Source organism: Streptomyces viridochromogenes (genome assembly GCF_001270495.1).
Classification (GTDB): Bacteria; Actinomycetota; Actinomycetes; order Streptomycetales; family Streptomycetaceae; genus Streptomyces; species Streptomyces viridochromogenes_A.
In genome coordinates, this window is record NZ_LGUR01000250.1 from 1 (window position 1) to 46163 (window position 46163).

Consider the following 46163-nt stretch of genomic DNA (forward strand, 5'->3'; position numbering starts at 1 on the left):
GACCCTGCGCGACCTCGAAACCGGTGGACTGATCACCCGCACCGTGCACACCAGCCGCCCACCGACGGTGCTGTACGACCTGACCGACCTCGCCCGCGGTGCCACCACCGCACTGCAACACCTGCAGAACTGGGCTGAAGAACACACCAGCGACTACGACCACTACCGGCGCACCCACACCATTGACCCGAAGCCCTGACAAGGCAGGCTCGGTGCACACGTCACCGTGCTTCCGCCGTCTGAGTCAGCGCCCTGACCAGCATGAACTGCGTGCGGAGCTCAGGACTCGACAACGGCTCGCCGTCACTCACGGTAGGCGCACACGGCTTCCGCACGGCAGGTCGCCGCCGATGGCGGGATCGTGGGTGGTCTGCGTGCGGGTCACCGGGGAACTCGGGGACAAGGGGCGGTCGAAGCCGCACGGTACGTCTTCAGCGTGTATCCCATGCGCTGACGCGACCGGCGTGCGGTTCCGTCAGGCGGACGGGGTCGACGTGTCCGCGCCGGCCCGCGTGGCGTCCGCACCCCAGCTCGCGAGCAGCCGCAGGGCCTCCGCGGACGGCGATCCCGGCTCCGCGTGATGCGTGATCAGGGCCTGGTCGCTGTATCGGCCAGGAGGAAGGTCTCGAAGGACAGGGTGAGGTCGCCGACGAGGGGATGCCGCATGTTTTTGGTGCCGTTGCCCTTCGCCTTCACGTCATGGGCGGCCCACAACCGGCGGAACTCCGGGCTCTTGACGGAGAGTTCGCCCACCAGGGCTGACAGTTGCGGGTCGTCCGGATGGCGGCCCGCGTCCATGCACAGGTAGCCGACCACGTCCGACGCCTTCTGCTCCCAGTCCACTTCCGCTCGCACCTGAAGCAGTTCCCGCCTTGCCAGTCGAACCTGCTCCACAGCTCGGCGGGCTTCAGTCCCATTCCGGCCCCTCCTCCGCGAGGTGAGGCAGAGGGTTTCCGCCGACCAGGGGCACGAAGCGCACCGGACGGGCATGCCAGACGAACTTGTACGGGCCGGCCGAGGGGGGCAGCGTGAACTCCTCGCCGTTCTTCAGGGCTTCGGCGGGCTCGTGCCATCCGTCGGACAGCCAGTCCCAGACGTAGCCAACCACCGACGCGTCGATGGCCGAGGCGATGACGCGCATCTGGATACGAGCCCAGCGGATCGCGCGGTCCGGCGTGGACATGGCCGCGAGCGAGAGCTGCTGGCCGTCCTCCTGGCGCCACTCGCACCAGAACCCCGGCCTGGGCACCACCGGTTCCGGTACGGCGATGGTGCACCACGTGAGGGTGCCCTCCTCGCTGGTCCCCCAGTCCTCGGCGAGGGCTTCGACGATCAGCATGCCGCGACCGCTCTCCTCGTCGGCGCCCGGTCTCTTCACCTGCGGCCGGTCCGGAGTTCCGTCAGCCACCTCGATGCGGACCTCGCCCCGCCAGTACGAGACGGAGAAGCTGACGTCCTCCGTCTCGCCGTACCGGATGGCGTTGGTGGCCAACTCGCTGATGAGCAGGTTGGCTGTGTCGATGCAGGAGCACGAGATCGACCTCGACGCCGGCCTCATCACGCCCGCCAAAGAGATCGTGGTGGACGGCTGGGACCCTTACGAGTCGGAGCCCAAGACGGACGGCAGCGCGAACACGATCGCGCTCGACAGCACGACCATCTCCGAACTGCGCGACCACAAAGCCCGCCAGGAGAAGGAGCGCGCGGAGTGGGGCCAAGCCTGGCAGGACACCGGCAAGGTCTTCACGAAGGAAGACGGCTCGTGGCTCCACCCCGGGACGGTCCCGAGACCTTCCGCCGCATCCTCGCCACGACCGACCTGCCACCCATCACCCTGCGGGACCTACGCCCCACGCCGACGCTCACGCACTGAGGCGGCGGCGACATCCACACGGTGAAGGAGACGCTGCGGCACTCCACCATCACGCTGACCTCGGACACGTATACGAGCCTGCTCCCCGAGCTGGACCGTGAAATCGCCGAGAAGGCAGCGAAACTGGTCCCCCGGTCACGTCCGGCAGCCACTGATTCGCCTGCCCCAGAGTGACTGAAGGCGCTAGTTGGTTCTGACCACGGTTGCCTAGTGAGCTGGTCGTGGCGACCGCGGTGCACTCTCCGCACACCTTCGGCAGGGACTTCAGCGAGGTCAGGGTCTTGTCCACGTCGGCCGGCCGGTCGGCGACGACCTGGTGGTGCAGCTGGGCGTCGTTCCAGGTGTCGTCCAGGCCCGTCGAGGCGGTCACGCGGGCGTCCGCGCCGAAGAACTCCTCGGCGTACAGGGTGTCGAGCAGGCACTGACAGTCGGGTGCGTTGGCGGTCGCCTTGAGCAGCCCGTCCCGCCAGGTGGCGGCGCCCTCGGTGGCGGCCCAGGGCTCACCGAGGTCGGCGTCGGTGGTCGGGGATGCCTTGGGTTCCTTGGCGGGAGCGCCTTGTCCGTGGCGATCGCGGAGCAGGCGGTCGTAGCGAGGAACCCGGCGAGGAGAGGGCCGCTCACGTGTCCACGGGAGCACCGCGAGGGAGGAGACACCACCGCTCCGGGCTGTATGGGTTACGGGCGTTGGTGCCGGGGGTTGTTTCAGCCTTGGCGGGCTTCGGCGGCAGGCTTCGGCTGTGCGGACTGCTGGCGAAGGCGCCTCCAGGGGCAGGGAACCTCGCGCTGCGCGGGGGCGGTGACGGTTCGTCACGAGAGGCAGTACGCCTGTACCGATCCGGATCAGTGAGCCTCTTCAGCGTTGCCGCTCCAGTGTGAGGATGGCCTTGGCGATTGACGTCATTCGATTCGGGCTGCATCGGGACCTGCGGAAGATGCGCCAGGACTTCAGGCGGGCAACGCCGCGCTCGACCGGCGCTCGTGCAGCGGCAAGTGCCCGGTTGAGGGTCTTTTCGGTGGGAGTGAGTTCCTGCAAGGGCTTGCGTTTGATGCCGGTGGTCAGCCACGGGCCAGCACCCTGGTAGGCGAGATCGGCCAGGATAGGAACGCCCTGGCGCTCACAGATGCGGATGATCCGGTGGGTGCGAGCGGCGGTAAGGTCGTGAGTGCGGCCTGGCAGGGCGGGTGAGAGCCACAGCAGCCGGCCGCCGGGGTCGGTGACGACCTGCACGTTCACGCCGTGGCGCCGGTGTTTCTGGGAGTAGTCGCCCCGTCCGTCGCCGACTCGGTCGCACTCGGCGAGCGTGCCGTCCAGCAGGACGAAGTCCGCGTCGCTCTCGAGCAGAACCTTGAGCAGACCCGGTGCTCGTTCGGCGAGCAGGTGGACGACCGCACTGGTGTAGGCGTGGGCGGTGGACTCGCAGATCCCGAACCCGGCAGCGATCTTCGCCAGGGTGGTGTGTTCGCGCAGGTACACCAGTGCCACCATCGCGCGCTGAGACGGGCGCAGCTTGCATCGGCGGTCGCCCTCACGGGTGACGATCAGCATGGTGACCCACTCCACGAGCGCATGCGGCAGGTCGAGTGCGGCAGGATGGATGACCAACGGGGCCCCCGAGCAATGTGGTTGAGACGTCAGACATCTCGATCAACAGCCCACAACAGCCCAGGGGCCTCGCTCGTTGCCCTTCGCTGGCCATCACCTGATCGATGGCCAACTCGAAGAAGCTCACTGCTTCCCACAGGTCGCGCACCGACCACAGAACTCCGAGCAGCACCGCGCATATCGTCACGGGTGACGGAGTTCGTCGGGGGCGGGACGGCCCGTCGGTCGCGTGCCAGATCCGCACTGCGTCGCGAAGACGGTTCGCGCGAACCTAGTCGATTCCGAGCCGCCGGAAATCCCTCCGAAGTAACCCAAGTTCGCGTGCTGCACTGCGGTGCCGCTGCCTCTCAGCCTCTGGGCCCGAGTCTCGTACGGTCCAAGTCACCAACGAATAATGCCAGCGGGAGCCCAGCGACATTTCCACAGCGCTGTGGGTGACAGTCTCAACTTCGCACCCTGATCGCCGAACTCAATGCGACCGGCGAACTCGGCTGGTCCCGCGCATGCACGGCAGCGGCCCCCGCCCCTTCCGTCAGGACAGCTCGCCGAGGGAAGCGCTTACTCCGGGTGGGCGCATCCAGTGAAGACTCCAGGGATGTAGCGCGTCCTGGTGGTTCCTCCGTGGCCGCACGCGTTTCGATCCTCGCACCACGTCATCCTGGAAGGGGAGTCACGTCCATGCGAAGACGAATACTGCGAACGCTGGTCACGCTCTGCACGGCACTCGGCCTGCTGGCCCTGCCGACAGGCCTGACCTCCACGGCTCACGCGGCGACGTCGGAGGACGTCGTACGCAATGAGGAGGGGCACTTCCTGGCCAAGGCGGAGTTCAACTCGGGGCTGCACTACTACCACGAGAACGGTAAGCCGGGCCCTGGAGTCAACTCCTTTCAGGTCCTGGATCGTTGCGGAGACGGTCTGATCCCCAAAGTGACCTGGACGCAAGGCACGACGACCCGCGTCGCGACCTTGACGGACGAGTGCCTGTTACCCGGATTCCCGTTCCGCTCCCATACGGTGAAGACAGGCTACGCCCCGGAAGTGATGGAAAAGACGACCTGGTACGTGTCCCTGGTGGACGCGAACGGGGAACTGAAGTATGCCGGGGACGCGTTTCTTGAGGACTGGTTGGGTTCGTACTCCCACGACACCGAGTCGGAGTTCTTCGTTCACTCCAGCGTCTACCGGGACGAGTTCGGCGACACAGGCCGGGACACTGTCATCGCATCCCTCGTTCCGACCACGGAGGCGTACGGACGCGTCGGCTCGGTGAACGAAGTCTGGGACGAGCTGCTGGAACGCACTCCGCTGCCTCCCGGCATCACCGCGGACCAGAACGAGTCGATGCTCAAGCAGCTGGCGTGCCACCTCCTGTACGCCATACCGGGGAAGACGGGCGGCCCCACATGGGATCTGGAGGCGGAGCACCCGAATATTCCGTGGGAGGAAGTTCTGGATCCGGTCGAGGTCAGGAACCATGAGTGTAACTGGGGCTTCATAGGGGACCGGTTGCCCACCATTCCACCCGTGAACGGCGATCCGGACGACGCGGCCCCGATGGTTCACGCGGGGCGTGATGTCTCGGGGAACGAGGGCTCGGAGGTGAGACTCGACGGGGCCGCCTCCGACGACAGTGGCCGGCCGGCGACCGAGTGGTCGTACACGGTGGGCGACGACGTGGATGCGGGAACCACCTGCGCCTTCACAGACAAGACGAGTGTGGACACCGCATTCACCTGTACCGACGACGGTACGTTCACCGTCACGCTGACCGCTGACGACGGCGTGAACCGTCCGGTCAGCGACAGCGCCCGGGTCACCGTGCGGAACGTCGCCCCCGCGCTCACCTTGAAGGGTCCTGAGAACTGGTCGGTGCACCGGGTGGGAGGTGAGGTGGGCGTCCGGGCAACGTTCACCGATCCCGGCTCGAACGACACCCACACGTGCAAGGTCACCTGGGACGACGGCCAGGTGTCCACCTTCGATGCGAAGGACGGCGTCTGCGACGCCGGGCACGGCTTCGGCCGTGCCGGGATGAACACAATCAAGGTCGCGGTCGCCGACGACGACGGTGGCTCGGACGCCGAAGAGACGATGGTCGTGGTTTACGACCCGAGGGCCGGGCTGCTGACCGGACTCGGCAGCGTGGATGGGAGCGCCTTCACCGTGGCCAGCAAGTACGCCTCGGCGAGCTCTACCGTTCCTGCGGGAGCTGTCGTGCTCGACGTCCCCACCCATGACGGACGTCTGAAGGTCGTCTCGACGAAGCTGGAGTGGCTGGTGATCACGCCGGACGGCAAGGCGGCGGTGAAGGGCGAATCAGTCGATCACGGCTTCCTCGGATACGCCCAGGCAGGCAAGTTCCGTGGAGTCGTCTGGCCGCTCTCCGCCGGGGACGTCCCACCGGAAAATCCGCTGTACGACACCAGCCCGGGGGCAAGCTGGGACCTCGATCGAGCCCAGCCGAAGGCGGTGACGGCCGGGGCCATGGTCATCGACTCGGGCTGGATTCCAGGCCTTCCGAAGCTCCCGGGCACCGGGGGCCTCCTGGACGACCTGCTGCCGAGGACCGGACTCGAACTCGGTCACTGAGCTTCTTCGAGTTGGCCATCGATCAGGTGATGGCCAGCGAAGGGCAACGAGCGAGGCCCCTGGGCTGTTGATCGAGATGTCTGACGTCTCAACCACAGATGTCTGACGTCTCAACCACATTGCTCGGGGGCCCCGTTGGTCATCCATCCTGCCGCACTCGACCTGCCGCATGCGCTCGTGGCCGAGGCGGACGCGGCGAGCTCCCCCGGCGAGTGCCAGGACGGCGCCTACTCGACACTGGACCGGAAAGAGTACGGCATCTACAACTGGTACCTCGGGGACGGGGCCTATCCCGCGGGCATGACACGTCTTCAGGCGCTGGAGTACTTCGAAGGCTCCATCGGACGGATCACGGCCAGCACCAACAACTGTGGCCTGGCCGACCAAGTACCCGCCAAGAGCCACTACGCGGGCGCGACCACGTACGAAGCGGACATCAGTAACCACGGGACGTGCACCGCCCGGGACGGCAAGAGCACGTGGGACGCCGGTGACCTGGCCGCCGGGACCGTCGCCTCGACCTGCGCGCACACATGGCCCAACCCGGCCGGCAAGAACGACCTCCGGGAAGCGGACGTGAGGTTCAACATCGCAGACTTCGACTTCACGAGGAATCCGACGAGCACCTGCAACGGCCTGTACCACGATGTTCTCAACACGGGCACGCACGAGGCCGGTCATGTCTTCGGTCTGGGCCACGTGGGTTCCGGGCATTCGAATCTCACGATGTACACCAAGGCGGACCGCTGCGAAGTGAAGAAGAGGACACTCGGTAAGGGCGACGTCATGGGGCTTCGCAGCATCTACTAGGGAGACTCCATGAGCTGGGTCGGACGACATGCGATTGCGGCGGGAATGGCGGCCGTGGCGTTCACCGCGGTCGGGTGTGGATCAGAAGGTTCAGAAGGTGCCGACGCGAATGGCGAGAGTCTGTGCGCGAGCGACGTCCTCTACGAAGGCCGCACGTACATAAAGCTCCCGGATGTCGAGTTCAAGGTCGGACAGAAACTCGGCACCGCCACGAGTCCGCCGTGCCGTGACACCAATGACCAAGCCGCCGAAGTGCCGGAGTCCTCGGAGAACGCCTATGCGGTGAGCGGCATTTCTCCGGACGTGGTCATAGCGATCGGGTCCTCTCCTGAACAGGCGGAGCCCTTCAGGGTCCTCCGCTCCGACAAGAAGATTCCGCCCGAGGTACAGGAGTTGATCGACGGATCGTGAGCCGAGGCGTGGAAAAGGGCTTCGCCCGGCCCGAGCCTCCCTGTTGCGGTTCCCCCATGAAGTGCGCCAAGCCGTCCTCCACGACGACGCCGGACCCTGTCCCGGCGCACTGACCGATGAGTTGATGCGAAGCCCCGGGGCGAGTGCCCCGGGGTTTTCGTTGTGCGGCGGCGCTCGTCCCTCTCACCCGGACCGGAGAGGAACCCGCCATGCATGACCACCGCCGCCTCGGCCGCGAGCTAGACCTGTTCGACACCGACCCACTGATGGGCGCGGGGCTGCCGTACTGGCTTGCCCGACGAGGCCGTCGTACGGCACACCCTGGAGGAGTAGGTCCGTGAGGCCAAGCAGGCCGCAGGGTATCGGCATGTGTGCTCGCCCGTGCTCGACACACGGGAGCTGTACGAGATCTCGGGGGACTGGGGTCACTACAGCGAGGACATGTTCCCGCCCATGGAGTTGGGCAGCGAAGGGGTGGTCCTACGGCCCAGCCTCTGTCCGCCTCACGCTCTCATCTACCGCTCCCGGTCGCACAGTTATCGCGAACTGCCACTGAGGATGACCGAGTTGGGCGGCCGTACCGCTCAGAGCTGTCCGCTGTGCTCGGCGGCCTCACCCGCGTACGGGCCAATCAGCTCAACGGCGCGCATATCTTCTGCACCTTGGAGCAGGGCGTGGACGAGGCTCATGCCGCGCTCGACCTCATCCGCCGTGCCTACGCCGACCTCGGCATCCGGGCCGCCCGGTACCGGCTGTCGCTGCCCGGGGAGGGCAACAAGTACGTGGCGGATCCGTACCTGTGAAGGCGGGCCACCGCGCTGCTGGAGGAGGTGCTGGACGGGGTGGAGTACGAGGCCGAAGAGGGTGAGGCCGTCTTAGCTCCTCCCGCCACCTCTGTTCCTGGGCACCGCGCTCGCCGGGCAGACAGCCGTCACGGGCACATCCGCTCACGCATCGCTCACGCACGGGCCCGAAAACGCCACAGCGCCCGACCCGACCGAAGTCGACTCAGGCGCTGCGCAGCAGGCCAGAGGGCATATCCCCCGCCCGCCACCGGTAGGCCCTGTGGGACTCGAACCCACAACCAATGGATTAAAAGTCCACTGCTCTGCCAATTGAGCTAAGGGCCCCAGGCGATGTTGCCTCCCCCGAGCATAGCCCCACGTGGCCGAGTCTCCGATCGGGTATCGGGGTCACGGCCACGTCTGCGGTGGCGGAGGCCCGCGAAATGAGCCCGCTCGGGCCCACGTGCGCCGAAGTGCTACGGATCCACCGGTTCGGGCGCCCCCGCGCGAGCCGCGTGCCGGGCGATGGTCCGCTCGTGGTCGGGGTTGAGGAACCAGTGCCGAGCCGAGGCCAGCCACCAGGTCGCGGCGAAGCCGAGGACAGCCAGGACGGCGACCGGGGCGTAGTTGAAGGTCTCCCAGGTCACCGGCGACACCTGCGGCAGCATGAACAGCACCGTGATCACGCCGACCCATGCCACCGCCACCACCCCCACGGCCCTCGACCAGCGGCCCAGATGCCACGGCCCCCGCGCGAAGGCATCGCCCTTGCGCAGCCGCAGCAGTGTCGGGATGACGTAGGCGATGTACAGGCCGATCACCGCGATCGAGGTCACCGCCGCGTACGCCGTGACATTGATCAGATACGGCAGCCCGAGCACCAGTGCCCCGCCGGCGGCCAGCCACACCGCCGCGACGGGCGTGCGCGTGCGCGGGCTGACCGTGTGCCACAACCGTGAGTACGGCAGGGCGCCGTCGCGTGAAAAGGCGTAGATCATACGGCTGTTGGCCGTCACGGACGCCATCCCGCAGAACAGTTGCGCCCCGATCACGACCAGCAGCAGAAGCTTGCCGGCCGTCGCCCCCAGCGCGTCGAGCAGGATCTGCGCGGGCGGCGCGCCCGTCGGGGACGCCAGCGCGCCCTCGTACGACTGGATCGCGTACGTGAAGCCCAGGAGCAGCACGAACCCCGCGATCCACGACGTCCAGATCGACCGCACGATCCCCTTCGGGCCCGCCGTCGACGCGTCGTGGGTCTCCTCGGTCATGTGGGCCGAGGCGTCGTAGCCGGTGAAGGTGTACTGGGCCATCAGCAGGCCCAGCGCGACCACGTACACCCCGCTGCCCCAGCCGGTGTTGTTCACGAACTCGCCGAACACGAAGGACGCGGACTGGTGCTGGTCCGGTACGAAGGCCAGCGCGCCGACGATCACCGCGACGCCGAGCACGTGCCACCACACGCTGATGCTGTTGAGCAGCGCGACGATGCGTACGCCGAAGGTGTTGAGGAGACCGTGCAGGACGAGGATGCCCGCGAAGAGCAGGATCGTGCGGCCCGGTGTCACCTCGAAGCCGAACTGGAGGTTCAGATAGGCGCCCAGGAAGGACGCGGCCCCGAAGTCGATGCCCGCCGTCACCGCCACCTGGCCCAGCACGTTGAACCAGCCCGTGAACCACGCCCAGGCGGCGGCCGTACGGGGCGGCGCGAGCCGGTGCGCCCAGAAGTACAGGCCGGCGGAGGTCGGGTACGCCGAACAGATCTCGGCCATCGACAGGCCGACGAAGAGCGTCATCAGCCCTACGGCCACCCAGCCCCAGGTGATCACCGCCGGGCCGCCCGTGTTCATGCCGAACAGGTAGAGGGTCAGGCAGCCCGACAGGACCGAGATGATCGTGAAGGAGACCGCGTAGTTGGAGAACGCCGACATGCGGCGGGCGAGAACCTGCGTGTAGCCGAGCTGGGCCAGCCGTTCTTCGTCAGAGAGCTTTCCGTCCGAGAGCTTTCCGTCCGACGACCCACTCGCTATGGCGTCATCTGTCATGCCCCCAGCAATTCCCTCGCCGGGGACGTGATATGCGCCACAGGATGGCCGAAAGGGCCCCTTCGAAGAAGGAGCCCTTTCGGATCAGTCGGCGATCAGCGCGCGTGCGTCAGCCGTTGCGCTTCCAACGCGGCTTGTCATCGCGGCGCCCGAAGGAGCCGGACGTGCCGGAGGTGCCGGAGGCGCCGCCACGGTGGTCGTCACGACGGCCGTACGGACGCTCGTGCCCGCCGGAGCGGAAGCCCGGACGGTCGTCGCGGCGGTCGCGGTTGAAGGGACGGTCGCTGCCACGGTGACCGCCGCGCTCGTCCCGGCGCTCGAAGGAACGCCCGGCCGGACGGTCGTCGCGACGGAAGCCGCCTCGGTCGTTGTCCCGGCGCTCGAAGGGGCGGCCACCACGGTCGTCGCGGCGCTCGAAGGAACGGCCACCGCGGTCGTCCCGACGGTCGTCGCGACGGAAGCCGCCACGGTCGTTGTCCCGACGCTCGAACCCACGGTCACCGCGGTCACGGTTGAACCCACCGCGGTCGTTGTCCCGACGCTCGAAGGAACGCCCACCCCGGTCGTCCCGACGGTCGTCCCGGCGGAAGCCGCCACGGTCGTTGTCCCGACGCTCGAACCCACGGTCACCACGGTCACGGTTGAACCCACCGCGGTCGTTGTCCCGACGCTCGAAGGAACGCCCACCCCGGTCATCCCGACGGTCGTCCCGGCGGAAGCCGCCACGGTCGTTGTCCCGGCGCTCACGACGCTCGTACGCCGGAGCCTCCGTCTTGTCGGCCTGGTCGGCGTACTGCGCCACCGGCTGCTCGGGCACGGCCACCTCGGCGGCCTGGACCGCCGCCGCCTGCGCCTCGGCCACCGCGGCCTCCGGGTCCTCGCCCTGCTCGCGGGCGACCCTGGCGACCAGACGGTCGGCCTCCTCACGCAGCTCGGTCGCGCGGCGCTGCGCCCGCTCCAGCTCCTTGGTGAGCTGGGCGACCTCGCGCTCGGCCTGCTGCGCGGCGTTGCCCGCGGACTCGGCCTGGACCTCGGTCATCGACCGGGCACCGGTGATCTCGGCGACCTCGGGCTCGAAGGTCGAGCCGGAGTTGATGATGTGACGCCCGGCGTCGACGCCCGCGTCCTCCATCAGGCGGAAGATCTGGCGGCGCTGGTGCGGCAGCGACAGGGAGACCACGGTGCCGGTGCGCCCGGCGCGGGCGGTACGGCCGGCGCGGTGCAGGTAGTCCTTGTGGTCGCCGGCCGGGTCCACGTTCAGCACCAGGTCGATGCCGTCGACGTGGATACCGCGCGCGGCGACGTCGGTCGCGACCAGCGCGTTGACGTAGCCGTCCTTGAAGTCGGCCAGCGTCCGCGTCCGCGCGCCCTGCGTCATACCGCCGTGCAGCGCGTCGGCCTTCACACCCGCGTCGCGCAGCTGTTCGGCGATCCGGTCGGCGCCCAGCTGGGTGCGGACGAAGATGATGGTGCGGCCCTTGCGGGAGGCGATCGCGGCGGTGACCGGCGCCTTGTCCTTGGGCTTCACGATCAGGATGTGGTGCGACATGGTCGTGACGTTGCCCTGGGCGCTGTCGACCTCGTGCGTGACCGGGTTGCTCAGGTAGCGCTTGACCAGCGTGGAGATCTCGTTCTCCATCGTGGCCGAGAAGAGCATGCGCTGGCCGCCCGCCGGGACCTGGTCGAGCAGCTCGGTGACCTCGGGCAGGAACCCCAGGTCGGACATCTGGTCGGCTTCGTCGAGGACGGCGACCTGCACGGCCTCCAGGGAGCACGCGCCACGGTTGATGATGTCGCGCAGCCGGCCCGGGGTGGCGACGAGGACGTCGACGCCGCGCTCCAGGGCGTAGATCTGGTTGCCCATCGACGTGCCGCCGCAGACGACCTTCATCTTCAGGCCGAGGACGTCGCCGTAGGGCTGCAGCGCGTCGGCGACCTGCATGGCCAGCTCACGGGTGGGCGTGAGGATGACGGCGCGCGGCTTGTGCTTCTCGCTGCGACCGCCGGCCAGCGCGGCCAGCGTCGGCAGACCGAACGACAGGGTCTTGCCGGAGCCGGTACGGCCGCGGCCCAGGATGTCCTTGCCGGCCAGGGCGTCCGGGATGGTCGCGGCCTGGATCGGGAAGGGGACCGTCACGCCGTTCTGCGCGAGCTTGCGGACGACGCCCTCGGGGAGACCGAGGTCCGCGAAGGTCACCTCGGGTGCGTCCTCGACGGCCGCGTTCTCCGCGTCCTCGGGCACGACGACGTGATCAGTACTGGAAATGGACATGCGTATGCGAAACCTTCCGGAGTCTCGTCGGCACGCGCCCGTCAACTCCGTGATTCGCAATACGACCGCCTCAATGCGGTCAGCCACGGCAAGGGAGAGAACGCGCCACACGGCGCGCTCTGCAGTGGCGCCGGGCAAATGGGATCAAACGATCTACCACCATACGCACCCCAGGCCCCCCAAGGCAAACCGACCGTCAACCGTGTAGCCAACGTCACTCGCCACCGCCCCCGCACCCCCGCCGGCCTCACCTCACGCCGGCGACCCCGCGGCCGGCGCCGGCTCCCGCTGAGCCAGCTGCGGCCCCGTCTCCTCGTGCGCCGACGACGACGGCTCGGCCACCGTGGGCGACGGCGAGGCGGACGTCGGCTGCTCGGTCGGCGTCGGATCCGGATCCGGCGTCCGAGTGGGCGTCGGCTCGACCGTCCGCGTGGGCCCCGGCCTCGGGCTCGCCCCCGGCTTCACCGGCCCGCCCCCGGCCGGCTCGGAGGCGCTCACCGCGGCGGACGGCGAGGCCGACGGAGACGCCGACTCCGCGTCCTTGCCCTCGCCCTTCCTCTTGCCCTTCTTCCGCTTCTCCCGCTTGGCGTCGTCCGCGTGCGCCCCGTACCCGGACCCGCCGCCCGACACCGCCGAGCCGCCGTCGGGTTCCTCACCGCCCCGCTGCCCGGCCGAGTGCGACGGCTTCGCGCTCCCGCCACCCCCGTCGTCACCGACACTCATACAGCCGGCGGCAGCGGCGACGGCCATCACCGTGGCGGCCAGACGGACAGGTACGTACAAGGGGCGCACGGGAGCCACCTCCAGGGGCGGGCGAAGAAGTCAACCTGCCCAACTCCCGCCGCCCACAAGAGGACACGCGCCCCGCACAACCCGGACAGCACGCGACACAGAGGCACCCTCACCCGTACCCGAGGGCATGCAATCGCGCATCGTCGATCCCGAAGTGATGCGCGATCTCATGCACCACCGTCACCTCGGTCTCCTCGACGACCTCCTCCCGCGACTCGCACATCCGCAGCGTCGGACCCCGGTAGATCGTGATCCGGTCCGGCAGCACCCCGGCGTACCACTCCCCGCGCTCGGTCAGCGGCGTCCCCTCGTACAACCCGAGCAGCTGGGGGTCCTCCGCCGGTGGTTCGTCCTCGACGAACACCGCGACGTTGTCCATCAGCCGCGTCAACTCCGGCGGAATCCGGTCCAGCGCCTCGGCGACCAGTTCCTCGAACTCCTCGCGCGTCATCTCCAGCACAGGCCCATTGTCGGGCACCACACCGCCGTAGGAGCCGCCAACAGCCCCGCATATCCACTTGCGCACCTGGGCATACGGGACCAATGGCCCGCGTCCCCGCTGCCGTCACGAAGGCCCTCGGTCACCTCCCCAGGGCCCCACGAGCCCTCGCCCGCCGCTACGCCACCCGCCGCCCGAGCCCCACCCCGGAACTCGTCACCCAGCCCCACCCCTGGAAACGCGCCGTCGGCCTGGTCACCGTCGTCCTCCTGGGCGCCTGGCTCGGCCTGCTGGTCGTCGGCAACGTACCCGTCCCGGTCGGCCCGATGAACACGACGATGACCCTGCGCCCCTCCGTCGCCGGCGGCACAAAGATCAACGTCTCCCCGCTCGGCGCGCTCCAACTGGACAGCCACATCGCCCCCGTCCGCCTGGACGTCAACGTCGACCAGCTGGACCCCGTCCGCGCCCAGGCCCTCGTCGACCACCCCGAACGGCTCTCCGGCCTCCAGGACGAGGTCGCCCAGGACGTCACCCACGGCACCGTCGACCTGGCCCTGCGCAGCTGCGTCGCCGTCGTCACCGGCGCCACGGCCCTCGGCCTGGCGGTCTACCGCCGCCCCCGGCGCGCCCTGGTGGCCGGCGGCCTCGCCCTCACCCTGCTGGCGGCCTCGGGCGGCACGGCGTACGCGACCTGGAACCCCGAATCGGTCCTGGAGCCGAAGTTCTCGGGCCTGCTCTCCTCCGCCCCGTCCCTGGTCGGCAACGCGCGCAGCATCGTCACCGAATTCGACGTCTACCAGAAGGAGTTGGCCCGCCTGGTCACCAACGTGACCAAGCTCTACGACGCCACCTCCACGCTCCCCGCCTACGCGCCGGACCCCACCACCATCCGCGTCCTGCACGTCTCCGACATCCACCTCAACCCGGCGAGCTGGAAGATCATCGCCTCGCTCGTGGACCAGTACAAGGTCAACGTGATCGTCGACTCCGGCGACACCATGGACCACGGCACAGCCGCCGAGAACGGCTTCCTGGACCCCATCGAGAACCTCGGCGCCCCCTACGTCTGGGTCCGCGGCAACCACGACTCCCGCCTCACCCAGCGCTACCTGGAAAAGCTCAAGAACGTCCACGTCCTGGACGACGGCAAGGCGCAGACCGTCGCCGGCCTGCGCTTCGCCGGCATCGGCGACCCCCAGTTCACCCCCGACCGCACCCAGATCCCCGGTGGCGACGCCGCGAACGAACTGGCCGGCGCCCGCCTCGCCACCTCCCTGCGCGACCAGCAGACCGCCGGCACGCCCGTCGACATCGCCGTCGCCCACGAACCGGTCGCCGCCCGCCAGACCGACGGCGAGGTCCCCCTCGTCCTGGCCGGCCACATCCACCACCCGGAAATGGAGCTCCTGCCCTACGGCACCCGCCTGCGCGTAGAAGGCTCGACCGGCGGCAGCGGCCTGCGCGCGATCGAGGGCAAACACCCCGACCCCATCCAGACCTCGATCCTCTACTTCGACCGCGACACCCGCCGCCTCCAGGCCTGGGACGAGATCGAACTGGGCGGCCTGGGCCTGACCACGGCCGAGGTGAGCCGCCACCTGGTGGAGGAGAACCAGCCGGGCGGTCCGGACCCCGATCCCGACGCCACATCCCCCGGCCCTACGTCCCCCGGCCCCACGTCCCCCACTCCCACCCCGTAAACCGTTTTGGCGATACCTCCCGCCATCCCATATGCTTCTCACGTCCCCGACGCGCTGAGAAGCGCCCAGGCGGGCCGATAGCCCTCATCGTCTAGCGGCCTAGGACGCCGCCCTTTCAAGGCGGTAGCACGGGTTCGAATCCCGTTGGGGGCACGCAACACCGTGTGCGACACTGTCGTACACATCGCTTGGTCCTGTGGAGCAGTTTGGAGTGCTCGCCACCCTGTCAAGGTGGAGGCCGCGGGTTCAAATCCCGTCAGGACCGCTGAGGTCTCGTAAGAGACCTCGCGGCTGGGTAGCTCAGTTGGTACGAGCGATCGCCTGAAAAGCGATAGGTCGCCGGTTCGACCCCGGCCCCAGCCACACAGTACGAAAACCCCCACCGGATCCCGGTGGGGGTTTTCGTCGCTCACAAGGAGCCTGAGGGGGGTTCTTGAGACGCATCACCAGAGGACTGGTGACGGCCGCCGCCGTCCTGTTCTCCACGCTCGCCATACCTGGCACCGCCCACGCCGCCGGGCCGACCGTCAAGTCCGCGTACAGCGACCAGGCCGACTGGTCGGTCATCGACGTGCGGCTCAACTACAGCGGAGAGATCGCCAAGGTCACCGCGGCGCTGCGTCCCGTCGGCAGCGGCGAGTCGGAGACGCCGGTCGCCACCGTCACCGACTTCACGCAGAAGTACTGGGTCAGCTCGTGGGAGGGCATCTGGGCCTCCCAGCCCGTCCACCTAGACAGCCTCGGCGACTACACGATCGACATCGAGGCGACGAACACCGCGGGCGAAACCACCGTCCAGAAGAACGCGGGCACGCTGCGCTACCAGAAGCAGCCCGTCATCAGCGGCTTCGCCGTCACGCCGACCGAGCCGGACATCGAGCACAGGACGGTCACCGCCACCGGCGACATGGTCCTGCGCGACCCCAGCACCCGCGAAACGGTGCCGTTGCCCGGTGCCACCGTGGACCTCACCTTCGACCAGAACGAGGACAGGACCGCGGTCACGGACGACGCCGGCCACTTCTCGGCCGCGCACGAGGTGGTGGAGGGCGGCTGGACCTTCGCCCAGTACAACGGCGACCTCGGCTTCGCCACGAGCCCCTGGATCGACGTCAGGCCGAAGGCCGCGCCGACCCGGTTCGTCCTGGACAAGAGCAGCTTCCACGTCACCGCCGGCGACAAGGTCAACGTCACCGGCACGCTCCAGTACCAGAGCGGCACCGAGTGGAAGCCGTTGTCCGGCATCCCGCTGGAGATGGACTACAAGGACTGCACCACCTGCAACCCGGTCGAGTCGACCACCGACGCGAGCGGCCGCTTCTCCTTCGTGCGGTCCCCGTACGGCAGCAAGGTCGTGTACGAGGTGGGGTTCCCGCCGTATCCGTACAACGCGTTCATCCAGCGCACCGCCACCGCCGACGTCACCGTCGCGGTCACGGCCACGACGAGGTTCACGGAGTTCACGGCGCGGCAGGACAAGTACGCGCGGCTGGAGATCACCGGCAGCCTCGACGTGATCGGGCGCGACACCAGTGACCAGATCAGCGTCGACATCCAGTACTCGGCCAACGGCACGAGCGGCTGGGCCACGAAGAAGACCGTGAGGACCAGCTTCGGGTCGCAGTTCATCGTGGAGCGGCTGCCGGGCTACACGGACGGCTACTGGCGCCTGCGCTACGCCGGGTCCACCACCAAGGACATCAAGGGCACCGTCAGCAAGAGCCTGCGCAAGACCCGTGCCCTCACCCGGATCAAGGACGCCAACGCGTCTCCCGAGCCGGTGTACAAGGGCAGGACGATCACCGTGAAGGGCGTGCTCCAGGAGCGCGCGGTCGGCTCGTCAACCTGGAAGGCGTACGGCGGCAGGAAGGTACAGCTCCTCTTCCGGCCCAAGGGCAAGAGCACCTGGTACCTGATGGCCACCGTCACCACGAAGACGAACGGCTCCTTCAGCAAGGGCTTCACGGCCAAGGAGGACGGCACCTGGGTCCCCGTCCACCTGTATCCCGACGGCAAGCACTTCGTGGGCGACGGCCGGGAGGACTACGTCGACGTGCGGTGACACACGCGGCGGAGGCGAGCGAGGGAAGTGAGCGGGGGCGGGCCCAAAAGGGTTCGCCCCTTCTTTCCCCGGGATGAGATCCTGGATCGCGTATGTCTACGCATCCCGCCCCCGCCCCCGGCGCTCCGAGCTTCGGCACGCTCGCCCCTCGCCTGACCGAGCTTTCCCTGCGCGAAGCGCAGCGACTCGGGCGCAGGCTCGAAGGCGCGCGCAAGATCCGCAAGCCCGAGGCGCGTGCCGCCGTGCTCGCCGAGATCGAGGCGGAGGTCGCGAAGGCCGAGGAGCGGATCGCCGTACGACGCGAGCGCGTGCCCGCCGTCAGCTACCCCGAGCAGCTGCCCGTCAGCCAGAAGAAGGACGAGATCGCGGCCGCCATCCGTGATCACCAGGTCGTGATCGTGGCCGGTGAGACCGGGTCCGGCAAGACCACGCAGATCCCCAAGATCTGCGTCGAGCTCGGCCGCGGCCTGCGCGGCATGATCGGGCACACCCAGCCCCGTCGTATCGCCGCCCGCACCGTCGCGGAGCGGGTCGCGGAGGAGCTGGACACGCCACTGGGCGAGACCGTCGGCTGGAAGGTGCGGTTCACCGACCAGGTGAACCCGGACTCGACCTTCATCAAGCTGATGACGGACGGCATCCTGCTCGCCGAGATCCAGACCGACCGCGAGCTGCGCGCCTACGACACGATCATCATCGACGAGGCCCACGAGCGGTCCCTCAACATCGACTTCCTGCTCGGGTATCTGGCGCAGCTGCTGCCGAAGCGGCCGGATCTGAAGGTCGTCATCACCTCGGCCACCATCGATCCCGAGCGGTTCTCCCGGCACTTCGGCGACGCCCCGATCATCGAGGTCAGCGGGCGGACGTACCCCGTGGAGGTGCGTTACCGGCCGCTCCTCGAAGAGGACTCCGAGGACGCCGACCGCGATCAGATCACCGCGATCTGCGATGCCGTCGAGGAGCTCCAGGGCGAGGGCAAGGGCGACATCCTCGTCTTTCTCTCCGGTGAGCGGGAGATCCGGGACACGGCCGACGCCCTGGAGAAGAAGAAGTACAGATTCACCGAGGTACTCCCGCTCTACGCCCGGCTCTCGCACGCCGAGCAGCACCGTGTCTTCCAGCCCCACACCGGCCGCAGGATCGTTCTGGCGACCAACGTCGCCGAGACCTCGCTGACCGTCCCGGGCATCAAGTACGTCATCGACCCCGGCTTCGCCCGGATCAGCCGGTACAGCCATCGCACCAAGGTGCAGCGGCTGCCCATCGAGCCGATCTCGCAGGCCAGCGCCAACCAGCGCAAGGGCCGCTGTGGCCGGACCAGCGACGGTGTCTGCATCCGCCTCTACTCCGAGGACGACTTCGTCGCCCGCCCGGAGTTCACGGACGCGGAGATCCTCCGTACGAACCTCGCCTCCGTCATCCTCCAGATGACCGCGGCCGGCCTCGGCGACATCGAGAAGTTCCCGTTCATCGACCCGCCGGACCACCGCAACATCCGCGACGGCGTCCAGCTGCTCCAGGAGCTCAACGCTCTCGACCCGGCTCAGAAGGACCCGCGCAAGCGGCTCACCGAGACGGGCCGCAAACTGGCCCAGCTGCCCGTCGACCCGCGCCTGGCCCGGATGGTCCTGGAGGCCGACAAGAACGGCTGTGTCCGCGAGGTCATGGTCATAGCGGCCGCGCTCTCCATCCAGGACCCGCGCGAGCGCCCGGCCGACAAGCAGACCCAGGCCGACCAGCAGCACGCCCGCTTCAAGGACGAGACGAGCGACTTCCTCGCGTATCTCAACCTCTGGCGCTACGTCCGCGAGCAGCAGAAGGAGCGGGGATCGAGCTCCTTCCGGCGGATGTGCAAGCAGGAGTACCTGAACTTCCTGCGCATCCGCGAATGGCAGGACATCTACACCCAGCTGCGTACGGTCGCCAAGCAGATGGGCATCCACCTCAACGAGGAGGACGCCCCCGACGACCGCATCCACCTCTCCCTCCTCGCCGGCCTCCTGTCCCACATCGGCATGAAGGACGTGAAGGACGGCGCGAAGAACGAGTACCTGGGCGCCCGCAGCGCCAAGTTCGCGGTCTTCCCGGGCTCGGCCCTCTTCAAGAAGCCCCCGCGCTTCGTCATGTCCGCCGAGCTCGTCGAGACCTCCCGCCTCTGGGCCCGGGTCAACGCGAAGATCGAGCCGGAGTGGGTCGAGCCGCTCGCCGGGCACCTGCTCAAGCGGACGTACAGCGAACCGCACTGGGAGAAGGACCAGGCGGCGGTGATGGCGTACGAGAAGGTCACGCTGTACGGCGTCCCGATCATCGCCCAGCGCAAGGTGAACTACGGCCGGATCGACCCTGAGGTCAGCCGCGAGCTGTTCATCCGCAACGCCCTGGTCGAGGGCGACTGGCGCACGCACCACAAGTTCTTCGCCGACAACCGCAAACTCCTCAGCGAGGTCGAGGAGTTGGAGCACCGGGCCCGGCGCCGGGACATCGTGGTCGACGACGAGACGCTGTTCGACTTCTACGACGAGAAGGTCCCGGACCATGTCGTCTCCGGGGCCCACTTCGACTCCTGGTGGAAGCACAAGCGGCACGAGCAGCCGGACTTCCTGGACTTCGAGCGCGAGATGCTCATCCGGGAGTCGGCCGAGGCGGTCACCAAGGCGGACTATCCGGACACCTGGCGGCAGGGTGCGCTGAAGTTCCGGGTGACGTACCAGTTCGAGCCGGGCGCGGACGCGGACGGTGTGACGGTCCATGTCCCGCTCCAGGTGCTGAACCAGGCCGTGGACGAGGGCTTCGACTGGCAGATCCCGGGCCTGCGCGAGGAGCTGGTGACGGAGCTGATCCGCTCGCTCCCCAAGCCGATCCGCCGCAACTACGTCCCGGCGCCGAACTTCGCGAAGCGGTTCCTGGACACGGCGGCCCCTCTGCAGGAGCCGCTGACGGTGACCATGGCCCGCGAGCTGAAGCGCATGGTCGGGGTCCCCTTCACCGCCGACGACTTCGACTGGTCGAAGGTCCCCGACCATCTCCGCATCACCTTCCGGATCGTCGACGAACGGCGCCGCAAGCTGGCGGAGGACAAGGATCTGGAGGCGCTGAAGCTGCGGCTGAAGCCGAAGGCGCGCCAGGCCCTCTCGCAGGCCGCCGCGGCCACCGCCTCCCGCCAGGGCGGCGAGTCCCTGGAGCGCACGGGCCTGACCGACTGGACGATCGGCGCGCTCACCCGCGTCTTCGAGACGCGCCGCGCCGGCCAGCCGGTGAAGGCGTATCCGGCGCTCGTGGACGACGGCGACACGGTCTCCGTGCGCCTCTTCGACACGGAGGCGGAGCAGCAGCAGGCGATGTGGAAGGGCACCCGTCGCCTGATCCTCCGCAACATCCCGGTCAACCCCGCGAAGTTCGTATCCGAGAAGCTGACCAACCCGCAGAAGCTGGCTCTGTCGGCCAACCCGCACGGTTCGATACAGGCCCTCTTCGACGACTGCGCGATGGCCGCGGCGGACAAGCTGATCGGTGACTTCGGCGGACCGGCGTGGGACGAGGAGTCGTACCGGAAGCTGTACGACAAGGTGCGCGCCGAGATCGTCGACACGACCGTCCGTACGGTGGGCCAGGTGCAGCAGGTCCTCGCCGCCTGGCAGGCCGCTGAGCGCCGCCTGAAGGCCGCACGCAGCCCTGCCCTGCTGGCAAACCTCACGGACGTGCGCAAGCAGCTGGACGCCCTTGTGAAGCCCGGTTTCGTGACGGCGGCGGGCCTGCGCCGCCTGCCCGACCTGATGCGCTACCTGATCGCGGTGGACCGGCGGCTCCAGCAGATGCCGACGAACGTCCAGCGGGACACGACCCGCATGGAGAAGGTCCACGAGATGCAGGACGAGTACGCCTGGCTCCTGGAGCAGATGCCGCAGGGCCGCCCGGTGCCGCAGCCGGTGCTGGACGTCCGCTGGATGCTGGAGGAACTCCGCGTCAGCTACTTCGCGCACGCGCTCGGTACGGCGTACCCGATCTCCGACAAGCGGATCGTGAAGACGATCGACACGCTGGCGCCGTAACGAGGCGTGCACGTTGGGTGAGTTCGACCCGGGGCTCACCCTCCTGTACAGTCTCTTCTCGCAGCGCAACGCACGAATGGCGCAGCGAAACCTGGTCCTGTGGAGCAGTTTGGAGTGCTCGCCACCCTGTCAAGGTGGAGGCCGCGGGTTCAAATCCCGTCAGGACCGCAGTGAAGAGTAGGGCCCGCACCCGGTAAAGGGTTGCGGGCCTTATGTATGCCCGGGTCCCGCCTCTCAGTGCCGACCCGTTGCCCCTCAGCCCGTCCGGCGCTTGAGGACCCCTTCAGGGCCGGGTTCGCGGGCCGGCACAACCGGCGGAGCCTCTCGCCACCTTGACGGCGTCACATTCACTCGGTACCCAGAAAACAGGGACCTTCCCGGCATGGCCCCATGGAGGTGGCGTATGGCGGCATCGACCAGGCACGAGACGCGGGCGTTGCTCCGCGCGCACCTGTCCGCCGCCTCCTCCTACCGACATCTCACCCGTCACTGCCCGATCTGCCACCGCCTGCTGCGGCTGGCGCTGGACTCCGCCCCGCGTGGCACCACCCAGGCGGCCCGGGCCCCCGGCGAAGTCACCGAGGGCGAAGCGGCGTCCACCGCGTGACCCGTACCAAGGTCAACTCCCGCCCCCGCGTGGGGTGCTGGAGGCCAGCCCTCCCTTTAGCGCACATAGGCCAGAGGCAACAAGCACCGCGCCATGTGACGGGTGTCACCGCATGAGTTTCCGGAAGTGCGGTACTTACACCCTGCCTACAACTGGTCAATTTAATATGTGCAATTGCACCAGCTTCTAGGGATCCTCCGGCACACGATCGGTGACGCCCCACGACGGGTCCACAGGAGATCCGACAGCCCTCCCCAGACTCCGACAAGGCCACCCACAGGACCGTCGGCCGGCACACATCCCGCACACAAAAAAGATCGCGCTGGACCCGGCGGAGTCCAGCGCGATCTACGACGCACCCTTGTTGCGTGCCCGAAGAGCTCTGACGGCTTGGGCGTGGGCTCTGTTGGGGCAGAACCCGCGTCGCTTGGAGCTAGGGTTCGGGCGCCGCGGCGAGTTGGGGGAACTGCCGTTTTGCCCGGTTATGGAGTTGTTCAGGCCTCGCTGCGCTGCTGCGGGATGCCCGCGAGCAGTGCGCGGACCTCAGCCTCGCGGTAGCGGCGGTGTCCGCCGAGCGTACGGATGGAAGTAAGCTTCCCGGCCTTCGCCCACCGCGTGACCGTCTTGGGGTCGACGCGGAACATGGTGGCGACCTCAGCCGGGGTCAGCAGCGGCTCGGCATCAGGGGTGCGAGCGGTCATGAGCGGCCTCCTCGGGAGAACCGAACCTTCTCGGTTCTTTCCTCTAAATTCTGCACCTTGACCCGCGTTGCCCGAAATGGCGGACGCGAGTCGAGTCGGTTATAGGACGAACGGCTTGTCCTCGGCACTACAACTACACCATCTGTCCAGCCGCGTCGGCCAAACCGATGGAATTGCCCTCCCAGGTGTTCATCAGCGACGGAAGCCGATGGACCATGCCATAGCGGACAGTCACGCCGCTGTGACGATCAGTCACAGTGGCGTGCAGGAGTCCCAAGACCCCCCAAAGCGTGCAATGTCGAGATGGAGTCCTCCCCGGACTCCTTGTCCTATTTTGGCACGAGGGGGGGTTAGGGGCGCAAGGCCCGCGTACGTGCGGTCCGTCACGCTTACGCGCGTTGAATCATGGTTGATGCATACGCCCGTATCGAGTCCTACGTCCCTTGTTGACGAGACATCAGGTACCTCAGAGCGAGCACGAAACCCCAAAACGGGCGGCTCGTCAAACGCCAGTTCGTTACGTCACACAGTGCGTCAGATCACACCGGTCGGCTCAGTTGGCCGATCGCCGGTCCCGCACCGACCGCCACCGCTCCACGAGCCGCCCGTAGGCCACCCCCGCGGCCTCCCCGTCGCCACGACGCAGCGCGTCAATGCCGTGGGTCACATCCGCGGCCGAGTGGTCGTCCTCCAGCTCGCCGGCGGGCAGGGTGTGCACCAGGCCGCCGTAGTCCAGCTCGACCAGCGAGCGCGGGTGGAACTCCTCCAGCCAGCGCCCGACGTCCAGCAGGCCGTCGATGAGCGGCCCCTCGTCGATGGCGTCCTTCAGCGTCCTGAGGGCCCGCGCCACGCGCCGCCGTGCCTCCACCATGGGCGTCCGGTAGCGCAGCATCGGCGGAATGTCGCCCGAGCCCTTGTCGAAGCGCCGCTCCTCGTCCGACACCAGCACGAACCAGTGCAGCGGCACCTGCCAGGTCGAGGTCCGGATCCAGGGCCGGGCGTCCGGGTTGCGGGCCAGCCAGCGCTCGTAGTCCTGGGCCGCCTGGCGCCGTACGACCTCCGGGAGCACCGCGTCCAGGACCGGCTTCGGCAGTTCGTCGGCCAGCTCCCCGAGCGCCAGCCAGCCGCGCAGCCGGGTCCGCCACGGGCACACGCACACCGCCCCGTCGACCTCGGCCACGAAGGCGTCGCCGCTCTCCTGGACGGGGACGGCGACGGGCGGGGTGGGCAGCAAGTCGGCCAGCGAGCGACGCAGTTCGTCCTGGTACGAGGGACGGTCACTGCGGCGGGCATAGCGGGCCCAGTGGTCGCGCTCCGGTTCCGGGAAGGCGGCCAGTGGCTCGTAGACGCGCAGATAGGTCGCGTACGGGACGATCACCGAGGACACCTTGGGCACGCCTGCTCCCTCCCCCGCCATCTGCCAGGAAAACCCGCGAAACCCGCTGACAAACGTGCGGGAAAACTATGCAAATCGTCGCACGGCTGTACTCCGGGAGTAGGTGATCCTGAGCACTGCGGGATGGACGGGTGCCGACGGGTCTAATCTCATGCTCACAGCCCCCGCCACCCGTACGGGAGCTCGCTCCACTCGCCGCCAGTACTCAGGAGTCACCACAGTGACCGACGTAACACACGGCGTCCTGCACACCCTGTTCCACTCGGAGCAGGGGGGTCATGAGCAAGTCGTGCTCTGTCAGGACCGCGCCAGCGGCCTCAAGGCCGTCATCGCCATCCACTCCACCGCCCTGGGCCCCGCCCTCGGCGGTACGCGCTTCTACCCGTACGCGACCGAGGACGAGGCCGTCGCCGACGCGCTGAACCTCGCGCGCGGGATGTCGTACAAGAACGCCATGGCCGGTCTCGATCACGGCGGCGGCAAAGCCGTGATCATCGGCGACCCGCAGAAGGTCCAGCCCTCTCAAAGAACAGAGCTGCTGCTCGCGTACGGCCGCTTCGTGGCCTCGCTGGGCGGCCGCTACGTCACCGCGTGCGACGTTGGTACGTACGTCGCCGACATGGACGTCGTGGCCCGCGAGTGCCGCTGGACGACCGGACGGTCGCCGCAGAACGGCGGCGCGGGCGACTCCTCCGTGCTCACCGCCTTCGGCGTCTACCAGGGCATGCGCGCCTCGGCTCAGCACCAGTGGGGCGACCCGTCGCTGCGCGGCCGCACCGTCGGCATCGCGGGCGTCGGCAAGGTCGGCCACCACCTGGTGGACCACCTGCGGGCGGAGGGCGCCGAGGTCGTCATCACGGACGTGCGCGAGGAGGCCGTGGGGCGGATCCTCGCCGCGCACCCGACGGGCGTACGGGCCGTCGCCGACACCGCGACCCTGATCCGGGTCGAGAACCTCGACATCTACGCTCCGTGCGCGCTCGGCGGCGCCCTGAACGACGACACCGTGCCGGTGCTGACCGCCGAGGTGGTGTGCGGCGCGGCCAACAACCAGCTCGCCCACCCGGGCGTCGAGAAGGACCTCGCCGACCGCGGGATCCTCTACGCGCCCGACTACGTGGTGAACGCCGGCGGTGTGATCCAGGTCGCCGACGAGCTGCACGGCTTCGACTTCGACCGGTGCAAGGCGAAGGCCGCGAAGATCTACGACACCACGCTGGCCATATTCGCACGTGCGAAGACGGACGGGATTCCGCCGGCCGCCGCGGCCGACCGGATCGCCGAGCAGCGGATGGCGGAGGCACGCGGAGCGCACTGATCCGGTGCGCCGTCCGGCCGAGGATCACCCCTGACACGGGTTTGTTCCGGTACCCGCCGGTGGGCAGTTGGAGAGAACTCTCACTTCTACCGGCGGGTCGACCGCCTATAAGTGGTTAAAATCGCGGTTGACCAGCGAGGACAGGGCGCCTCGAAGGTCCTGTGCACACGCGCGTGCTGCGGGCGACGTACCGTATGGGCGCGGGCTCAGGTACCGTGGAAGCCCTACGGACCGGTCTCTCCGAGGAGAGCCCGTTCCAGATCATGAACGCGTGTCAAGACTCTGGGGCCGTCGAGCCCCGTCACCGAGGGGGTCGAGCCATGGGGCGCGGCCGGGCCAAGGCCAAGCAGACGAAGGTCGCCCGCCAGCTGAAGTACAACAGCGGCGGGACTGACCTGTCGCGTCTGGCCAACGAGCTGGGCGCTTCGACTTCGAGCCAGCCGCCGAACGGCGAGCCGTTCGAGGACGACGAAGAAGAAGACGACCCGTACGCCCAGTACGCGGATTACTACAACGACGATGAGGACGACGAGGACGACGAGTCCGGTCCCACGTCGCAACAACGCCGCGGCGCTTGACTGTCCAGCAGTGCCTGACCCGGTCCTGAGCGGTTCTCCGCCAGACCGGGTTTTGCACTGCCTCCGACGCACTGCCGCCGTCAGCGTCAGCCCGCGTAGTCTCCGACCAGCTCGGCACCCGTGGCGTGCTCGCCACGGTCCGTGATCTCGCCGGCGACCCATGCGTCGACCCCTCGGTCGGCCAGTGTCGCCAGGGCCGCGTCCGTGGCCTCCTCCGGCACGATCGCGATCATGCCGACGCCCATGTTCAGGGTCTTCTCCAGCTCCAGGCGCTCGACCTGGCCCGTCTTGCCGACGAGGTCGAAGATCGGGGCCGGGGTCCAGGTGGTGCGGTCGACGATCGCGTGCAGGTCGTCAGGGATCACCCGGGCCAGGTTGGCGGCGAGACCGCCACCCGTGACGTGGCTGTACGCGTGCACGTCCGTGGTGCGGGTGAGGGCCAGACAGTCCAGCGAGTAGATCTTCGTCGGCTCCAGCAGCTCCTCGCCGAGGGTGCGGCCCAGCTCGTCGATCCGGGTGTCCAGGGCGAGTCCGGCCTGGTTCAGCAGGACGTGGCGGACCAGCGAGTACCCGTTCGAGTGAAGGCCGGATGCCGCCATGGCGATCACCGCGTCACCCTTACGGATGCGATCCGGGCCCAGCAGCCGGTCGGCCTCCACGACGCCCGTACCGGCGCCGGCGACATCGAAGTCGTCCTCGCCCAGCAGGCCCGGGTGCTCGGCGGTCTCGCCGCCGACCAGAGCGCAGCCGGCGAGCACACAGCCCTCGGCGATGCCCTTGACGATGGCGGCGACCCGCTCGGGGTGGACCTTGCCGACGCAGATGTAGTCGGTCATGAACAGCGGCTCGGCGCCGCACACCACGATGTCGTCCATGACCATGGCGACCAGGTCGTGGCCGATGGTGTCGTAGACACCCAGCTGGCGGGCGATGTCGACCTTGGTGCCCACGCCGTCGGTGGCGGAGGCGAGGAGGGGACGCTCGTAGCGCTTGAGGGCGGAGGCGTCGAAGAGGCCGGCGAAACCGCCGAGGCCGCCGAGGACCTCGGGGCGCTGCGTCTTCTTCACCCACTCCTTCATCAGCTCGACCGCGCGGTCGCCCGCTTCGATGTCGACGCCCGCGGCTGCGTAGCTGGCACCAGTTGTCTCAGACATGGCAGTAGAGAACCTTCGTGTCGTACGGCAGGTGTGACGGGCCCGCTACTACGGGCGGCGGATCGCGTCGGCGGCGGCCGTGGCGGCCGGGCCGGCGGCCAGCTCCGTCTCCAGGAGCTGCTTGCCGAGCAGCTCGGGGTCGGGGAGATCCATCGGGTACTCGCCGTCGAAGCAGGCGCGGCAGAGGTTCGGCTTGGCGATGGTGGTCGCCTCGATCATGCCGTCGATGGAGATGTAGGAGAGGGAGTCGGCGCCCAGCGAGGTGCCGATCTCCTCGATCGTCATGCCGTTGGCGATGAGCTCGGCGCGGGTGGCGAAGTCGATGCCGAAGAAGCAGGGCCACTTCACGGGCGGGGAGGAGATCCGGATGTGGACCTCGGCGGCACCCGCCTCGCGGAGCATGCGGACCAGGGCGCGCTGGGTGTTGCCGCGCACGATCGAGTCGTCGACGACGACCAGGCGCTTGCCCTTGATGACTTCCTTCAGCGGGTTCAGCTTCAGGCGGATGCCGAGCTGGCGGATGGTCTGCGAGGGCTGGATGAACGTACGTCCGACGTACGCGTTCTTCACCAGACCCGCACCGAACGGGATGCCGCTGGCCTCCGCGTAGCCGATCGCCGCCGGGGTGCCGGACTCCGGGGTCGCTATGACCAGGTCGGCCTCGACCGGGGCTTCCTTCGCGAGCTTGCGGCCCATCTCCACCCGGGAGAGGTAGACGTTGCGGCCGGCGATGTCGGTGTCCGGGCGGGCCAGGTACACGTATTCGAAGACACAGCCCTTGGGCTTCGCTTCCGCGAATCGCGAGCTGCGCAGACCGTTCTCGTCGATGGCGACGAACTCGCCCGGCTCGATCTCGCGGACGAAGCTCGCGCCGCAGATGTCGAGGGCGGCGGACTCGGACGCGGCGACCCAGCCGCGCTCCAGGCGGCCGAGGACCAGCGGGCGGATGCCCTGCGGGTCGCGGGCGGCGTAGAGGGTGTTCTCGTCCATGAAGACGAGGCTGAAGGCGCCCTTGACCTGCGGGAGGACCTGGTGGGCGGCCTCCTCGATGGTCAGCGGCTTGCCGTCCTCGTCGACCTGGGCCGCGAGGAGCGCGGTCAGGAGGTCGGTGTCGTTGGTGGCCGCGACACGCGGGGTGCGGCCGCCCTCCTGCTTGGGGAGGTCGGCGACCATCTCGGCGAGCTGGGCCGTGTTGACCAGGTTGCCGTTGTGGCCGAGCGCGATGGAGCCGTGCGCGGTGGCGCGGAACGTCGGCTGGGCGTTCTCCCACACGGAGGCGCCGGTGGTCGAGTAGCGGGCGTGTCCGACCGCGATGTGACCCTGGAGCGAACCGAGCGAGGTCTCGTCGAAGACCTGGGAGACCAGGCCCATGTCCTTGAAGACGAGGATCTGGGAGCCGTTGCTGACCGCGATTCCCGCGGATTCCTGGCCCCGATGCTGGAGGGCGTAGAGCCCGAAGTACGTGAGCTTTGCGACCTCTTCACCCGGAGCCCAGACACCGAAGACGCCACACGCGTCCTGGGGGCCCTTCTCGCCGGGAAGTAGATCGTGATTGAGTCGACCGTCACCACGTGGCACGGCTCCGAGTGTAGGCGAGATCGACCACTGGTCCGAATTGGGGATACGCGACCGTAAAGGATCACTCGGCGGCGGTCGCGTTCACGCTCTCACCGTTTTCGCTGGTCAGAGTGAGGGTGCGATGATCCAGTCCGTATTTCACCGTGCTGTCGAAGAGGCCCAGGAGCGTCTTCTCCGTCTTCATGAGTGAGGTGTCGCACATCATTCGCGTGGTGGACGCGGTGCCGAGCGTGATACGGCCGTCGCGGACCGTTGCCGCGGCCTTCACCTTGTTGCAGCCGAGGCTGCCGCTGACCTGTCCGGTCTTCTCGTCGAAGGTGAGATGGGCCTTGCCGTCGGCGTCCGGGCTGGTGATGGTCCACTTCGTGCCCTTGAGCGTGGCGGCCTCCTCCTTGCTGAGGGCGACGCGGTCGCCGTCCGCCGTGGTGAGGGTCAGCGTGTCGCCCTCGACCTCGGTGGTGAGGTCGCCGTCGGCCAGGGTGCGGGCGAGGGTCTGCTCGAAGTTCGCCGGGACGCCCTCGCAGGCCATCTCGGTCGCCTGGACCTTGTCGAAGGTGACGTGGCTGTCGGCGAAGGCCGCCTCGGCGCCGAAGTTGTTGCAGCCGAGGTTGCCCTTGACCTTGCCGCCGTCGGCGATCTGCAGGTGGGCGTTGCCCGGGGCGGCGCTCTTCTTGCCGTCGACGGTGACGTCGTCGACCGCCCAGTAGGCGCCGGTGACGGAGGCCGAGGCCCCGGAGCCGACCGACTCACTGCCCGCGTCCTCGCTGCCGCAGGCGGCGGCGAGCGGAAGGAGGGTCAGCGCGGCGAGGGCGGCGGCCAGTCGCTGCTTGTCCATGCCAAGAGTGCCGAGTGTGTTCATGCCGGTGGGACGGGAGGGACACGGGACTGGTTCCGCGCGGTTCCGCTTGCCGGGGGCGAGCCCGCGACGGCCGCCGGTCAGCCCATGAGCGGCAGCAGCCCGCCCAGGTCGGCCCGCTCCCCGCTCGCGCTCACCTTGGCCTCCGCCACCGCGTCCCGCCACGTCACCCGCCCGGTCGCGAGCCGGATCCAGGTCAGCGGGTCGGTCTCGACGACGTTGGGCGGGGTGCCCCGGGTGTGCCTCGGCCCCTCGACACACTGCACCACGGCATACGGCGGGATCCGCACCTCGGTCGAACCCCCGGGTGCCTTCGCCGCGAGGGCGTCGGCGAGCAGGCGGGTGCAGGCGGCGAGGGCCTGACGGTCGTACGGGATGTCGAGGCCTGGGACGGCGGCGTTGAGGTCGTCGGTGTGGACGACGAGTTCGACGGTGCGGGTCACCAGGTAGTCGGCGAGGGTCATCGCGCCAGTGCGGGCGGCGAGGAGCCGGTCGCCGGGGGCGGCGGCGAGGCTCTCGGCGATGCGCTGCCCGGTCCGTGCGTACAGGGCGTCGAGGTCCGGGTTGGCGGCGGCCAGCTCACGCGTGCCGTCGGCGATGTCGCCGGCACGGCCGGCGGTGGCGAAGGGCCAGTGCAGAAGGGTGAGTTCGGGCTTGGCCGGCTCGTCACGGTCGAGGTTGCGGCTGACGGTCTCCACGGCCATGGTCACGTGTGCCGCCAGCTCCCGTACGGTCCAGTCGCCCAGCCGGGTGGGCAGCGCGAGTTGCTCAGCGGTCAGGCTGCGTACGGCCTGACGTACGTTCCCGAACTGGGCGAGCACCGCGGTGCGGATCTTGGCGGGGTCATAGGTGCGGGTGCGCTTCTTGGCCGGCGGCATAGGGGCAGCCTATGCGGGCCGCGATGTCGCGTGCGGGGAGCCGAGAAGGTCCCGTCCGTTGACCGGACGGGACCCTCATGTCGTACGCCCACTACCGGCTACGCCAGCAGCGCCGGGATCGTCTCCTCGTGCGCCACGCGCAGCTCCTCCAGGGAGAGCGTGAACTCGCCCTGGAGCTCGACGGAGTCGCCGTCGACGACGCCGATACGGGTGGCCGGCAGGCCCCGCGCACCGCACATGTCGTTGAAGCGGACCTCCTCGGAGCGCGGCACGGCGACGACCGCGCGTCCCGCCGACTCGGAGAAGAGGAGGGTGAAGGCGTCCAGACCGTCCGGGACGATCAGACGGGCGCCCTTGCCGCCGAGCAGCGCCGACTCCACGACCGCCTGGATCAGACCGCCGTCGGACAGGTCGTGCGCGGAGTCGATCATGCCGTCGCGGGAGGCGGAGATCAGGATCTCGGCGAGCAGGCGCTCGCGCTCCAGGTCCACCCGCGGAGGCAGACCGCCCAGGTGATCGTGGACCACCTGCGACCAGGCCGAACCGCCGAACTCCTCACGCGTGTCGCCGAGGAGGTACAGCAGCTGGCCCTCCTCCTGGAAGGCGACCGGCGTGCGGCGCGCCACGTCGTCGATGACGCCCAGCACCGCCACGACCGGCGTCGGGTGGATGGCCGCCTCGCCCGTCTGGTTGTAGAGCGAGACGTTGCCGCCGGTCACCGGGGTGCCCAACTGCTGGCAGGCGTCCGCCAGTCCGCGCACCGCCTCCGCGAACTGCCACATCACCGCCGGGTCCTCGGGCGAGCCGAAGTTCAGGCAGTCGGAGACCGCGAGCGGCTTGGCGCCGGTCGTGGCGACGTTGCGGTACGCCTCCGACAGCGCCAGCTGGGCCCCGTGGTACGGGTCCAGCTTCGCGTACCGGCCGTTGCCGTCCGTCGCGATGGCCACGCCGAGACCGGTCGCCTCGTCGATGCGGATCATGCCGGAGTCCTCGGGCTGGGCGAGAACGGTGTTGCCCTGCACGAAGTGGTCGTACTGCGAGGTGATCCACTTCTTGGAAGCCTGGTTGGGAGAGGCCACCAGCTTCAGGACCTGGTCCTTCAGCTCCGCCGAACTCGCGGGCCGCGCGAGCTTGTTGGCGTCGTCCGCCTGAAGGGCGTCCTGCCACTCCGGACGGGCGTACGGGCGCTCGTAGACCGGGCCCTCGTGCGCCACCGTGCGCGGGTCGACGTCGACGATCTTGCCGCCGTGCCAGTAGATCTCCAGGCGGTCGCCGTCGGTCACCTCACCGATGACGGTGGCGATGACGTCCCACTTCTCGCAGATCTCCAGGAACCGGTCGACCTTCTCCGGCTCCACGACCGCGCACATGCGTTCCTGCGACTCGCTCATGAGGATCTCCTCGGGCGAGAGCGTGGAGTCGCGCAGCGGTACGTCGTCCAGGGTCACGCGCATGCCGCCGGAGCCGTTCGACGCCAGCTCGGACGTGGCGCAGGACAGGCCCGCCGCGCCGAGGTCCTGGATGCCGACGACCAGCTTCTCGGCGAACGCCTCCAGGGTGCACTCGATGAGCAGCTTCTCCTGGAAGGGGTCGCCGACCTGGACGGCCGGGCGCTTGCTCGGCTTGGCGTCGTCGAAGGTCTCGCTCGCCAGGATCGACGCGCCGCCGATGCCGTCACCACCCGTACGGGCCCCGTACAGGATGACCTTGTTGCCCGCGCCGGACGCCTTCGCGAGGTGGATGTCGTCGTGCCGCATCACACCGATGGCACCGGCGTTGACCAGCGGGTTTCCCTGGTAGCAGGAGTCGAAGACGACCTCGCCGCCGATGTTCGGCAGGCCCAGGCAGTTGCCGTAGCCGCCGATGCCGGCGACGACACCCGGGAGCACCCGCTTGGTGTCGGGGTGGTCAGCGGCACCGAACCGCAGCGGGTCGACGACCGCCACCGGCCGCGCGCCCATCGCGATGATGTCGCGCACGATGCCGCCGACGCCCGTGGCCGCGCCCTGGTAGGGCTCGACGTACGACGGGTGGTTGTGCGACTCGACCTTGAAGGTCACGGCGTAACCCTGGCCGACGTCCACCACACCGGCGTTCTCACCGATGCCGACGAGCATCGCGTCGGACTCGGGGGCCTTCTCGCCGAACTGGCGGAGGTGGACCTTGGAGGACTTGTACGAGCAGTGCTCGGACCACATGACCGAGTACATGGCGAGTTCGGCGCCGGTCGGGCGGCGGCCGAGGATCTCCACGACCCGCTCGTACTCGTCCTTCTTCAGACCGAGTTCGGCCCAGGGCAGCTCGACGTCGGGGGTCGCGGCCGCGTGCTCGACCGTGTCCAGAGGCGTCCGGCTCATGCGTTGACCAGCTTCTTGAGGATCGAGGTGAAGAAGGGGAGGCCGTCGGTGCGGCCCGACCCGATGAGGGGCTCGACGGCGTGCTCCGGGTGCGGCATGAGGCCTACGACGTTGCCGGCCTCGTTGGTGATGCCGGCGATGTCGTTGAGCGAGCCGTTCGGGTTGCCGTATCCATCAGCGGCTTCGCCGCGGGCGAGGTACCGGAACGCGACCAGGCCCTCGGCCTCCAGCTTGTCCAGCGTGTACTGGTCGGCGACGTACCGGCCGTCCATGTTCTTGAGCGGGATGCTGATCTCCTGGCCCTGCTCGTAGTCGCTGGTCCAGACGGTCTCGGCGTTCTCCACCCGCAGCTTCTGGTCCTTGCAGATGAAGTGCAGGTGGTCGTTGCCGAGCATCCCGCCCGGGAGGAGGTGGGCCTCGGTCAGGACCTGGAAGCCGTTGCAGATACCCAGGACCGGAAGACCGGCCTTCGCCTGCTCGATGACGGTCTCCATCACCGGCGAGAACCGGGAGATGGCGCCGGCCCGCAGATAGTCGCCGTAGGAGAAACCGCCGGGCAGCACCACGGCGTCGACCTGCTTGAGGTCCTTGTCCTTGTGCCAGAGGGCGACCGGTTCGGCACCCGCGAGGCGGATCGCGCGCTGGGTGTCCCGGTCGTCGAGACTCCCCGGGAAAGTGACGACGCCAATACGAGCGGTCACTTCGCGGCCTCCGCGACTTCTTCCACCTTCACGGTGAAGTCCTCGATCACGGTGTTGGCGAGGAAAGATTCCGCAAGATCGTGGATGCGGGCGAGCATGGCCTCGTCGACCGGCCCGTCAACTTCCAGTTCGAAACGCTTTCCCTGACGTACGTCGGAGATACCTTCGAAACCCAGCCGCGGCAGTGCGCGCTGCACCGCCTGGCCCTGGGGGTCGAGGATCTCCGGCTTGAGCATGACGTCGACTACGACGCGTGCCACTGGCACTCCCGGTGTGTGGTGCTGAGCAGGTTCCTTCAGACTACCCGTACAAAATTTCTACGCGAGTAGAGTTGTAGGAAGCTACGTGATGGCCGTCACGATCCGGTATCAGTTGGGGGTGTTCACGAAAAGTTACGGGAAAGATCCCCGATCAGTCCCGGATAGCTATTGCGCTCGGGACACGCGGGCAGATTTAGTCGGGCTTCACATTGCATTGCCGGGCACTGTACAAATGAATTGGCAAATAGCCGAGACTCGGCACGTCGCCGCAGCTGAGCTGCATGAGGTGCCGGACGAAGGGACCGATATTCGTGGCGCAGAAGGTCGTGGTCACTCTCTTTGACGACATCGACGGCTCAGAAGCGGCGGAAACGATCGCCTTCGGACTCGACGGCAAGTCGTACGAGATCGACCTGAATGAAGCCAATGCCAAGAAACTGCGTAAGGCGCTCGCGCCGTACGTGGACGCCGGCCGCAAGCGGTCGAGGTCGGGCAAGGCGTACAAGCAGACCGAGGTCGCCCCGGACCCGGCGGCCGTCCGGGCCTGGGCCCAGGCCAACAAGATGGAGGTGCCGGCCCGCGGCCGCATCCCCAAGAAGGTCTACGAGGCGTTCGCCTCGGCGCAGTGAGACGAGCCGGCGCTGTGTCCTCAGGGCCCGTCAGCAGGCCTTGAGGACAGCCGACTTGAGCCGGTGCGACAACCGACTTGCGCTACCCCCCTGCTGATCAGCTAATGTCTGGAGCACGCCGCCGGGCGGGACAGAAAAAGTCCAGCTCGCCGAGCATGCGGGTGTAGTTCAGTAGTAGAACATCCCCCTTCCAGGGGGAAGGCGCAGTGTGCAATTCCTGTCACCCGCTCTGCACCGCCGTACCGACCACTGATGTGGATCAGGTAGGCTAGTGCTCGCACCGATCAGTGGAAGCTGGTCGGGGGCAATGCGGACGTAGCTCAGTTGGTAGAGCGCAACCTTGCCAAGGTTGAGGTCGCGAGTTCGAGCCTCGTCGTCCGCTCGGGAATGAGACCCCGGTCCTGATGGGCCGGGGTCTTTTCGTGTATCCGCGTCACCGCGTCTCTCCGCCTCTCCGCCTCTCCGCCTCTCCGCTCTTCGCCTCTCCGCCTGATCGGGCCCCCTGACATTTGTCATGCGGAGTGGTGACAGCGCGCACTGCTGCCGGCCTTGTATCGCCGGGACGCTGGAGCCATGAACGGAAACGAACACGAACACGTGATTGAGGTCACCGACCTGCGGCGTGTGTACGGGGGCGGGTTCGAAGCGGTCCGCGGCATCACGTTCTCCGTGGGCCGCGGGGAGATCTTCGCGCTGCTCGGCACCAACGGCGCCGGCAAGACATCGACCGTCGAATTGCTGGAAGGGCTCGCCCGGCCGGCCGGGGGACGGGTGCGGGTGCTCGGGCACGATCCCCACGCCGAGCGGGCCGCCGTACGGCATCGGACCGGGGTGATGCTGCAGGAGGGCGGCTTTCCGTCCGAGCTGACCGTGGCCGAGACGGCGCGGATGTGGGGCGGGTGTGTGAGCGGGGCCATGCCCGAGGCCGAGGCGCTGGACCTGGTCGGGCTCGGGCGGCGGGCCGGGGTGCGGGTGAAGCAACTCTCCGGCGGTGAACGACGGCGGCTGGACCTGGCGCTCGCGCTGCTCGGCAAGCCCGAGGTGCTGTTCCTGGACGAGCCGACGACCGGACTCGACGCCGAAGGACGGCGGGACACCTGGGCATTGGTGGGGGAGCTGCGCGACGCCGGGACGACCGTGTTGCTGACCACGCACTACCTGGAAGAGGCCGAGAACCTCGCCGACCGGCTGGCGATCCTGCACGAGGGACGCATCGCGGCCGCCGGGACACCGGCCGAGGTGACGGCGGCCCAGCCGTCGCGGATCACTTTCGAGCTGCCCCAGGGCTACTTCGTGGGTGACCTGCCGCCTCTCGACGACATGGGCGTGCGCGAGCACGAGATCGACGGGCGCGTCGTACGGCTGCGGACCCACGAGCTGCAGCGAACCGCGACCCGGCTCCTGGTGTGGGCCGACACGGCGGGTGTGGAGCTGCGGCGACTGGACGTACGGCCGGCGTCGCTGGAGGAGGCGTTCCTGGGGATCGCTCGGGAGGCGGCCGGCGCCGCCGAGAAGAAGGAGTACGCGGCATGACTACGGCGATGACCACCCCGGTGGGACGTATGGCGGCGTTGGCCCGCGCGGAGGTGACGCTGCTCGGCCGCAGCAGGGGCACCCTGTTCGCGGCGATGTTCGTGCCGCTGCTGCTGCCCTTCAGCGTGCGGGAGGCGGCGAAGGGGATGGACCTGGCGGAGGCCGGCCTCTCCCTCGGCACGGTCGTGCTGCCCGCCTCGATCGGCTTCTCACTGCTCTACGCGGTGTACGCGACCCTCGTCTCCGTCTACACCGCCCGGCGCGAGGAACTCGTCCTCAAGCGGCTGCGCACCGGCGAACTGAAGGACACGGAGATCCTGGCCGGGGCCGCGCTGCCGGCCGTGGTCACGGGCCTCGCACAGAGCCTGGTGCTGGCGGTCGGCTGCGCAGTCCTGCTCGACGTGGGCGCGCCCGAGGCTCCCCATCTCGCCGTACTGGGCCTGCTGTTGGGGGTCGTCCTGTGCGCCTCGCTGGGCGCCGTGACGGCGTCGTTCACCCGCACCGTGGAGAGTGCGCAGGTCACGACACTCCCCGTGGTGTTCCTCTCCATGATCTTCTCCGGGATGTTCGTCCCCTTGGAGGTGCTGCCGGACCGGGTGGCATCGGTGTGCGAGCTCCTGCCGCTGACGCCGGTGATCACCCTGCTGCGGGGTGGCTGGACCGGCGACCTGTCGGCGTACGAGGCGATCGGTCCCGTGCTGACCGGACTGGCCTGGACGGTCCTCGGCGTGTTGGCTGTGCGACGGTGGTTCCGATGGGAGCCACGGCACTGAGGCAGGGGGGGACGGCGCATGCGCGGGCCGGGCACGTGGTGGAGGGGCAAGAGCACTCCGGCGAAGGTGGAGACGTACACGAGGTGGTCGTTCCACTTCTTCGCGGTGATGGAGGTCGTGTCGGTCGCCCTGCCGGTCATCGGCGAGATGTCGTCCAAGCTGGGCGGCTGGCTGCTGCTCATGGTGAGCGCGCACGCGGCGGTCAGCGCCCTGGTCGTGTCGCGGGCGCTGGACTGGGTGTGCGGTCGGCGTGAGCAGCCAGTACGACTGATGTGGGCGCTCGGCGCCGTCACCGCGGCGGTCGCCGCCACAGGTCTCGCCGTGGTCGAGTACGGCCCGAAGGGTGACGGCGTCGACTCCGCGGCGGGCAGCGTCTTCGGCGCCGCCGTGTTCTTCGGCGTGGGCATCATCGCGCTGGGGATGCACAGCCGCAGGCGCGTGTGCGCGCTCGCCGCGGGCTTCGCGGCGGGCGCGGGGCTCTTCGTGTTCCTGATCAGCCGGTCCGTGTTCGCCACACTGGTCATCGCCCTGATCGCGCTGCTCGGCAGCGGTTTCTTCGCCTTCGTCGCCGTCTTCTCCGTCTGGCTCCTCAAAGCGGTCTACGAACTCGACGAGGCCCGCGAGACCCGAGCCCGGCTCGCCGTGGCCGAGGAACGGCTGCGGTTCGGGCGGGATCTGCACGACGTCATGGGGCGGAATCTGTCGGTCATCGCCCTCAAGAGCGAACTCGCCGTGCAGCTCGCGCGGCGCGGGCGACCCGAGGCCGTGGAGCAGATGATCGAGGTGCAGCGGATCGCGGGCGAGTCGCAGCGCGAGGTGCGGGACGTCGTACGCGGCTATCGGGAGGCCGACCTGGAGGTCGAACTGGCCGGTGCGCAGGGGGTGTTGACGGCGGCCGGGATCGAGTGCCGGGTGACCGGCCGGGCGGCCGGGCTGCCCGTCGAGGTGCAGTCGGCGCTGGCCTGGGTGGTGCGCGAGGCGGCCACCAATGTGCTGCGGCACGGGAATGCCGGGCGGTGTTCGGTGGGGGTACGGGTGAGCGAGGGACGTGTGGTGTTGACGGTGGAGAACGACGGGGCTGCCGGAGCCTCCCACGGGGGTGGGGGCTCCGGGATCGCCGGGCTGCGGGAGCGGCTGGCCGCGGTGGACGGGACGCTGGACGCCGGTCGCATCGGCGAGGCGGTGTTCCGGCTGGTGGCGGAGGTGCCGTTGACCGGGGCGGGCGTGCGGGAGGTCTCCGCATGACCGAGCTCCACCGCGACGACCATACGGCCGCCCGTACGACCGGGCCCGTACGGCTGCTGCTCGCCGACGACGAGCATCTGATCCGGGGTGCGCTCGCCACGCTGCTCTCCCTGGAGGACGACCTCGTGATCGTCGCGGAGGCGGCGAGCGGGCCGGAGGCGCTGGCGATGGCACGGGCACACGCACCGGACGTGGCCGTTCTCGATCTTCAGATGCCGGGGGCCGACGGTGTGAAGGTGGCCACATCCCTGCGGGCCGAACTGCCTGGCTGCCGGGTGTTGATCGTGACCAGCCATGGGCGCCCCGGGCATCTGAAGCGGGCCCTTGAGGCGGGTGTGCGCGGGTTCGTCCCCAAGACCGTCAGTGCCCAGCGGCTCGCGGAGATCATCCGGACCGTGCACGCCGGAAACCGCTACGTCGACCCGGAGTTGGCCGCCGACGCGATCGCCGCCGGGGACTCGCCGTTGACCGCGCGGGAGGCCGAGGTGCTGGAACTCGCCGCCGACGGGGCGCCCGTCGCGGAGATCGCGGAGCGGGCCGCGCTGTCGCAGGGGACCGTGCGGAACTATCTGTCCTCGGCCGTCTCGAAGCTCGGGGCGGAGAACCGGCACGCGGCGGTGCGGCTCGCGCGGCAGCGGGGTTGGGTATAGTGGTTCTCGCGCCACGGCGCATGCGAACGTAGCTCAGTTGGTAGAGCGCAACCTTGCCAAGGTTGAGGTCGCGAGTTCGAACCTCGTCGTTCGCTCCAGATGAAAGCCCCCGGTTCCGGCCGGGGGCTTTCGCGTTGCCCCCGGCCTCCTGCCCGCGCCGGGGGCTCTCGCGTCACGACCAGCTGATGCCGGTCAGGCGCTCGTACGCCTCCACGTACTTCGCGCGGGTCGCGTCCACGACCTCCTGCGGCAGCGGCGGCGGAGGCTGCTCGCTCTTGCGGTCCCAGCCGGAGGCCGGCGAGGTCAGCCAGTCCCGCACGAACTGCTTGTCGTACGACGGCTGCGCACGGCCCGGCTCCCACTGGTCGGCCGGCCAGAAGCGGGAGGAGTCGGGGGTGAGGACCTCGTCGGCGATGATCAGCGTCTCCCCGTCGAAGCCGAACTCGAACTTGGTGTCCGCGAGGATGATGCCGCGCTCGCGGGCGATGTCCCGGCCGCGGGCGTAGACGGCGAGGGTCGCCTGGCGCAGCTGCGCGGCGGTGTCGGCGCCGACCTGGCGGGCGACCTCCTCGTAGGAGACGTTCTCGTCGTGCTCGCCGACCGCGGCCTTGGTGGCCGGTGTGAAGATCGGGGCGGGGAGCTCGCTGCCGTCGACGAGGCCCTCGGGGAGGGCGAGGCCGCAGACGGTGCGGGACTCGTTGTACTCGACCAGGCCGGAGCCGGTGAGGTAGCCGCGGGCGACGGCCTCCACCGGGACCATCCGGAGCGACTTGCAGACGAGGGTGCGGCCCGCCCAGTCGGCGGGGGCGCCGGCCGGCACGTCGGTGCTGAGCACATGGTTGGGGACCAGGTCGGCGAGCTGGTCGAACCACCACAGGGAGAGCTGGGTGAGGATCCGGCCCTTGTCGGGGATCTCGGTCGGCAGCACCCAGTCGTAGGCGGACATGCGGTCACTGGCGACCATCACGAGGTCGCCGGTCTCGTTCTGGTACAGCTCGCGCACCTTGCCGGTGTGCAGATGCACCAGGCCCGGAACCTGAATCGGCTCGGGCTTTTCTACGAATCCGGACACGGTTCCTCCCCGTGGTTCTGTCCTATGGCTCGATTCTCCCGTATGCCGGGGATCGCCTTCGGAGTGGGGTGGGCTCGAAAGGGGCGGTGACGTGGGCGTACGTGAGCTCAGTCACGTTTGCAGATGCGGTCCAGGAGGTTGGCCGTGGCGCGCTGGACACGGGCGTCGACGTGGCCCGGACGGTCCAGGGACGGGGACCAGGCGAAGGTGCCGGACGCGAAGACCAGGGCGCCGGAGGGGGCGCGGTACAGGGACATCTCCTGGTGGCGGAGGGCGCCCTCGCGGTCGGCGTACGGGGAGTGGGCGAGCAGGATGCGCTCCTCGTGGTCCGGGAGCTGGGTGCGCGGGAAGTAGCGGTCGGCCTCGCCCGCGACCAGGCCCTCGATCTCGTCGCCCTCGTGGGCGCCGGTCGCCTCCCACAGCCAGTGGTCGGCGTTACGGACGATCAGGGGGTGGGGCTCGGGGACCTGGCCCGCGTACTGGATGCCGATCACCTCCTGTTCGGGGCGGTCGATCTCACGCCAGAGGACCGGGCGGCCCGGGCCCTGGCGTTTGCGGCAGGTCATCAGGCGGTCGGGTACGCCGGACGGGGACGGGCCCAACTCCACCTGCCAGTACATGGAGTTGGCGGAGAGGAAGACGAGTGACGTGCCGTTCTCCCGGGCGAGCTCGACCGTGCGGCGCATGTTCGACGACCAGTACTCGTCGTGGCCGGGGAAGACCAGGCCGCGGTAGCGGGTGGGGTCGACATGGCCCCCGTGCAGGTCGCGGGCGTCGGCGTAGGCGAGGTCGTAGCCGTAGCGCTCGGCCCAGCGGATGAAGTCGTAGGCGTGGCCGACGTGCAGGGGCAGGCCCGCGCCCGCGTACGGGCGGTCGAAGGAGACGGTCGTGGCGGCGTCGTTCTCGCCGAGCAGGCGGCCGCTCTCGTCCCAGGCGTGGTAGAGGCTGGCGCCGGTGCGGCCGTCCTCGGGGTAGAGGTTGTATGCCTGCCAGGTGACGTCGGGGAGGAGCAGGAGCAGGTCCGCGGGGTGGTTGTCGCGGACCGTGAACGGGATGTGCGAGCGGTAGCCGTCGGCCGTGGTGAGGACGGCCACGTACGCGCCGATGCTCCAGTACGACGGGATCTGCAGGCGCCAGGACAGCCACCAGTGGTGGCAGGAGACCGTGCGGTCGGCGGTGAGCGGGGGCGGCTGGACGATGCCGGAGAGGCGGGGGCTCGTGGTGATCTTCGCGGCGCCGTCACCGCCGTAGTGACCGATTCGGTAGACGTCGACGGCGAATTCCTGGGGCGGATCGACGGTGATGTGGAAGTCGACGGCCTCGCCGGGGGAGACCGCGCCGGTGGACGTGAAGCCCTTGATCTGGCGGTGGACGTCGTCGGCGGAACGGGGGCCTCCGGCGGTGCGCGGACCGGGGACCCTGGGGGTGCCCGCCGTCGGGGGGTGCGCCTGCCCGTCGAGGTACCAGGGGACGACCTGGCCGGTGTCGTCGAAGTACGTCACATTGCCGCGCAGCCAGGGGACGGGGCCCTGACCGAAGGGGTCCGTCACGGCGTGCGCGAGTGCCCCCGACTCCCAGCGGCGGATCTGCTCCGACCCCATGGCCATACCCCTCCCTCGTTCCCCCGTGGCCGTGCATCCCTGGTGGTGCGTCGCGCGAACGCTCTGTCGTACGAGCGCCCTGTGTGCTGCGTGTATTGCGTGTGCTGCGTGTGCTCGTGGTTTCTGCCGTGCGACATGGGCGTTTGTGTGTCTGTCGTATGTCGCAAGCCCTTGCCATGTGCGCTATCGGTCCCAGCACATCACATTAAGCACGCATCCTGTCACTATTCGTTGCGAATTGGCCGAAAGTGGAACCGGGGGTTCCGACCGCATACGACGCGCACAGCCGCCGTCAGACCAGGCGGACCGGCTTCTCCGGGCGTATCCCCGACTCCACCAGCCAGGCGCGCAGAGGCGCGGGGTCGCCGTCCTCGATGAGGCTGAGGACTCTGGGGGTCAGGTCAGCCGCTCGGACGCCGTTGATGAGCAGCGTGGGGCCGTCGAGCCAGTCGAGGCCCGGGGCCGCTCCGGCGGTGTCCATCGCGGCGCAGCACACCATGGCCGTCACATGGTCGGTGAGCAACTCGCGGGAGGTGCGGGGCGGCTGGAGCGGGAAGAGCGGGAGCCCGCCGGTGTCCAGGAGGGTGGTGCCGGGGAGCGGGGACGCCTTCTGCTCCGCGGGGGTCGCGGCCTCCTCGCGGGCCAGCTCGGCGGTCAGGCCGGCGGCGAGAGTGGAGCTTCGCTCGGTTTCCTGGTCGTCGTCGCCGGGGTGGTCCTCGGCCATGGCCGCGTACGGGGGCTTGGGCGGCTTGGGGGACTTCGGGGGCCCGGGAGGATCAGGAGGCTCGGGGGCCTCGGAGAGCTCAGAAGGCTCGGGGGGCCTTGCGGGTCGGGTGGCGGTGGAGGGCTCGGTGATCGCTTGCCCGTCGGCGGCGTGTGCTTCGGGGATCCGATCCCGGGCGGCGTGCGGGTCTGGGGGCCAGGTCGGTGGCGAGGACAGGTGGTCCAGGACGCGGGCCAGGGTGGGGCCGCCGGTCTCGGGGGGTGTGCCCTCGGTGGTGCGGCGGACGCCGAGGGCGTCGAGGACCCGGTGGAGGCGGGCCGCGTCCGTACGCCATTTGCGGTCGACGACCTCTTCCGGGTACTCCTGCCAGCCCACCGGGGACCAGTCCGGGCCGGCCTCGGCGGGGCCGCCGTGGAAGAGGCGGGCGGCGAGGAGTGAGGCGGCTTCGTCGATCGCGCCGGGCTCTTCGAGCAGGTCACAGGCGGGGCGCTCGCCCAACCGGGAGGCGAAGCCCTCGGCCAGACGGTCCCGCCGGGACAGTTCGGTGAGGGCGGCGACGACGCCCGCGTCCAGCCGGGACGGCCAGCGGCCCATCCGCCAGGCGGGCAGCGCCACCCGCGTCAGCAGCCGGTCCCAGCCCGCGTACGCCAGCCCGACCTGTTCCTGGGCGACGATCCGCAGCCCGTAATCCACAGCCTGTGCACGCTCGGCGGCCGCGGCGGCCACTCCCCGCTCCATCTCGGCCGCGTGGTCCCGGCAACTGCGCAGCAGCAGCCGCGCGACCCAGCCGATGCCCGCGCACACCGCCCTGGATCCCGGACAACGGCCGCGCGTCGACGCGACGGCCACGGCGGCGTCCAGGCCCCTGACGAAGCGCCGGGCCTGGGCTATGTCCGGGTGCGCCGAGGGTCCCGTACCGGCGACGACCGGGGCGAGGACCGCGCGCAGCTCGCCGACCCGCATCCACCACAGGAACGGGGAGCCGATGACGAGGACGGGCGCGGCGGGCGTATGGCGGTGGATGCCGCGCGTGCTGCCGCCGTGCAGGCCGTTGAGGCCGTCCTCGTCCCGGGCCTCGGTCGGCGTCGGGCCGTGGGACCGGTGGGTGCGGTCCTCCAGCCAGCTGTCGCAGTCCGGGGTGAGGGCTATCGCGGACGGGGCGGGGACGTCGAGGCGGTCGGCGAGGTCGCGCACCATCCGGTACAGATCCGGAGCCTGCTCCTCGCCGATCGGGACCGTGGGGCTGACGGCGGGACGGGCGCGGGCCACGACCAGGGCGATGGCGGCCGCGGCCAGCAGGACGAGGACGGCGACCGGGGTGACGACCCAGCGCGCGGCGTCCCAGCCCGGGCCGACCAGGTGGCCGGTGGAGACACCGGCGAGCAGCACCACGGCGAACGCCGCGGGCAGCACGGCCACCGCCAGCGCGCGGCTGCGGACCCGCAGCACGGCCATGGCACGGGCGCGCGCTGCCTGCGCACCCATCTCGACACCCATACCGGTCACGGCCGGACCTCACCCCCTCCGCGCTGCCCTGGCTGTCCGAACTGTCCTGGCTTTGCTCACTCCCCCACTGTGGCACCCACCACTGACATCGCAATGCCGGTGGGCCAAGTGCCGGAACGCTTGCGCCGCACCATAGTTGGGGCTTCGGCCCACGTCAGCCGGATGGGGCATCGGTCACTCGATGGAATGGCTTTGGGGAAAGGTGGATGACGGACAGCGAGGATCAGGCCCCTGATCCGGGCGGGTTTCGGGGTCTGGTCCCACAAGGGTCAGGCCCCGAATCCTGAGACGGATTCGGGGCCTTCGGGGTTTATCCGGGGCGGGCGCTCGGAGTGGTTACGCGCCTGCCGCCGCCTTCGCCGCGATGTCCGTACGGTGCTGGGAGCCGTCGAGCCCGATGCGGGCCACGGCCCGGTACGCGCGGTCACGGGCCTTGGTGAGGTCCTTGCCGGTCGCCGTGACGGACAGGACGCGGCCGCCGGCGCTCACGATCGCGTCGCCGTCCCGCTTGGTACCGGCGTGCAGGACATAGGCGTGCGGCGCGTCCTCGGCGGCCACCTCGTCGAGGCCGGTGATCGGGTCACCGGTGCGCGGGGTACCGGGGTAGTTGTGGGAGGCGACGACCACGGTGACCGCGGCCTCGTCGCTCCAGCGCAAGGGCTCCAGGTCGGCGAGGTCGCCCTTGGCGGCGGCCAGCAGGACGCCGGCCAGCGGGGTCTTCAGGCGGGCCAGGACGACCTGCGTCTCGGGGTCGCCGAAGCGGGCGTTGAACTCGATGACCCGGACGCCCCGGGAGGTGATCGCGAGACCGGCGTAGAGCAGCCCGGAGAACGGGGTGCCGCGGCGGCGCATCTCGTCGACGGTCGGCTGGAGAACCGTCTCCAGGACCTCCTCGACCAGCTTCGGGTCGGCCCACGGGAGCGGGGAGTACGCGCCCATGCCACCGGTGTTCGGGCCCGCGTCCCCGTCGAGCGCCCGCTTGAAGTCCTGGGCGGGCTGGAGCGGGAGCACCGTCTCGCCGTCGGTGATGGCGAAGAGGGAGACCTCGGGGCCGTCGAGGAACTCCTCGATGACGACGCGCTCGCAGGAGTTGGCGTGCGTCCTGGCCACGTCGAGGTCGGCGGTCACGACGACGCCCTTGCCCGCGGCGAGACCGTCGTCCTTGACGACGTACGGGGCGCCGAAGGCGTCGAGGGCCTCGTCGACCTCCTCGGGCGTCGTGCAGACGTAGGAGCGGGCCGTCGGGACCCCGGCCGCCGCCATCACGTCCTTGGCGAACGCCTTGGAGCCCTCGATCTCCGCGGCCTCCCCGGAGGGGCCGAAGACCGGGATGCCCGCCTCGCGCACGGCGTCGGCGACCCCGGCGACGAGCGGTGCCTCCGGCCCTACGACCACGAGGTCGGCGCCGAGTTCCGTGGCCAGCGCGGATACGGCCTTGCCGTCCAGGGCGTCGACCTGGTGCAGCTCGGCGACCTCGGCGATGCCGGCGTTGCCGGGGGCGCAGTGCAGCGCGGTGACGTCGGGGTCGAGGGACAGAGAGCGGCACAGGGCGTGTTCGCGGGCGCCGTTACCGATGACGAGGACCTTCACGGGGGTCAGCCTAACGGGGTTTTTGTGCAGGGCCATGAGGGGGCGGGGGTTGGTGACCTGTAGGTTCCTCCAACTTGAGACCCCGTCCCCTCCCCGCTACTCGTTCGTGAACTCCTCCACGACCGTCGCGCCCAGCTCCCGCACGATCAGGTCGTAGCCGGACAGGGCCGACTCGTTGAGGTCGGGGTCGTCGTCCTCCGGGATGTCGTCTTCGATGGACACCGGGGGCGGCGGCTCCGGGGCGGCGGAGGGCCGGGACGCCGGGGTGGGGGCGGCGGTCGGCGCCGGGGCCGACGGAGGCGGGGTGGAGGTGGTGGGCGTCGGCTGGGGAGTCGCGGGGCGCTGGGCGGACGTACCGCCGCCGCCGTAACCGGCGTTGCCGCCACCGCCGTAACCACCGCCACCGCCGCCGCCGCCGAAGCCGGAGGAACCGCCCGGCGACGGGGGAGCCGATCCCCCGCCCGACGGGTCGATGACCGCCTCGATCTTCCACTGGACGTTGAACTGCTCGGCCAGCGCCTGCCGCAGGACGTCCTCGCTGCCGCTGCCGGCGAAGTTGTCGCGCGCGCCGGCGTTCACGAAGCCGAGTTGGAGGGTGGTGCCGTCGAAGCCGGTCACCTGGGCGTTCTGGCTGAGCAGGATCCAGGTGAAGCGGCGGCGGTTCTTGACCGCCTCCAGGATGTTCGGCCAGAGCATGCGGGGGTCGACGCCGCCGCTCGGGGGTGCGTAGGCGGGTGCCGCGCCCGCGGTGGGAGCGGGTGCGGGCGCCGCGGGCTGCGGTGCGGGGGCGCCGCCCGACGCGGCCGGGGGCTGGGTGCCGCCGCCCGCCGGGGTCGCCGTGGGCCAGCCACCGGGGCGCCGGCCACCGCCTGCGGGCGCTGCCGTGGGCCAAGCGCCGGGGGTGGGGGGGCCGGGGCTTGGGGGGGGGGGGAGCGCCCAGACGGGCCCGGGGGTTGGGTGCCGCCGCCAGCCGGGGTCGCCGTGGGCCAGCCACCGGGGCCCCGGCCACCGCCTGCGGGC

36 protein-coding genes, 8 tRNA genes and 3 pseudogenes are annotated in these 46163 nt (G+C 69.5%); 24 read left to right on the forward strand and 23 right to left on the reverse strand.

The annotated features are described in order from the left end of the window. Positions 1 to 199, forward strand: a 199-nt coding sequence (locus tag ADK36_RS39975; RefSeq protein WP_199830353.1) for a winged helix-turn-helix transcriptional regulator, incomplete at its 5' end; no start/stop codon positions are given. Between the two features lie 276 nt (positions 200 to 475). On the opposite strand, the pseudogene ADK36_RS39980 reads toward ADK36_RS39975, so the two are convergent. Then, positions 476 to 843, reverse strand: a pseudogene (locus ADK36_RS39980) (transcriptional regulator); the annotation flags it as partial. 64 nt (positions 844 to 907) lie between these two features. Further along, entirely contained in the window at positions 908 to 1492 is a 585-nt protein-coding gene (locus ADK36_RS39985; protein ID WP_234330050.1) for an ATP-binding protein, read from the reverse strand. Between the two features lie 7 nt (positions 1493 to 1499). On the opposite strand from ADK36_RS39985, the gene ADK36_RS50795 reads away from it, so the two are divergent. Further along, positions 1500 to 1898 carry a hypothetical protein gene (locus ADK36_RS50795; protein ID WP_425315493.1) on the forward strand — a complete coding sequence of 133 codons (399 nt, stop codon included), beginning with the start codon at positions 1500 to 1502 and terminating at the stop codon, positions 1896 to 1898. A gap of 24 nt (positions 1899 to 1922) precedes the next feature. Here the strand turns inward: ADK36_RS50795 and ADK36_RS49270 are convergent, their stop codons facing one another. Both ADK36_RS49270 and ADK36_RS40000 read right to left on the reverse strand, forming a co-directional pair. Next, the gene (locus tag ADK36_RS49270) at positions 1923 to 2510 is read right to left on the reverse strand and encodes a hypothetical protein (RefSeq protein WP_159391255.1); all 588 of its coding nucleotides are present in this window, start codon (positions 2508 to 2510) and stop codon (positions 1923 to 1925) included. Positions 2511 to 2726: 216 nt separating this feature from the next. Then, the gene (locus ADK36_RS40000; protein WP_048587615.1) at positions 2727 to 3476 is read right to left on the reverse strand and encodes an IS5/IS1182 family transposase; all 750 of its coding nucleotides are present in this window, start codon (positions 3474 to 3476) and stop codon (positions 2727 to 2729) included. A 678-nt stretch (positions 3477 to 4154) separates the two neighbouring features. On the opposite strand from ADK36_RS40000, the gene ADK36_RS40005 reads away from it, so the two are divergent. The 4 genes and pseudogenes from ADK36_RS40005 to ADK36_RS40020 form a co-directional block, all read left to right on the forward strand. Beyond that, positions 4155 to 6068: a DUF2599 domain-containing protein gene (locus ADK36_RS40005; RefSeq protein WP_048587570.1), complete on the forward strand. Its 1914-nt coding sequence runs from the start codon at positions 4155 to 4157 to the stop codon at positions 6066 to 6068. A gap of 135 nt (positions 6069 to 6203) precedes the next feature. Continuing rightward, positions 6204 to 6878 (forward strand): peptidase M10, encoded by a 675-nt coding sequence (locus tag ADK36_RS50800; protein ID WP_234330051.1) that lies wholly within the window; start codon positions 6204 to 6206, stop codon positions 6876 to 6878. Between the two features lie 9 nt (positions 6879 to 6887). Then, entirely contained in the window at positions 6888 to 7289 is a 402-nt protein-coding gene (locus tag ADK36_RS40015) for a DUF6281 family protein (RefSeq protein WP_063776832.1), read from the forward strand. A gap of 209 nt (positions 7290 to 7498) precedes the next feature. Beyond that, positions 7499 to 8188 (forward strand): annotated as a pseudogene (locus ADK36_RS40020) (aminoacyl--tRNA ligase-related protein); the annotation flags it as partial. A 158-nt stretch (positions 8189 to 8346) separates the two neighbouring features. Here the strand turns inward: ADK36_RS40020 and ADK36_RS40025 are convergent. The 5 genes from ADK36_RS40025 to ADK36_RS40045 form a co-directional block, all read right to left on the reverse strand. Further along, positions 8347 to 8419 (reverse strand) — tRNA-Lys (locus ADK36_RS40025). Between the two features lie 131 nt (positions 8420 to 8550). Then, on the reverse strand, positions 8551 to 10116 hold the full coding sequence (locus ADK36_RS40030; protein ID WP_053201136.1) for an amino acid permease: 1566 nt from the start codon (positions 10114 to 10116) through the stop codon (positions 8551 to 8553). A 109-nt stretch (positions 10117 to 10225) separates the two neighbouring features. Then, the gene (locus tag ADK36_RS40035; RefSeq protein ID WP_048581581.1) at positions 10226 to 12388 is read right to left on the reverse strand and encodes a DEAD/DEAH box helicase; all 2163 of its coding nucleotides are present in this window, start codon (positions 12386 to 12388) and stop codon (positions 10226 to 10228) included. A 252-nt stretch (positions 12389 to 12640) separates the two neighbouring features. Next, on the reverse strand, positions 12641 to 13180 hold the full coding sequence (locus tag ADK36_RS40040; RefSeq protein WP_053201138.1) for a hypothetical protein: 540 nt from the start codon (positions 13178 to 13180) through the stop codon (positions 12641 to 12643). Between the two features lie 109 nt (positions 13181 to 13289). Next, on the reverse strand, positions 13290 to 13640 hold the full coding sequence (locus ADK36_RS40045) for a metallopeptidase family protein (RefSeq protein WP_030049721.1): 351 nt from the start codon (positions 13638 to 13640) through the stop codon (positions 13290 to 13292). 83 nt (positions 13641 to 13723) lie between these two features. Here ADK36_RS40045 and ADK36_RS40050 point away from each other — a divergent pair, with 83 nt between their 5' ends. The 8 genes from ADK36_RS40050 (at position 13724) to ADK36_RS40085 (ending at position 22043) form a co-directional block, all read left to right on the forward strand. After that, the gene (locus ADK36_RS40050; RefSeq protein WP_048581583.1) at positions 13724 to 15322 is read left to right on the forward strand and encodes a metallophosphoesterase family protein; all 1599 of its coding nucleotides are present in this window, start codon (positions 13724 to 13726) and stop codon (positions 15320 to 15322) included. Between the two features lie 80 nt (positions 15323 to 15402). Continuing rightward, positions 15403 to 15475, forward strand: a tRNA-Glu gene (locus ADK36_RS40055). A gap of 37 nt (positions 15476 to 15512) precedes the next feature. Next, positions 15513 to 15587: transfer RNA gene (locus ADK36_RS40060), tRNA-Asp, on the forward strand. A 24-nt stretch (positions 15588 to 15611) separates the two neighbouring features. After that, positions 15612 to 15685, forward strand: a tRNA-Phe gene (locus ADK36_RS40065). A 70-nt stretch (positions 15686 to 15755) separates the two neighbouring features. Then, positions 15756 to 17384 carry a hypothetical protein gene (locus tag ADK36_RS40070; protein ID WP_234330052.1) on the forward strand — a complete coding sequence of 543 codons (1629 nt, stop codon included), beginning with the start codon at positions 15756 to 15758 and terminating at the stop codon, positions 17382 to 17384. A gap of 92 nt (positions 17385 to 17476) precedes the next feature. After that, on the forward strand, positions 17477 to 21436 hold the full coding sequence (hrpA, locus tag ADK36_RS40075) for an ATP-dependent RNA helicase HrpA (protein ID WP_053201142.1): 3960 nt from the start codon (positions 17477 to 17479) through the stop codon (positions 21434 to 21436). A gap of 93 nt (positions 21437 to 21529) precedes the next feature. Further along, a tRNA-Asp gene (locus ADK36_RS40080) sits at positions 21530 to 21604 on the forward strand. Positions 21605 to 21839: 235 nt separating this feature from the next. Further along, positions 21840 to 22043 (forward strand): DUF6274 family protein, encoded by a 204-nt coding sequence (locus ADK36_RS40085; protein WP_053201145.1) that lies wholly within the window; start codon positions 21840 to 21842, stop codon positions 22041 to 22043. 494 nt (positions 22044 to 22537) lie between these two features. Here the strand turns inward: ADK36_RS40085 and bldC are convergent, their stop codons facing one another. Together bldC and ADK36_RS40095 are read right to left on the reverse strand one after the other, a co-directional pair. Further along, on the reverse strand, positions 22538 to 22744 hold the full coding sequence (bldC, locus tag ADK36_RS40090; RefSeq protein ID WP_003949541.1) for a developmental transcriptional regulator BldC: 207 nt from the start codon (positions 22742 to 22744) through the stop codon (positions 22538 to 22540). 553 nt (positions 22745 to 23297) lie between these two features. After that, on the reverse strand, positions 23298 to 24140 hold the full coding sequence (locus ADK36_RS40095) for a hypothetical protein (RefSeq protein ID WP_048581587.1): 843 nt from the start codon (positions 24138 to 24140) through the stop codon (positions 23298 to 23300). Between the two features lie 220 nt (positions 24141 to 24360). Here ADK36_RS40095 and ADK36_RS40100 point away from each other — a divergent pair, with 220 nt between their 5' ends. Beyond that, positions 24361 to 25458 carry a Leu/Phe/Val dehydrogenase gene (locus ADK36_RS40100; protein WP_053201147.1) on the forward strand — a complete coding sequence of 366 codons (1098 nt, stop codon included), beginning with the start codon at positions 24361 to 24363 and terminating at the stop codon, positions 25456 to 25458. A gap of 320 nt (positions 25459 to 25778) precedes the next feature. Then, positions 25779 to 26036 carry a DUF3073 domain-containing protein gene (locus ADK36_RS40105; RefSeq protein ID WP_048581589.1) on the forward strand — a complete coding sequence of 86 codons (258 nt, stop codon included), beginning with the start codon at positions 25779 to 25781 and terminating at the stop codon, positions 26034 to 26036. An 86-nt stretch (positions 26037 to 26122) separates the two neighbouring features. On the opposite strand, the gene purM is transcribed toward ADK36_RS40105, so the two are convergent. The 7 genes from purM to purS all read right to left on the reverse strand — a co-directional run bounded on the left by purM (position 26123) and on the right by purS (position 33820). Continuing rightward, positions 26123 to 27190 carry a phosphoribosylformylglycinamidine cyclo-ligase gene (purM, locus tag ADK36_RS40110; protein ID WP_048581590.1) on the reverse strand — a complete coding sequence of 356 codons (1068 nt, stop codon included), beginning with the start codon at positions 27188 to 27190 and terminating at the stop codon, positions 26123 to 26125. A gap of 48 nt (positions 27191 to 27238) precedes the next feature. Then, entirely contained in the window at positions 27239 to 28768 is a 1530-nt protein-coding gene (gene purF, locus ADK36_RS40115) for an amidophosphoribosyltransferase (protein WP_048581591.1), read from the reverse strand. A 61-nt stretch (positions 28769 to 28829) separates the two neighbouring features. Continuing rightward, positions 28830 to 29603 carry an META domain-containing protein gene (locus ADK36_RS40120; protein WP_048581592.1) on the reverse strand — a complete coding sequence of 258 codons (774 nt, stop codon included), beginning with the start codon at positions 29601 to 29603 and terminating at the stop codon, positions 28830 to 28832. Positions 29604 to 29704: 101 nt separating this feature from the next. Then, positions 29705 to 30502, reverse strand: a complete 798-nt coding sequence (locus tag ADK36_RS40125) for a maleylpyruvate isomerase family mycothiol-dependent enzyme (RefSeq protein ID WP_048581593.1) — start codon at positions 30500 to 30502, stop codon at positions 29705 to 29707. A 98-nt stretch (positions 30503 to 30600) separates the two neighbouring features. Then, the gene (gene purL, locus ADK36_RS40130; RefSeq protein ID WP_053201149.1) at positions 30601 to 32859 is read right to left on the reverse strand and encodes a phosphoribosylformylglycinamidine synthase subunit PurL; all 2259 of its coding nucleotides are present in this window, start codon (positions 32857 to 32859) and stop codon (positions 30601 to 30603) included. Further along, positions 32856 to 33560, reverse strand: coding sequence for a phosphoribosylformylglycinamidine synthase subunit PurQ (gene purQ, locus ADK36_RS40135; RefSeq protein ID WP_048581595.1), 705 nt, complete (start codon positions 33558 to 33560; stop codon positions 32856 to 32858). The genes purL and purQ overlap by 4 nt, the downstream gene beginning before the upstream one ends. Next, positions 33557 to 33820 (reverse strand): phosphoribosylformylglycinamidine synthase subunit PurS, encoded by a 264-nt coding sequence (gene purS, locus ADK36_RS40140; RefSeq protein WP_048581596.1) that lies wholly within the window; start codon positions 33818 to 33820, stop codon positions 33557 to 33559. Before purS ends, purQ begins: the two co-directional genes overlap by 4 nt. A gap of 311 nt (positions 33821 to 34131) precedes the next feature. Here purS and ADK36_RS40145 point away from each other — a divergent pair, with 311 nt between their 5' ends. The 8 genes from ADK36_RS40145 to ADK36_RS40180 all read left to right on the forward strand — a co-directional run bounded on the left by ADK36_RS40145 (position 34132) and on the right by ADK36_RS40180 (position 38748). Next, positions 34132 to 34449, forward strand: coding sequence for a histone-like nucleoid-structuring protein Lsr2 (locus ADK36_RS40145; RefSeq protein WP_030049706.1), 318 nt, complete (start codon positions 34132 to 34134; stop codon positions 34447 to 34449). Between the two features lie 157 nt (positions 34450 to 34606). Further along, positions 34607 to 34678 (forward strand) — tRNA-Gly (locus ADK36_RS40150). A gap of 80 nt (positions 34679 to 34758) precedes the next feature. After that, a tRNA-Gly gene (locus ADK36_RS40155) sits at positions 34759 to 34831 on the forward strand. 191 nt (positions 34832 to 35022) lie between these two features. Then, positions 35023 to 35982 (forward strand): ABC transporter ATP-binding protein, encoded by a 960-nt coding sequence (locus ADK36_RS40160; RefSeq protein ID WP_048581597.1) that lies wholly within the window; start codon positions 35023 to 35025, stop codon positions 35980 to 35982. Next, the gene (locus tag ADK36_RS40165) at positions 35979 to 36755 is read left to right on the forward strand and encodes an ABC transporter permease (RefSeq protein WP_048581598.1); all 777 of its coding nucleotides are present in this window, start codon (positions 35979 to 35981) and stop codon (positions 36753 to 36755) included. The genes ADK36_RS40160 and ADK36_RS40165 overlap by 4 nt, the downstream gene beginning before the upstream one ends. 18 nt (positions 36756 to 36773) lie before the next feature. Further along, positions 36774 to 38000, forward strand: coding sequence for a sensor histidine kinase (locus tag ADK36_RS40170; protein WP_053201150.1), 1227 nt, complete (start codon positions 36774 to 36776; stop codon positions 37998 to 38000). Next, entirely contained in the window at positions 37997 to 38650 is a 654-nt protein-coding gene (locus ADK36_RS40175; protein ID WP_048581600.1) for a response regulator transcription factor, read from the forward strand. Before ADK36_RS40170 ends, ADK36_RS40175 begins: the two co-directional genes overlap by 4 nt. 22 nt (positions 38651 to 38672) lie before the next feature. Next, a tRNA-Gly gene (locus ADK36_RS40180) sits at positions 38673 to 38748 on the forward strand. Positions 38749 to 38822: 74 nt separating this feature from the next. On the opposite strand, the gene ADK36_RS40185 is transcribed toward ADK36_RS40180, so the two are convergent. The 5 genes and pseudogenes from ADK36_RS40185 to ADK36_RS40205 form a co-directional block, all read right to left on the reverse strand. Then, positions 38823 to 39722 (reverse strand): phosphoribosylaminoimidazolesuccinocarboxamide synthase, encoded by a 900-nt coding sequence (locus ADK36_RS40185; protein ID WP_048581601.1) that lies wholly within the window; start codon positions 39720 to 39722, stop codon positions 38823 to 38825. 107 nt (positions 39723 to 39829) lie between these two features. Continuing rightward, positions 39830 to 41323, reverse strand: coding sequence for a N,N-dimethylformamidase beta subunit family domain-containing protein (locus ADK36_RS40190; protein WP_053201158.1), 1494 nt, complete (start codon positions 41321 to 41323; stop codon positions 39830 to 39832). A gap of 292 nt (positions 41324 to 41615) precedes the next feature. Next, positions 41616 to 43553, reverse strand: coding sequence for a hypothetical protein (locus ADK36_RS40195; protein WP_053201152.1), 1938 nt, complete (start codon positions 43551 to 43553; stop codon positions 41616 to 41618). Between the two features lie 336 nt (positions 43554 to 43889). Further along, entirely contained in the window at positions 43890 to 45143 is a 1254-nt protein-coding gene (purD, locus tag ADK36_RS40200; protein ID WP_048581603.1) for a phosphoribosylamine--glycine ligase, read from the reverse strand. Positions 45144 to 45239: 96 nt separating this feature from the next. After that, positions 45240 to 46163, reverse strand: a pseudogene (locus ADK36_RS40205) (DNA polymerase III subunit gamma and tau); the annotation flags it as partial.

Bases quoted from the DNA above. Each gene is read 5' to 3' on its own strand.
- ADK36_RS40050 (WP_048581583.1), top strand. From the start codon at position 13,724: ATGGCCCGCGTCCCCGCTGCCGTCACGAAGGCCCTCGGTCACCTCCCC.
- ADK36_RS40165 (WP_048581598.1), top strand. From the start codon at position 35,979: ATGACTACGGCGATGACCACCCCGGTGGGACGTATGGCGGCGTTGGCC.
- purM (WP_048581590.1), bottom strand. From the start codon at position 27,190: ATGTCTGAGACAACTGGTGCCAGCTACGCAGCCGCGGGCGTCGACATC.
- ADK36_RS40005 (WP_048587570.1), top strand. From the start codon at position 4,155: ATGCGAAGACGAATACTGCGAACGCTGGTCACGCTCTGCACGGCACTC.
- purL (WP_053201149.1), bottom strand. From the start codon at position 32,859: ATGAGCCGGACGCCTCTGGACACGGTCGAGCACGCGGCCGCGACCCCC.
- ADK36_RS50795 (WP_425315493.1), top strand. From the start codon at position 1,500: ATGAGCAGGTTGGCTGTGTCGATGCAGGAGCACGAGATCGACCTCGAC.
- hrpA (WP_053201142.1), top strand. From the start codon at position 17,477: ATGTCTACGCATCCCGCCCCCGCCCCCGGCGCTCCGAGCTTCGGCACG.
- bldC (WP_003949541.1), bottom strand. From the start codon at position 22,744: ATGACCGCTCGCACCCCTGATGCCGAGCCGCTGCTGACCCCGGCTGAG.
- ADK36_RS40015 (WP_063776832.1), top strand. From the start codon at position 6,888: ATGAGCTGGGTCGGACGACATGCGATTGCGGCGGGAATGGCGGCCGTG.
- ADK36_RS40030 (WP_053201136.1), bottom strand. From the start codon at position 10,116: ATGACAGATGACGCCATAGCGAGTGGGTCGTCGGACGGAAAGCTCTCG.
- ADK36_RS40175 (WP_048581600.1), top strand. From the start codon at position 37,997: ATGACCGAGCTCCACCGCGACGACCATACGGCCGCCCGTACGACCGGG.
- ADK36_RS40160 (WP_048581597.1), top strand. From the start codon at position 35,023: ATGAACGGAAACGAACACGAACACGTGATTGAGGTCACCGACCTGCGG.
- ADK36_RS40125 (WP_048581593.1), bottom strand. From the start codon at position 30,502: ATGCCGCCGGCCAAGAAGCGCACCCGCACCTATGACCCCGCCAAGATC.
- ADK36_RS40190 (WP_053201158.1), bottom strand. From the start codon at position 41,323: ATGGGGTCGGAGCAGATCCGCCGCTGGGAGTCGGGGGCACTCGCGCAC.
- ADK36_RS40085 (WP_053201145.1), top strand. From the start codon at position 21,840: ATGGCGGCATCGACCAGGCACGAGACGCGGGCGTTGCTCCGCGCGCAC.
- ADK36_RS40035 (WP_048581581.1), bottom strand. From the start codon at position 12,388: ATGTCCATTTCCAGTACTGATCACGTCGTCGTGCCCGAGGACGCGGAG.
- ADK36_RS40105 (WP_048581589.1), top strand. From the start codon at position 25,779: ATGGGGCGCGGCCGGGCCAAGGCCAAGCAGACGAAGGTCGCCCGCCAG.
- ADK36_RS40120 (WP_048581592.1), bottom strand. From the start codon at position 29,603: ATGGACAAGCAGCGACTGGCCGCCGCCCTCGCCGCGCTGACCCTCCTT.
- ADK36_RS40170 (WP_053201150.1), top strand. From the start codon at position 36,774: ATGCGCGGGCCGGGCACGTGGTGGAGGGGCAAGAGCACTCCGGCGAAG.